We start from the raw sequence: 55837 nt of genomic DNA, 5'->3' as shown, positions 1-55837 counted from the left end.
CAGCAGCGTCGGCCGGCCGGCGGCGGGCCTGGCGACGTTCAGGTTGTTCGTGACGATCGGCTGCGTGCCGCGCAGGCGCGACTGCGCGACGATCGAGTTCATCCACGCGCCGCCGCGCTTGGTGTCGCGCGTGTACAGGTCGAGCGTGTACAGGCCGAGCGGGCCGCCGTCGGGCTCGAACACCTCGAACACCCGCACGTCGGGGTGGTAGCCGGCCAGGTCGCCCCGTTCGGCGAACGTGACGCCGTACAGCTCCGTCGCCGCGCGGAACACGCCGTGCTGCAGCACCCGCTCGGCCTCGAACCACGGCCGCAGCGCGGTGCGGTCGATCGCGTACCGCTCCTGTCGCACCTTCTCGGTGTGGAACGCCCAGTCGTGGGCCTCGAGCGCGAACGGCTCCGCCTCTGCGTCGACGAGCCGCTGCAGCGCCGCCTGCTCGCGACGGGCGTTCTCCGCCGCCGGCGCGGCGAGACGGCGCAGCATGGCGTGCACGGCCTCGGGCGAGCCCGCCGTCTCGTCGCTCGTCACGTAGCTCGCGTGGGTCGGATGGCCGAGCAGCGCGGCGCGCTCGGCCCGCAGCCGCACGATCCGCCGCAGCACGTCCCGGTTGTCGTGCGCGCCGCCGTGGGCGCCGCGGGCGCGCGACGCCTCCAGCAGCCGGCGACGGCTCTCGCGGTTCGTGAGCGAACCCAGATACGGATGCCCCGTGAACAGCGTGAGCGTGACGACGTGCTTCCCCGGCAGGCCGCGATCGGCGGCGTTCTGCGCCGTCGCCGACAGCTCGCCCTCCGTCAGCCCGTCGAGCTCGGCGGCGTCGTCGAAGACGACCGCCAGCTCGTTCGTGTCGGCGAGCAGGTTCTTCTCGAACGCCGTGGTCAGCTGCGACAGCTGCTGGTTGATCCCGGTGAGCCGCGTCTTCGCCTCCTCGTCGAGTCCCGCGCCCGCGTGTGTCAGCTCGTCGTGGCGACGCTGCAGCAGGTAGCGGCTCTCGGCGTCCAGGCCCAGCTCGTCGATGCGCTCGTACAGCTCGCGGATGCGCGCGTAGAGGCGGGCGTCGAACCGGATGGCGTCGTGGTGGGCCGACATGAGCGGGGCCAGGGTCTCGTCGATCGCCTGGATCTCGTCGGTCGCGTCGGCGGACGAGACGGTGTAGAAGGCCCCCGACACCCGTGCCAGCAGCTCGCCGGCGCGCTCGAGCGCCACGAGGGTGTTCTCGAAGGTCGGCGCGTCGGGGTTCGCGGCGACGGCCTCGACCTCGCGGAGATGCTCCGCGAAGGCGGCCTCGAACGCCGGCAGGTAGTGCTCGGGACGGATGGCCCGGTAGTCGGGCAGCCCGTAGGGGAGCGAGGGGGAGGCGAGGAGGGGGTTGGGCGCGGCATCCGTCACCCGTTCAGCCTAGGTCAGTCGTCGAAAGGGCGCGCGACGACGTCGCCCGCGGCGTCGACGAGCACCTCCCAGCCGGCGTCGAGCTCCGCGATCGGCCGGCCCTCCAGCCAGGTCAGCGTCCAGCGCGCTCCGGGGTCGGCCGCGCGGGCCTCGACCTCGGCGATCGCCGCGCGCAGCACCGCGGGAACCGAGGCGGGCGGCTCGGAGCCGGCCGCCCACCTCGTGCCCAGCTGCATGTCAGACCTCCTGCGGCGTGAGCACGACGTCGCTCACGGTGAGGGCGTCGGCGTCGGCATAGGCGATCTCGGCGATGCGGCCCACGGCCTTGAGGTCGCCCTCGGCGAGGCGCACGGCGTCGAGCGCCTCGGCGGGCCCCGCGATCGCGAGCGACGTCACGGGCGTCTTCTGCGAGGCCTTCGCCTCGGTCTTCGCCCGGCGGATGCCGATGAGCGCGGCGCTCACCTGCGTGAGCACGGCGGGGTCGCCCGCGGCGTCGGACCCGTCGCCGAGCGGCTCGGGCCACGGCGCCGTGTGGATCGAGCCCTCCTCGAACCACGACCACGCCTCCTCGGTCGCGAACGCGAGCACGGGAGCGAGCAGGCGCAGCAGCGTCGACAGCGCGAGACGCAGCGCGAGCGCCGCGGACGCCTGCCCCACGTCGGCCCGGTCGTAGGCGCGCTCCTTGACGAGCTCGAGGTAGTCGTCGCAGAACGTCCAGAAGAACGACTCCGTGATCTCCAGGGCCCGGGCGTGGTCGTACGCCTCGAACGCCCGTGTCGCATCGCGGACGACCTGGTCGAGGGTCGCGAGCATCGAGGCGTCGAGCGCGTGCGTGATCCGCGCCCCCTCGGGGACGGGGAACGAGAGCACGAACTTCGCGGCGTTCAGCACCTTGATCGCCAGGCGGCGGCCGATCTTCACCTGCGTGGGGTTCTGCGGGTCGAACGCGGCGTCGGCGCCCAGGCGGCTCGACGCGGCCCAGTAGCGCACCGCGTCGGTGCCGTGGCCGGCGAGGATGTCGGCCGGGGTGACGACGTTGCCCTTCGACTTCGACATCTTCTTGCGGTCGGGGTCGACGATGAAGCCGCTGATCGCGGCATCCGTCCACGGCGCCCGGTCGTCCTCGAGCGCGCTGCGCAGCATGGTGGAGAACAGCCAGGTGCGGATGATGTCCTGGCCCTGCGGGCGCACGTCGAACGGCGCGACGAGGCTCCACAGCTCGTCGTCGCGCTGCCAGCCGCCCGCGAGCTGCGGCGTGAGCGACGAGGTCGCCCACGTGTCGAGGATGTCGGCCTCGGCCTCGAAGCCGCCCGGCACGCCGCGCCGGTCCTCGCTGTAGCCGGCGGGCACGTCGACGGTCGGGTCGATCGGCAGCGCGGCGGCATCCGGCAGCAGCACGCGGTCGTAGTCGCGCTCGCCGTTCTCGTCGAGGGCGTACCACACGGGGATCGGCACGCCGAAGAAGCGCTGGCGCGACACGAGCCAGTCGCCGGTGAGGCCGCCGACCCAGTTCTCGTAGCGCACGCGCATGAAGTCGGGGTGCCAGCGCATCTGCTGCCCGAGCTCGATGAGCCGGTCGCGCAGCGCCTCGTCGCGGGCGCCGTTGCGGATGTACCACTGACGCGTCGAGACGATCTCCAGCGGGCGGTCGCCCTTCTCGTAGAACTTCACGGGGTGACTGAACGGCTTCGACACCTCGATCAGCTCACCCGAGGCCTCGAGCAGCTCGACGACGCGCTTCTTGGCGCTGAACACGGTCTTGCCCGCGAGCTCGGCGTACGCGGCCCGGCCGGCATCCGACACGATCGCCTCGGGCGCCTCCTCGATCACGCGGCCGTCGCGGCCGAGGATCGTGCGGTTGGGCAGGTCGAGCTCGCGCCACCAGATGATGTCGGTCACGTCGCCGAAGGTGCAGATCATCGCGATGCCCGAGCCCTTGTCCTGCTGCGCGAGGTGGTGCGCGAGCACCGGCACCTCGACGTCGAACAGCGGCGTGCGCACCGTCGAGCCGAAGTAGGGCTGGTAGCGCTCGTCGTCGGGGTTGGCCACGAGCGCGACGCACGCGGGCAGCAGCTCGGGTCGCGTCGTCTCGATCTGGATGTCGCCCGAGCCGTCGCTCTTGTGGAACGCGATGCGGTGGTATGAGGCGGGCTGCTCGCGGTCCTCGAGCTCGGCCTGCGCGATCGCGGAGCGGAAGTCGATGTCCCACAGCGTGGGCGCGAGGGCCTGGTAGGCCTCGCCGCGCTCCAGGCCGCGCAGGAACGCGAGCTGGCTCGTGCGGATCGTGTCGTCCGAGATCGTGCGGTACGTCTGGGTCCAGTCGACGGAGAGGCCGAGCTGGCGGAAGAGGTCCTCGAACTGCTTCTCGTCCTCGATCGTCAGCTTCTCGCACAGCTCGATGAAGTTGCGCCGGCTGATCGGCACCTGGTCGGCGGGCTTGAGGCTCTTCGCGTCGCCCTGGAACGGCGGGGTGAAGCCGGCCTCGTACGGCAGCGACGGGTCGCAGCGCACGCCGTAGTAGTTCTGCACGCGGCGCTCCGTGGGCAGGCCGTTGTCGTCCCATCCCATGGGGTAGAACACGGTCTTGCCGCGCATGCGCTCGTAGCGCACCTTGACGTCGGTGTGCGTGTAGCTGAACACGTGGCCGATGTGCAGCGAGCCCGACGCGGTCGGCGGGGGGGTGTCGACCGAGAACACGCCCGCGCGGCCCTTCGCACGCGCGGCGTCGCGGTCGAACAGGTACGTGCCCTGCTCCGACCAGGCGGCATCCCACTTGGGCTCGAGGCCTTCCAGAGCGGGCTTGTCGGGAATCTGCGCAGTCATAGAGGCTCTCCTCGAGCGATATATGCGGCACCGTGTGAGCGTGCCTGAGTGTGTGGGCTGCCCGCCATTCTACCGGCCCCGTCGTCGTTCGTTCCCGCGGGTCGGGTCGTTCCCGCGGGGCGAATCCGGGGATTCGCCCCTCGGGAACGCGAGATCTCCTCGGGAACGACGGATGCGCCGGCCGGTGGCACCCCGGCGTCCCTTCCCTGCACAACGTCTACACAATGCGCTCCACGGCGAATCTGTCCACAGATCGGGTCGTCCCGCTCCACGGGCGCAGCGCGGCGGCGCACACTCTCGTGCATGGAAGAGCTGGTTCGCTCAGGCGGCGGGGTCGTGAAGACGCGCCTGCTGAAGGATGCCGGGTTTCGCGGCAACGACGTCACGGATGCCGTTCGCGCGGGTCGGCTGCAGCGGCCGCGCCGCGGATGGGTCGCCGTGCCGGACGCCGATGTCCACCTGGTGGCCGCGGCCCGGGCGGGCGTCGTGCTGACGTGCGTCACGCAGGCGCGGCGGCTCGGGCTCTGGATGCTGGAGCGGGAGGAGCGACCGCACGTGGCGGCGCCGCCGCACTCGGGAGCGGTGCGGATCGAGCGGGAGGCGGGGGAGGATGACGCGGGCGAGCGTCGCGCCCTCGTGCACTGGGCCGAGCCGCTGGTCCCGCGCGCGCCAGGCGCGCTCGTCGACGAGATCGAGAACGTGCTCGCTCTGGTCGCCGGGTGCCTTCCGTTCGAGCAGGCGCTCGCGGTGTGGGAGTCGGCGCTCAACAAGCAGCTCGTCGACGCCCTCGTGCTCGAGCGGCTGCCGCTGTCCGCTCGTGCGCGGGAGGTGCTCGCGGCGGCGACGCCGTTCTCGGACTCCGGGCTCGAGACGTTCGTCGTTCTGCGCCTGCGATGGCTCGGCGTGCGCATCGTGCCACAGGCCTGGATCGCCGGCCATCGCGTGGACTTCCTCCTCGGCGATCGACTCGTGCTGCAGATCGACGGCGGCACGCACGTCGGGGCGCAGCGTACCGAGGACATCCGCCACGACGCGCAGCTCGCGCTGATGGGCTATCACGTCATCCGCGTGGGATACGAGCAGGTCGTGCACGACTGGCCCGGCGTGCAGCACGCCGTCATGCGCGCCGTCGCCCAGGGCCTGCACCGGATGCGGTGACGAGCGGGAGTGTGCTCTTCGGCTCCCTTCCCGAGGGCCACGTCGTTCCTGAGGGGCGAATCCGGGGATTCGCCCCTCAGGAACGCGAGATCTCCTCGGGAACGACGGATGCGCCGGCCGGCGGCGCAGGACGAGGGGCGTGGGATCAGAACGCGACCTCGATGGAGGGGTTGGCCTCGATGATGGCGCGCACCTCGTCGCTGCCGAACGCGGCGGCGAGGGCGGCGGTGGACGGGTCGTCGACACGGTCGCCGGGGACGACGAGCTGCAGCGCGAAGCGGTCGTCGAGCTCGGTGATGAGGCCGTCGTCGTACGGGTTCAGGCCGAGCGCGGCGATGTGCGACGGCCACTGGAACACCAGGTCGGCCTCGTCGTACGCCGTGTTGAGCTGCATGATCGACACCTGCTGGAACTGCAGCGACTTCGGGTTCTGCGCGATGTCGTCGACCGTCGCGGCATACGGGTCGACCGCGGGATCGAGCTCGATGAGACCCTCGGATGCCAGCAGCTTGAGCGCACGCCCCGTGTTCGACGCGTCGTCGGGGATCGCGACGCGCCCACCGTCGGGCAGGTCGGCGATGTCGTCGATGGTCTTCGAGTAGAAGGCGATGACGAAGTTGTAGACGGGCTGCACGGCGTGCAGGTCGGCGCCGTTCTTGGCGTTGAACTCCTCCATGAACGGCGTGTGCTGCGCGAAGTTCGCGTCGATGTCGCCGTCGGCGAGCATGCGGTTGACGGTCACGTAGTCGGACACCTCGACGAGCTCGATCTCGTAGGCGGGGTCGATCGCCTCGCCCGCGGCCTCGACGATGTCGGTCATGGGGGACGTGACCGCAGCGACGCGCAGGGTGACGGGCGCCGCCTCGGCGGCATCCGTCGCAGGCGTCTCCGCGGGCGTCGCCGACGCGCACGCGGTGAACAGCAGGGCGGCGGCGAGCACGGTGCCGGCGGCACGGAGACGACGCGAGGAAACGATACGACGTGAGGACACGGGGGACTCCTTGTGGGATGGGGGTGTGGACAGAAGGTCGTGGGGTCAGCGGTGGTCGAGCCGCTCCGAGACGCGATGCCCGATCGCCTGGATCAGCAGCACGCAGACCAGGATGATCGCGATCGTGAGGTACATGAGTGCGTCGTTGTACTCCTGGTAGCCGTAGCGCATCGCGAAGTCGCCGATGCCGCCGCCGCCCACGACGCCGAGCACCGTCGAGTACGACAGCAGGCTGATGCTCGCCGAGGTGAGCGCGTACACGAGCCCCGGGCGCGCCTCGGGCAGCAGGAAGCGGAACATGATCTGCGGCAGCGTCGCACCCATCGTGTCGGCGACGCGGGGGATGCCGGGGTCGATCTCGCGCAGGATCTGCTCGACCAGCCGTCCGTAGATCGCGACGGCCACGAAGCAGAGCGAGAAGGTCGCGGCGGGCGTGCCGAAGCTCGTGCCGTAGACGAGACGCGTCAGCGGGATGAGGAAGACGACGAGCAGCAGGAACGGGAACGAGCGCACCACGTTGATCGCGAGGTTGCCGATCGTCCAGACGACGCGCTGCGGCACGAGGCCGCCGGGCCTGGTGAGGTAGACGAGCGTGCCGAGCGGCAGGCCGAGCACGACGGCGGCGGTCAGCGACACCGCGAGCATGTACCCGGTCTCGCCGAGCGCCTCGACGAGGTCGTCGCCGTGCGCGGCCAGCACCTCCGCGAGCCAGCTCATGCGCCGAGCTCCCGGCGGGCGCGGTCGAGGTAGGTGCCGTGCCGGGGTGCGGGACGGTTCGTCACGGTGAGCACGTCGCGGAGCACGCCGCGCTCGAAGAGCGCGACGCGGTCGCACGCGGCGCGGACGACGTCGAGGTCGTGCGTCACGACCACGACCGTGGTGCCGAGCCGGTCGCGCGCGTCGCGCAGCAGCGCGAGCACCTCGCCGGTGGTGACGGCGTCGAGCGACGAGGTCGGCTCGTCGCACAGCAGGAGCGGGGGCCGCGTGACGAGCGCCCGGGCGATGCCGACGCGCTGACGCTGTCCGCCGCTGAGCTGTGCGGGGAAACGGTCGGCGTGGTCGCCGAGCCCCACGAACCGGAGCATCTCGGCCACCGCGGCGTCGTCCTCGGCCCGCGACCGGCGCCGTCGCAGCCGCAGGGGCGTCGCGACGTTCTCGCGCACGGTGCGGTTGCCGAGCAGGTGCACGCCCTGGAAGACGACGCCGATCTCGCGCCGCAGGGCGCGCAGCGCCCGGCGGTCGAGCGCGGGCACGGCGCGACCGAGCACGCTCACGGTGCCCTCGGCGGGGGCGATGGCGCCGATCAGCAGGTCCAGCAGCGTGCTCTTGCCCGCTCCGCTCTCGCCGATGACGCCGAAGACCTCGCCCCGCCGTATCCGCAGGCTGACCGCGTCGAGCGCGGGCGGATGCGCGGACGGTGCGGAGGGTCCATAACGGACGGTGACGTCGACGAGGTCGACGATCGCGTCGTGGCCGAGGGGCATGCGTATCGAGTTCTCCGCAGTTATTTGTACTAGGTACAAATATAGTGGCGGCATGGCAGTGAGGTACCGAACGAGCGCGGAGACCGTGAGCGACCGCGAGACCGCCGTGCCCGGCGGCCTCGCCGTGCGCGTCGCGAACCCTCTGAAGGACGCGGGCGACACGTCCGCGACGAACCCCGAGCAGCTGCTCGCGCTCGCGTGGGCGACATGCCTCAAGGCGACGGCGCAGGTGCTCACCGACGCCGCCGTGCGGGTGCGCGTCGAGGTCGAGCTGCGCGATGCCGAGGGGCGGGTCGGGTTCGAGTTCCACGTGACCGCCGTGCTCGCCGCCGACGGCCTCTCCCTCGACGAGGCCGAGGCGCTGGTCGCGGCCGCGCACGCCCGCTGCCCCGTCTCGCGCCTGCTGCACGGCGCCTCGACGGTCGCCGTGCGCGCGGAGGCCTACGGCTGAGGCCGCGCCAGGGTCCCGGACTCCTCCGATTCGGTGATGTCCGTGCCGGTTCCGGGGCCATCCGGTGCGACGCCCGCCTTTTTGGAGGAGTTCGGGAGGCCGTCGGCGCGGCGCTGACCCCGCGCGGCGCCGCGGAGCGGCAGCGACGCGAGCGAGACGGCCATGATCGACGCGAGCACGAGGGCGAAGGCGGGGGCGAGCACCGTCCACGGCGCGCGCTCGACGTAGCCCATGCCCTCCGCGAGCACGAGGCCCCACTCCGGCGTCGGCTGGTGCGGGCCGAGCCCGAGGAAGCCGAGCGCCGCGAGCGCGAGGGCGATGCCGGGCAGGCGCAGCACGGCGTGCCGAGACACCGGCCCGACCACCGCCGGCAGCACGTGCCGGAGCATGACGCGCGCCCGTCCCACGCCGAGCACCGGCAGCAGCACGATGTGCGGCTGCGCGCGCGCCTCGACGACGAGGGCCGCGGTGTGCGCCGCGAGCGGCGCCCAGCTCACGAGCGCGACGGCGACCGCGGCGCCGCCGATCGAGGGCCCGGCGATCGCGGCGACGATGAGGCCCGCGATGATGGGCGGCGCCGCGTTCGTGACCTCCAGCGGGCCCGTGACCGCGCGCGGGAAGCAGCCGAGCACGAGGCCGATCGCGAGGCACACGAGCACGACGAACACCGCGGTGCCGAGCGTCGTGACGGCGCCGTGGCCGACGCGCGCGAGCAGGTCGCGCCCGAGCGCGTCGGCGCCGAACGGCAGCTCCGGGCCCGGCGGCGCGAGGCGCCCGTGCACGGCGGCGAACGGATCGCGCAGCAGGCCCGCGGCGACGATGAGCACGAGCACGGCGCCGCTCGCGACCGGCACGACGACGTCGCGCCGGCGCCGTCTCACCTGCGGCGCGGGGACCGGCAGGCTCCCGAGTCGCAGCGCGGGACCCAGCAGCGCCCAGCGCAACGCGGCCACGACGACGCCCGTGACGACCGCGAGCAGCAGCAATAGCAGGATGCCGACCTGCAGCGCCGGGATGTCCTGCGAGGCCGCGGCGCCGAGCGTTGCGCGCCCGAGGCCGGGGATCGCGAAGACCTGCTCGACGGCGACGGCGCCGCCCGTGAGGCCGATGAGCGCGAGCCCGATCTGCCCGAGGATCGACGGCAGCGCCCGGCGGATCACCGCGAGCCCGATGCGGCGGTCGCCGAACCCGGCGAGGCGCCACGTCATGATCCATCTCTCCGAGAACGTCGCGGTCACGGCATCCACGGTCAGTCGCCCGATGAGGCCGCCGGCGGGCAGGCCCAGCGCGAGCGCGGGCAGCACCGCGTAGAGCGGCCCCTTCCAGCCGTACGGCGGGAACAGCCCGAGCCACACGGCGCCGACGACGAGCAGCACGGATGCCAGCAGGAACTCCGGCAGCGCCGTGAGCGCCACGGCGGCGGCGCCCGATCCGCGCGCCGGGGCGCCGCGCAGGCCGGCGCGCAGCGCGGGCGCGGCGACGAGGACGGCGACGACGAGCGCGACGGTGATCGCGAACGCCATCAGGGTCAGCGACACGCCCAGCGCGTCGACCATGCCCGGCAGCACGGGACGCCCGTTGATCCACGACCGTCCCGCGTCGCCCCGCAGGAGCAGCGCGCCGAGCCAGTCGAGGAACAGCGCCCACGCGCCGCGGTCGAGGCCGAGCTCCTCGCGCACCGCGGCGAGCGCCTCGGGAGTGACCTCGAGGTCGGCGTAGCGGGCGCGCAGCACCGTGTACTCCGCGCTGCGGCCCGAGAGCCACGGCATCATGCCGACGAGCACCACGACGCCCGCGACCGCCGCGACGCGGGAGGCGCCGACGATCGCGGGGCCGGAGAGCGCCCGCCATGGGCGTGCGCCGCTCATCGCTCGACGGCGGAGCGCGGCGTGATGAGGGTGCGCTCGCGCGGGTCGCGGTCGACGCCGGAGACGCCGGCGGCCTCGCCCTGGATGACGCGCTCGTGCAGCATGGGGATCGCGGCGTGCCGGGCGAGGATCGCGGCCTCGGCGCGCATGATCGCCGCGCGGCGCTCCTCGCCCGCGTCGGTCTGCGACGCCGCGGCGACGAGGGCGTCGACCTCCGGGTCGCAGAACTGCGAGATGTTGAACGTGCCCGCGCACGTGAAGTCGCTCGTGAGGTAGGCGACGGGGTCGCCCGAGTCGATCACGGTCGCGCGCGACAGGATGAACGCGTCGAAGGCGCCGTCGAGCGCGTCGGCCTCGATGTACTGGTACTCGCGCACGTCCTGCTCGACGACGAAGCCGGCCGCCTCCAGCTGCTGCTCGATCAGCACGGCGACCTCCGGCAGCTCGGCGCGGTCGGTGAAGGTGCCGAGCGTGATGCGCACGCCGTCGACCTGCGCCGGCGCGGTCTCGTGGTGCGTCAGCTCGTCGCGGTAGCCGGCGTCGTCGCGCAGGCCGGCGGCCCACGGCAGTGCGGGTCCGAGCAGGCCCTCCGCGACGTCGGCGCGACCCTCGTACACCGTGTCGACGATGGTCGCGCGCTCGATCGCGGCCGCGGCCGCGGCGCGCACGGCGGGGTCGGCGAAGGGGCCCTCGCTCGTGTTGAGGTAGAGCGTGTTGGTGCGGGGCATCGGCACCTCGTGGATGAGGCTCTCGTCGATCTGGGCGACCTGGCCGACCGGCACGGCCTCGACGACGTCGGCGGTGCCCGTGCGCAGGGCGGCGGCGCGCGCCGTGCCGTCGGGGACGAACGCCACGTCGATGCCGGCGGCGGTGGCCGGCTCGCCCCAGTAGCCGTCGTAGCGGTCGAGGGTCGCGCCGGCGGTGCCGTCGACGTCGACGAGGACGAACGGCCCCGTGCCGTGACCGACGGGGTCGACGACGCCGTCGGCGCCGTAGGCCGCCGCGGCGAGGATCGCCAGCTGGGGGCTGGACAGACGGTGGGGCACGAGGGGGTCCTTGTCCGCCGTCGTCACGATCACCGCGTCGCCGTCGGCGGTGGCCGTGAGGTCCACGCCGTTGAGGATCCGGGGCAGCGGCGAGGCCTGGGCCGCCGCGGTCAGCGATGCCGCGACCTGCTCCGCCGTCAGCGCGGTGCCGTCGTGGAAGGTCACGCCCGTGCGGATCGTGAACCGCCACGTCGTGTCGTCGACCTGCTCCCATGCGGTGGCGAGGCCGGGCTGCGCGTCGCCGACCTCGTCGAGCACGACGAGGGTCTCGGCGGTGCTCCAGCGCGACAGCTTGAAGGCGTCGTCGCTCAGCGGGGTCAGACCGCTGCGCGGCGGCTGGAGCATCGCGACGCTGATGCGCGCGTCGTCGCCGTCGGCGGTGGCGGGGGTGCCGCCGGAGAAGCAGGACGTCAGCGACAGCGCGACCGCGCTCGCCGCGAGGAGGGCGCCGGCGACGCGGAGGGTGGGGGAGAGGGCCATGGGTGTTCTTTCTTCTGGACGGGGTCGGGCTCTGGACGGAGGTCAGGGCTCGGCTACGGGGCTGGGTCCGCGCGGCGGGGAGGCGGGGACGAGGCGGGGCACGAGCCAGGCGGGCAGCAGCGGCAGCAGCGCGAGGACGATCCACGGCGCCGCGGCGGCGGGCGTCACGGCATCCGCCCCCGCGTAGAGCGCGCCGAGCACCGTGTTGCCGATGAGCACGCTCACGCCGCCGCACGTGGCGAGCAGGCCGAACGCCGAGCCCCAGCGGTGCTCGGGTCCGAACCGCGGCACGAGCGAGAGGACGAGCGGCGTGAGCACCAGGTGCCCGAGCGTCAGCAGGGTCGTCGAGACCGCGGCGGGGACGAGCCGGACGTCGTCGGCCGGCGCGAGGGGAGCGGCGGCGGCGAGCACGACGAAGGCGCTCGACAGCAGCAGGTATCCCGCGCGCAGCGCGCGCCGTTCCCCGACGCGGCGCATGAGGCGCGAGACCGGCAGCTGCAGCGCGATCGTGAGCAGCGACACCCACGCGAACAACAGCGCCAGGGCCTCGGGGCCTGCGCCGACCCGGTCGAGCTCGACGGGGAGGCCGAGGTAGAGCTGGTTGTAGGCGAGCAGATTGACGGATGCCAGTGCGGCCAGCGCGACGAACCTGCGATCGCGCAGCACGGCGAAGGCCCCGTCGCGCTCGCGGCGGGGACGGCGGGGACCGTCGTCGCGGGGGAGGAGCGCCGACAGCACGATCGCGACGAGGGCGAACAGCGCGGCGCCGCAGGTCGCGACGGCGGGGAAGCCCCAGCCGAGCAGGAGGGCGCCTGCGACGGGTCCGATGGCGGCGCCCGTCTCGCCGGCGACGGCGAGCAGGGCGAACAGCGTGGTCCGGCGGGAGCGCCGTGCGACGTCGGTGCGGGCGACGAGCGTCTCCAGGGCGGGCGAGAACAGCGCGCCGCCCATCCCGGTGAGCACGGTCCCCGCGACGAAGAGGGCGAGACGGGGACCCTCGGCGATCGCGGTCGACCAGGCCAGCAGCGCGAACCCGGCGACGCGCACGGCGCAGCCGAGCAGGATGAGGGAGCGGGCGCCGTAGCGGTCGGCGAGCGCGCCGCCGAACAGGAACAGCCCCTGCTGGGCCGCGGTGCGCAGGCCGAGCACGAGGCCGACGGCCGCGCCGGTGAGGGCGAAGTCGCCGCGCAGCACGCCCGCGAGGAACGGCACGACGGCGAAGAAGCCGAGGTTGAAGGCGAGCTGGCTGCCGAGGAGCACCCCGGCGCGCGTGGGGCGCCGCGGTCGCGGGGCGGATGGCGGGGCGTGCGGCGGTGCGGATTCCTTCGGCGGCGGCACGGCCGTCACGCGTCGCTCCCCGCGGGGGCGGTGCGCAGACGCGGTCGTGCGTCGACGATCGCCGCCGTCGCCTCGTGCCGGGGGTGCGCGAGCAGCTCGGCCGTGCGTCCCGTCTCGACGATGCGGCCGTCCGCGAGCACGCACGAGGTGCCGCACAGCAGCGACACGGCCTCGAGGTCGTGCGAGACGAAGCCCACGCCGACGCCCTGCTCGCGGACGATCTGGGCGAACAGCTGGAGCACCTCGTCGCGCAGCGGCCGGTCGAGGCCGCTCACGGGCTCGTCGGCGAGCAGGATGCGCGCGCCGGTCGCGAGGGCGCGCGCGATCGCGACGCGCTGCGCCTGCCCGCCCGACAGCTCCGCGGGCCGGCGGCGCAGCAGGGCCGACGGCAGGCGCACGCCGTTCAGGGCGTCCTGCACGATCGCGCGGTGATCGCCGGGGACGCCGAGCCGGCGCAGCGGATCGGTGACGAGCTGTTCGACCGTCATCCTGGGGTCGAGGCTCGTCGCAGGCTCCTGCGGGATGTACTGCACGTGCCGGCGGAAGGCGCGCAGCGCGCGCGCCGAGCGGACGTCGAGCGTCGCGTCGCCGACGCGCACCGTCCCGGCATCCGCGCGCTCGAGCCCGAGCAGGATGCGCAGCATCGTCGACTTGCCCGATCCCGACCGGCCGACGATGCCGATGGCCTCGCCCGTGCCGATCGTGATGTCGAGCCCGGTCAGCACGTGCACGTGCTCGGAACGGCGGAACGGAGACGCGCCGGCGCGCCGGTAGCGGTGATGGACGCCGACCGCCTCGAGGGCCGCGTCGGGCGCGTAGGCGAGGGTGCTCATCGCCCCGCCCCCGCGGGCCGGCCGGAAGCGCTCCCCGCGGGACGCACGGCGTCGACGAGCTCGCGCGTATACGGATGCCGGGGATCGCCGACGAGCTCCGCGAAGGTGCCCCGCTCGATGACGCGCCCGTCGTGCAGCACGATCGCGCGATCGCAGATCTGCGACGCGGCCGCGAGGTCGTGCGTGATGAACAGCAGTGCGAGGCCCGCGCGGGCGCGTGCCGCCGCCAGCGTCTCGAGCACCTGTGCCTGGCTCACGACGTCGAGGGCCGTGGTCGGCTCGTCGGCGACGAGCGCCTGCGTCTCGCACGCGAGCGCCAGGGCGATGCAGACCCGCTGGCGCTGGCCGCCGGAGAGCTCGGCGGGATACGAGCGGAGCACGCGCGGCGGGTCCTCGATGCCGCACGCGTCGAGCAGCTCGGCGGCCCGCGCGAGCGCCTGGGTGCGGGAGAGGGCGCGGCGGCGGAGCGGCACGGCGAGCTGGCTCCCGACGCGTGCCAGGGGGTTCAGTGCGCTGGAGCTGTCCTGCTGCACGGTCGCCACGCTGCCGAGCGGTCGGTGCGACGAGGCGACGTCGGCGTCGCGGCCGCAGAGCGTGAGACGTCCCGTCGCGTCGAGCATGCGCGACAGGCCGCCCGTGATCGCCGCGGCGGTGAGCGACTTGCCGGAGCCCGAGTGGCCCAGCAGCGCGACGCTCTCGCCGGCCTCGATCGTCACGGACACCCCGTGCACGAGGGGGACGCCGGCGGCGGACACGCGAAGGTCTTCGAGCAGGATGACGGAGGGCACGTTTCAAAATGATAATCGTTCTCATTACCCGAGCCAAACCGGCACTCGCACGGACCGATCGACGTCGACCGCCCGCAGCCGCAATCCGTCCGCAGCGGGGTAGGGGCGGCGAGCTCGTCGGGAGCTCGGCCACGCGTTCCCACGGGAACCGGAGCGTCGGATCGTCGAGCCGTGATCCGATGGCACTGGGAACTCAGCAAACGGTCAGGTACGATTCCCCGCAACCGGCGGAGCGTCGCCGGGAGACCTGGCGGAACAGACGAGGGAGTCTGGTGCAATGGCCGAACACGGCGTGATATCCGAGAAGCCTGCGGCGCCGGCACGGGAGCAGTGGTCGGGGCAGGTGGGATTCATCTTCGCGGCCATCGGATCGGCCGTGGGCCTGGGGAACATCTGGCGCTTTCCGGGCGTGGCCTATGAGAACGGCGGCGGCGCCTTCCTGATCCCGTATCTCGTGGCCCTGCTCTCGGCCGGCATCCCGATCCTGTTGCTCGACTACGCGATCGGGCATCGCTTCCGCGGGTCGGCGCCGCTGGCGTTCCGGCGCGCTGCGGGAAAGGCCGGCGAGCGCATCGGCTGGTTCCAGGTGATGATCTGCGTCTTCATCGCGATCTACTACACGGCCGTCATCGCCTGGGCGGCGAGCTTCTTCGTCTTCTCCTTCGATCTGCGCTGGGGCGAGGATCCGGCCGGGTTCTTCGTCGGCGACTACTTGCAGGTCGCCGAGGCGCCGATCACGTTCGACTTCGTGCCCGGCGTGCTCATACCGCTCGTGGTCTTCTGGGCCCTGGCCCTGGCGATCCTGGCCAGCGGTGTGGCGAAGGGGCTGGAGAAGTGCAACGTCGTCTTCATCCCGTTGCTGGTGCTGGCCTTTCTGGCCCTCGTGGTCGGCGCGCTGCTGCTGCCCGGATCGCTCGACGGGCTCAACGCCCTCTTCACCCCCGATCTCGCGGCGCTCGCGAACCCCTCGGTGTGGATCGCCGCCTACGGGCAGGTGTTCTTCTCGCTGTCGATCGCGTTCGGCATCATGGTCACCTACTCGTCGTATCGCCGGCGCCGCTCGAACCTCTCCGGCCCGGGCCTGGTCGTCGCCTTCGGCAACTCCTCGTTCGAGCTGCTCGCGGGCATCGGGGTGTTCGCGACGCTGGGGTACTTCGCGCACCAGCAGAACATCGCCATCGCCGACATCGAGGGGCTCACGGGCGTCGGACTCGCGTTCATGACGTTCCCCGCCGTCGTCTCGGCGATGCCGATGAGCCAGCTGTTCGGCATGCTGTTCTTCGGATGCCTCGTGCTCGCCGGCCTCACGTCGCTGCTCTCGATCCTCGAAGTGGTCGTGTCCGCCGTCATGGACAAGTTCGAGCTGAGCCGGGCCCAGGTCGTGTGGGGTCTCGGCGGCGCGCTCGCGATCGTGTCGATCCTGCTGTTCTCGACGACGTCGGGTCTCACCGCGCTCGACACCATCGACAACTGGGCGAACAACGTCGGCATCGTCGCGTCGGCCGTGCTCGTGTGTGTCGTCGTGCTGTGGGTGCGTCGCCGCGGGCGGGAGCTGTCCAGCCACATCTCCCTCATCTCGACGTTCCGGGTCGGCCCGGTCTGGCGCTTCCTCGTGACCGTCCTCAGCCCGATCGTCATCACGATCATGCTCGTGCAGGTGGTGATCGCGCTCGTCACCGACGGCTACGGGGGATACCCCGCCTGGTACCTCCTGGTGTTCGGCTGGGGATCCGTGGCTGTCATGGTCGTCGTCGCGTTCGTGCTCACGGGCGTGCCGTGGCGTCGCGATCCTGACGACTTCGGCGCCTGGCCCGACCATGCCGGCAACGTGCGCGAGACGACGAGGGGAGGCCGGCGATGACCGGGATCGCGGTGCTCTTCCTCGTCATCTCGGTCGGCGTCATCTGGGGCGGGCTCGTGGCCAGCACCGTCTTCCTCATGCGCGGGCCGGAGGTGGCCGAGTACCCCGCCGGCGCCGACGACGACTGAGCGCGGCGCGACGCTACAATAGACCCATCGGCATCGATCCGGCCATCACCGGGGAGCCCTCGGAAGAACGTCCGGTCACGGATCACTAGAACCGAGCGGGGCAGGCCCGTCACAGCCGTCGCAACGAGTGACCCGTGGTCTCGACACGCCGCCGCGCGGCGGCGTTCGACCAGCGAACCGCGGGTAAGCGGGGTGGTACCGCGATCCGCACGGGTCGTCCTCGCAGGAGAACCATCGGATCCTGCGAGAGAACGAGAATGACCTACCCCACATCAGCTCGGTCCCTGAGCGGCGGCGAAGCCGCGCATCGAAGGGTCGGCCCGGCGGCCGACGTCGTCGCGAACCCGCGCTTCCCCGACATCGAGCGGGAGATCCTCGAGTTCTGGAAGGACGACGACACCTTCCGTGCCTCGATCGCCCGGCGCGAGGGCGCCGAGGAGTGGGTCTTCTACGACGGACCCCCGTTCGCCAACGGCCTGCCGCACTACGGCCACCTGCTGACGGGATACGCGAAGGATCTCTTCCCGCGCTTCCAGACCATGCGCGGACACCGCGTCGACCGCGTGTTCGGCTGGGACACGCACGGCCTTCCCGCCGAGCTCGAGGCGATGAAGCAGCTCGGCATCACCGAGAAGAGCCAGATCGAGGACATGGGCATCGCCGCCTTCAACGCGAAGGCCCGCGAGTCGGTGCTCGAGTACACGCGCGAGTGGGAGGACTACGTCACCCGCCAGGCCCGCTGGGTCGACTTCGAACGCGGCTACAAGACCCTCGACATCGGCTACATGGAGTCGGTGCTGTGGGCCTTCAAGACGCTCTACGACAAGGGCCTCGCGTACGAGGGGTACCGCGTGCTGCCCTACTGCTGGCGCGACGAGACGCCGCTCTCGAACCACGAGCTGCGCATGGACGACGACGTCTACAAGATGCGGCAGGACCCGTCGGTGACCGTGACGTTCCCGTTCACGGGCGCGGAGGCGGAGGCGCTCGGCCTCGACGGCGTGCGCGCCCTCGCGTGGACGACGACGCCGTGGACGCTCCCGACCAACCTCGCGCTCGCCGTGGGACCCGACATCGCCTACGCCGTCGTGCCGGCCGGTCCGAACGGGGCCGCGGCGACGGGGGAGCGCTTCCTGCTGGCATCCGATCTCGTCGGGAACCACGCGAAGGAGCTCGGCTATGACACGCCCGACGACGCCCGCGCCGCCGTGGAGCGCACGCTCACGGGCGCCGAGCTCGGCGGGCTGCGCTACGCGCCGCTCTTCGACTATTACGCCGACGCCGAGACCTGGGGCACGCAGAACGCGTTCCAGGTGCTCGTCGACGACTACGTCACGACGAGCGACGGCACCGGCATCGTGCACCAGGCCCCCGCGTACGGCGAGGACGACCAGCGCGTGACCGAGGCCGCCGGCATCCCGCTCATCATGAGCCTCGACGACGGCGGACGCTTCCTCCCGCAGGTGCGCGACGTCGCGGGCGAGCTGTGGTCCGACGCCAACCGCTCGCTCATCCGGCTGATCAAGGGCGAGGGGCGCCTGCTGCGCGAGGCGAGCTACGAGCACTCGTACCCGCACTGCTGGCGCTGCCGCAACCCCCTCATCTACAAGGCCGTGTCGAGCTGGTTCGTGCGCGTAACGGCGATCAAGGACCGTCTCCTCGCGCACAACGAGCAGATCACGTGGGCGCCCGAGAACGTCAAGCACGGCCAGTTCGGCAAGTGGCTGGAGGGCGCGCGCGACTGGTCGATCAGCCGCAACCGGTTCTGGGGATCGCCGATCCCGGTGTGGCGCAGCGACGACCCCGAGCACCCGCGCGTCGACGTGTACGGCTCGCTCGAGGAGCTGGAGCGCGACTTCGGCCGGCTGCCCGTCAACGAGGCGGGCGAGGTCGACCTGCACCGCCCCTACATCGACGAGCTGACCCGGCCGAACCCCGACGACCCCACGGGCCAGAGCACGATGCGGCGCATCGAGGACGTCTTCGACGTGTGGTTCGACTCGGGCTCCATGCCCTACGCGCAGGTGCACTACCCGTTCGAGAACCGCGAGTGGTTCGACACGCACGCCCCCGCCGACTTCATCGTCGAGTACATCGGGCAGACCCGCGGCTGGTTCTACGTCATGCACGTGCTGTCGGGCGCCCTGTTCGACCGTCCGGCGTTCTCGGGCGTCGCGTGCCACGGCATCGTGCTCGGCAGCGACGGGCAGAAGATGTCGAAGTCGCTGCGCAACTACCCCGACGTCAGCGAGGTGTTCGACCGCGACGGCTCCGACGCGATGCGCTGGTTCCTCATGTCGAGCTCCGTGCTGCGCGGCGGCAACCTCGTCGTCACCGAGGAGGGCATCCGCGCCGGCGTGCGCGAGCTGCTGCTGCCGCTGTGGAACGCGTGGTACTTCTTCGCGACGTACGCCAACGCGGCCGGGTCGGGCGGCTACGAGGCCGAGTGGCGCACCGACTCGACCCACGTGCTCGACCGCTACATCCTCGCCCTCACGGGCGACCTCGTGCGCGACGTCGCGGCCGACCTGGAGGCGCTCGACTCGACGACCGCCGCCGCCAAGCTGCGCGACTTCGCCGAGGCGCTCACGAACTGGTACATCCGGCGCTCCCGCGACCGGTTCTGGGTGGGCGTGACCGACGACCCCGCGAGCCGCGAGGCGTTCGACACGCTCTACACCGTGCTCGAGACGCTGACGCGCGTCGCCGCGCCGCTCATCCCGCTGATCGCCGAACGCGTCTGGCAGGGACTCACGGGCGGCCGCAGTGTGCACCTGCAGGACTGGCCGGATGCCGACGCGTTCGCCCCCGCCGCCGACATCCGCTCCGCGATGGACGCCGTGCGCGAGGTCTCGTCGGTCGCGAACGCGCTGCGCAAGCGCGAGGGCAAGCGCGTGCGCCTGCCGCTCGCCTCGCTCACGGTCGCGGTGGCGGATGCCGCGGGACTCGCGCAGTTCGAGGAGATCCTGCGCGACGAGCTGAACGTCAAGCGCGTCGAGCTGGTCGAGCTGACCGAGGGCCTCGCCGAGCGGTACGGCATCAGCCGCCGTCTCGTCGTCAACGCGCGCGCCGCGGGCCCGCGGCTCGGCAAGCAGGTGCAGCACGTCATCAGGGGCGCCAAGGCGGGCCTGTGGAGCGAGGACGACGGCGTCGTCGTGGTCGACGGCGTCGCCCTCGAGCCGGGCGAGTACGACCTGACGCTCGAGGCCGGCGGCGTGGCCGAGGGCACCGCGATCACCCTGCTCGCGAGCGGCGGCTTCGTGCTGCTCGACACCGTCACGACGCCCGAGCTCGAGGCCGAGGGGCTCGCGCGCGACGTCATCCGTGCGGTGCAGGACACGCGCAAGGGCGCGGGCTTCGACGTGAGCGATCGCATCGCGCTGCGGCTGCGGTTCGCCGATGCGGCCGATGCGGCCGCCGTCGCCTCGGCGTTCGAGACCGCGGGCGTCGCGGGCGAGACGCTCGCGCGCGCCTACGCGCTCCAGGGCGCCGACGACGCCGTGCTGCTCGAAGCCGGCGAGCTGCCCGCCGAGGCGGAGCACACGGCCACCGTCGCGAAGGGCGTCTACGCCAACGCGGGCGACGTCGTCATCTCCGTGACGCGGATCGGGGAGGCGTCGTGAGCGGTCGGAAGCGGGCCGACGCCGTCTACGCGGCGCTGCTGACCCGGCAGGGCGAGCGGTGGGTGCAGCCGCGCGTCGAGCGCACGCGGCGCGTGCTGGAGCTGCTCGACGACCCGCAGCGCACGTATCGCGTCGTGCACGTCACGGGGACGAACGGCAAGACGTCGACGAGTCGCATCATCGAGTCGATCGTGCGTGCGCACGGGCTGCGCACGGGCCTGTTCACGAGCCCGCACCTGGAGCGGTTCACAGAGCGCATCATGGTCGACGGCGAGCCGATCGCCGACGACCTGGTCGCCGACGCGTGGGACGAGATCGCGCCGTTCGCCGAGCTCGTGGATGCCGAGCTCGAGGCGGCCGGAGATGCGCCGCTCACGTTCTTCGAGCTGCTCACGGTGCTCGCGTTCGTCGCGTTCGCCGATGCGCCCGTCGACGTCGCGGTGATCGAGGTCGGCATGGGCGGATCGTGGGACTCCACCAACACGGCCGACGGCGACGTCGCGGTCATCGCGCCGATCGACATCGATCATGCCGATCAGCTCGGCGACACGATCGCCGAGATCGCCGCCGTCAAGTCGGGCATCGTCAAGACCGGCGCCGCCGCCGTCTCGGCGGTGCAGAGCCCCGAGGCGCTGAGCGTGCTGCGGCAGGCGGCCGCCGACCGCGACGCGACGCTCGCCGTGGAGGGCGCCGACTTCGGCCTGACCGCGCAGACCCTCGCGGTCGGCGGGCAGCAGCTGAGCGTGCAGGGCCTCGCGGGCCGCTACGACGACCTCTACCTGCCGCTCTACGGCGCCCACCAGGGCCGCAACGCGGCGCTCGCGATCGCGGCCGTGGAATCGCTCATCGGCGGGGGAACGCAGCCGCTCACGGGCGACGTGCTCACCGAGGGCCTCGCACAGGTCACGTCGCCGGGTCGCCTGCAGCTCGTCGGCGTCGCGCCGACCGTGCTCGTCGACAGCGCCCACAACCCGCACGGCGCGCGCGCCCTCGTCGACGCGCTGCGCTCGTCGTTCGACTTCGACGAATGGGGCGTCGTGCTGGGCATGTTCGGCGACAAGGACGGCGCCGGCATCGTCGACGCGATCGCGCCGCTCGCGGCGCACGTGTTCGCGACGGCGTCCGAGTCGGACCGCGCGGCCGCCGCCGACGAGGTCGCCGACCTCGTCGAGGCGCACGGCGTCGCCGTCTCGGTGCACCCCGATCTCGCCGCCGCGGCCGAGGCCGCGCGGGAGTGGGCATCGGCCGCCGACCGGCGCGCCGTCGTCATCGCGGGCAGCGTCGTGCTCGCGGGCGAGGCGCTGCGCCTCGCCGCGGAAGAGGACTGGAAGGACGGACGATGAGCGACGCACAGCCGCCGCGGCCCGCACGGCCGCAGCGCCCGCGCCGCGCGCGCGGGCTGGTCGAGTCGCTGACGAGCATCGTGCTCGGCACCGAGGCGGTCGTCGTGTTCCTCGGCGGCCTCACGGTGCACGGGCTGCGCGCCCTGCCCGACCCGATCCCGTCGTGGTGGGGGATCGTCGGGGGGTTCGTGCTCGCGGTCGCGCTCGTGATCTCGGCCGGCCTCACCCGCTACCGCTGGGGCATCGTGCTCGGCTGGGCGTGGCAGGGCGTCGTGCTGCTGAGCGCGCTGCTGGTGCCGGCGATGGCGCTCGTCGCCCTGGTTTTCGGCGGCATGTACGCGTATGCGACGATCAAGGGGGCCGCGGTCGACCAGCGCCGCGCCGACCTGCATTCCGAGACCTCGTCCGCACCCCCGAACGGAGACTGACATGCCCACCGAAGAGACCCTCGTCCTCGTCAAGCCCGATGGCGTCGCGCGGGGCCTGACCGGCGCGATCCTCGCCCGCATCGAGGCGAAGGGGTATGCCCTCGTCGACATCCGGCTCGTCGAGCCCGACCGCGAGCTGCTGGAGAGGCACTACGCCGAGCACGAAGGCAAGCCGTTCTACGAGCCGCTCCTCGAGTTCATGCTCTCGGGCCCGTCGGTCGCCATCCGCCTCGCGGGCAACCGCGTGATCGAGGGCTTCCGCTCGCTCGCCGGCACGACCGACCCCACGACCGCCGCGCCCGGCACGATCCGCGGCGACCTCGGCCGCGACTGGGGCCTCGCCGTGCAGCAGAACCTCGTGCACGGCAGCGACAGCCCCGAGTCCGCCGCCCGCGAGCTCGCGATCTGGTTCTGACCAGAGCCACCGTCGTCCGTTCCCGAGGAGCACGTCGTTCCCGAGGGCCGACGTCCGCGGCATCCTCCTCGGGAACGACGAATCTCCTCGGGAACGAACGCGGGCGACCCGCGCGGGCTCAGAACAGGTCGCGGATGATGAGCGGGATCGCGTTCAGCTCCAGCTGCGCGAGCAGCAGCACGATCGCGTAGCTCACGATCGCCATCAGCGGCACCCACGGCATGAGGCGGCCGGCGACGGCGCGCGCCCCGTCGCCGAGCGGGACGACGCCCGAGCGCAGCAGGTGCACGGTCACGGCGTAGAAGCTCGGGATCGTCACCGACCAGGTCACCATGCACCACGGGCACAGCGTGCCGAGCGAGTAGATGCTCTGGCCGATGAGCCAGACGACGAAGCCGAACGCGAAGGCCATGCCGGCCCAGAACGCCAGCCAGAACCACCGGGAGAACCGGGCGCCCGCGAGCACCGCGGCCCCCACGACGATCGGCGCGATCCAGCCCGTGAGCCCGAGGATCGGGTTCGGGAAGCCGAAGACCGAGCCCTGCCAGGAGCTCAGGTTCGCCGAGCACTGCACGAGGATGCTGAAGTCGCACGCCGCGCCCTCGCCCGGGTTCTCGTAGGCGTGGAACTTCTCCACGGTGAGCTGGAAGGCCGCCCACCAGCCGATGACGCCGGCGACGATGAGCCAGACGGCGAGGCCGGTGGGACGGGTGTGGGTCGGCGCAGTCGGCATGCTCTCGATTATCCCCGCCGACGGGTGGGATCGCGTCGCCGACGCAATCCCGGGACGATAGTGCGATAATGGTCGTCGATGACCGCACGGCCGCGCCGTGCACGGCATCACGTACAGACTTCGGGCGATGAACGCCCGGCAGCGTGCAGCCCCTGGCGCCGCTGCAGACCGAGTGAGTTCGCGGCTCGTCCCCACGGAGCGGCGCCGCCAGATTTTCGCCGGAGGCGCGCGGAGCCGTCGGCAAGGAGTACGCCAGTGATGGCAGAAGAGAACAACGACACAGCAGCATCCGATCAGATCGACGCCGTGGACGCCGTCGTGGCGGACGCGACGCCGGCCGGCCCCGCGGAGGGCGACGCGCCCGTCGCGGACGGCGGGACGGAACAGCCGGCGACCGTCCCCGAGGAGGCGGCGGCGGAGTCCGCGCCGGAGGAGTCCGCGCAGGTCGAGGACGTCGTGCCGGCCGGGCCGTCGGAGGATGCCGCCGAGGCGGCGCCGTCGGAGGATGCCACCGCGCCCCAGCCGGCCGCCCCCGAGGCCGCCGAGCCCGAGGCCGTGGAGCCGGAGAGCGTGCAGCCCGAGCCCGTCCAGCCCGAGCCCGTCCAGCCCGAGCCCACCCAGCAGGGACCGGAGGCGGCGGCGGAGACTCCCGCCGAGCCCGAGCCCACGGAGCCGGAGCCCGCGACGGCCGTGAGTCTCGGCCTGCTGCCCGCCGAGTTCGTCTCGACGGTGTCGACGCGCCTGGTCTTCTACGCGCCCGAGATCGCCCCGTTGCCCGCGCGGCCCGGCGCCGACCGCGTCGATCGCGGGCCCGTGCGCGACCGCGACGACGAGGCGACGGAGGAGCAGGGCGGCGGATCGCGCCGCCGCAACCGGCGCCGCGGCGGCGGCCAGGGCGAGGAGGCGGCGCCAGCGCCGCAGCGCCGCCGGGCCGTCGAGGTCATCACCGAGCCGCAGCGGATCAAGGGCTCGACACGGCTGGAGGCGAAGAAGCAGCGCCGCCGCGACGGCCGCGAGGCCGGTCGCCGCCGCGCCGTGGTGACCGAGGCCGAGTTCCTGGCCCGCCGCGAGGCCGTCGACCGGGTCATGATCGTGCGCTCCAAGAACGGCCGCATCCAGATCGCGGTGCTCGAGGACAACGTGCTCGTCGAGCACTACGTCGCCCGCAGCCAGGACGCCTCGCTCATCGGCAACGTGTACCTCGGCCGCGTGCAGAACGTGCTGCCGAGCATGGAGGCCGCGTTCGTCGACATCGGCCGCGGCCGCAACGCCGTGCTCTACTCGGGCGAGGTCGACTGGGATGCCGTCGAGACCGGCAACCAGCCCCGTCGCATCGAGCTGGCGCTCAAGAGCGGCGACCGGGTGCTCGTGCAGGTCACGAAGGACCCCGTGGGGCACAAGGGCGCGCGCCTGACGAGCCAGATCTCGCTGCCCGGCCGCTACCTCGTCTACGTCCCCGGCGGCGCGATGAACGGCATCTCGCGCAAGCTGCCCGACACCGAGCGGGCACGCCTGAAGAAGATCCTCAAGGAGGTGCTGCCCGAGTCGTCGGGCGTCATCGTGCGCACCGCCGCCGAGGGGGCCACCGAGGAGCAGCTCACGCGCGACGTGCAGCGCCTGACGTCGCAGTGGAGCCACATCAGCACGGTGGCCGAGACCGGCCAGGCGCCCGCGCTGCTGCACTCCGAGCCCGACCTGCTCGTGAAGATCGTCCGCGACGTCTTCAACGAGGACTTCACGCGCATGCTCATCCAGGGTGACGACGCGCTGCAGACCATCACGGCCTACCTCACGGGCGTGGCCCCCGACCTGCTCGAGCGCGTCGAGCGCTATGACGGCCAGAACGACCCGTTCGACGAGTTCCGCGTCACGGAGCAGATCGAGAAGGCGCTCGACCGCAAGGTGTGGCTGCCCTCGGGCGGCTCGCTCGTCATCGACCGCACCGAGGCGATGACCGTCGTCGACGTCAACACGGGCAAGTTCGTCGGATCGGGCGGCAACCTCGAGGAGACCGTCACGAAGAACAACCTCGAGGCGGCCGAGGAGATCGTGCGCCAGCTGCGGCTGCGCGACATCGGCGGCATCATCGTCGTCGACTTCATCGACATGGTGCTCGAGTCGAACCGCGACCTCGTGCTGCGCCGCCTCGTCGAGTGCCTCAGCCGCGACCGCACGAAGCACCAGGTCGCGGAGGTCACCTCGCTCGGCCTCGTGCAGATGACCCGCAAGAAGCTCGGCCTGGGCCTGCTGGAGACCTTCAGCGAGCCGTGCGAGGTGTGCGCCGGCCGCGGGGTGATCGTGCACCACGACCCGGTCGTCAAGCACCGCCCGTCGAGCAACCAGCCCAGCCAGCGCCGTTCGCGCGGCGGCAACACGGGCGCCGGCTCGGGGACGCACGTCATCCCGGAGGGTGCGAAGAACGCGCTCGCGCAGATCGCCGCCTCCACGCTGCACGCGTCGGAGGAGGAGCCGGTCGCGGTCGAGGAGATCGTTCCGCCCGCGCCGGCCGAGCGGCCCAAGAAGCCCCGCAAGCGCCGGACCGAGCCCGCGGCCGCGCCGAAGACCGAGAAGGACCTTCTGCTCGACTCCGTGCTCAGCGCGCTGCCCGAGCCGAAGGCGCCCGGCCAGGGCCGCTCACGGCGTCGCGTCACCACGGCGGCGCTCGCCGGCACGCCGGTCGCGCACGTCGAGACGCCCGACCAGTCCTGACGCGGTCGTCCCCGGCGCCGACCCGCGCCGGGGACGACCGCGGGTCAGCGGCCTCGGCGCTCGCGCGCCGTGACCCGCAGACCCGAGGCGATCAGCCGGCGCACGAGCTCGTGGCCGGTCACGTGCACGGCGCCGCCGGCGACGAGCCGGTCGATGCTGTCGGCCGGCACGTCGTAGTGGTCGAGATCGAAGGCGCGCGGAGGGATGTCGTGGCTCCGCGCGAACGCGTGCAGCTCGTCGAGGCTCGCATCGCTGACCAGGTGCGCCCACAGCCGGCCGTGCGCGGGCCAGACGGCGTCGTCGATCAGAATGGTCACGGGCCGATCCTATGCGCGACGCGCGACACGGCACGCGCGCGCTTTTGCCCATCTTGACCGCATCCGGTAAAGTAGACCCTTGGTGCGTCACATGCCGCAGGCCCATGCGGGCGGTGACGGGTCCGACGGCACGTCCCGGGCCTCCGCATCAGGACTTTGGTCTCGAGGAGACACACGGAGCCGCGTGCTCCACAGAACAACGGAGCGGTTCGCTCCACAGAAGAAACAGGTGTGAAGTGGTTTACGCAGTTGTGCGCGCCGGCGGCCGGCAGGAGAAGGTCGAGGTCGGCACCATCGTCGTGCTCGACCGCCAGCAGGCCAAGGTCGGCGAGACGCTCGAGCTCCCCGCCGTGCTCCTCGTCGACGGCGACGCCGTGACGAGCGACGCCGAGAAGCTCGCGAAGGTCACCGTGACCGCCGAGGTCCTCGGCGAGGAGCGCGGTCCGAAGATCGTCATCCAGAAGTTCAAGAACAAGACCGGTTACAAGAAGCGCCAGGGCCACCGCCAGGACCTCACGCGCGTCAAGATCACCGGCATCAAGTAAGCCGGAGGGACCAGAGACATGGCACACAAAAAGGGCGCAAGCTCCACCCGCAACGGTCGTGACTCCAACGCACAGCGACTGGGCGTGAAGCGCTTCGGCGGCCAGACCGTCAACGCCGGCGAGATCCTCGTCCGCCAGCGCGGCACGCACTTCCACCCCGGCGCGAACGTCGGTCGCGGTGGCGACGACACGCTGTTCGCGCTCGCGGCCGGCGCCGTCGAGTTCGGCACGAAGGGCGGCCGCAAGGTCGTCAACATCGTGGCGGCAGCAGCGGAGTAATCGCGCACGATTCTCGGTGAGGGGCGGGCTTCGGCTCGCCCCTCACCTGTTCCCGGCATCCGCCGGCCCCTTTCCCGGCCCTATCTCAGGAGGCTCACATGGTCACCTTCGTCGATCGCGTGACGCTGCACCTGCGTGCCGGAAAGGGCGGCAACGGCTGCGTCTCGGTGCGACGCGAGAAGTTCAAGCCGCTCGCCGGCCCCGACGGCGGCAACGGCGGCAACGGCGGCGACGTCGTGCTCGTCGCCGACCCGCAGGTGACGACGCTGCTGTCCTACCATCACTCGCCGCACCGCGCGGCCGGCAACGGCGGCTTCGGCATGGGCGACAACCGGTCGGGCGCCGCGGGGGAGCATCTGGAGCTCCCGGTGCCGGTCGGCACGGTCGTGAAGGACGTCGACGGCGAGGTGCTCGTCGATCTCGTGACGCCGGGAACGCGCTTCGTCGTCGCCCCCGGCGGCCAGGGCGGTCTCGGCAACGCCGCGCTCGCCTCGCCCAAGCGCAAGGCGCCCGGGTTCGCGCTGCTCGGCACCCCCGGCTGGGAGGGCGACGTCGTCCTCGAGCTGAAGACCGTCGCCGACGTGGCGCTCGTCGGGTATCCGTCGGCCGGCAAGTCGAGCCTCATCGCCGCGGTCTCGGCCGCGCGACCCAAGATCGCCGACTACCCGTTCACCACGCTGCACCCGAACCTGGGCGTCGTGCAGGCGGGCGACGCGCGGTTCACGATCGCCGACGTCCCGGGCCTCATCGAGGGCGCGAGCGAGGGGCGCGGACTGGGCCTGGAGTTCCTGCGCCACGTCGAGCGGTGCACCGCGCTCGTGCACGTGCTCGACTGCGCGACGCTCGAGCCCGGGCGCGACCCGCTGAGCGACCTCGACGTCATCCTCGCCGAGCTCGCCGCCTATCCTGTTCCCGAGGGGCAGGCGCCCCTGCTGGAGCGCCCTCAGCTCGTCGTGCTCAACAAGGTCGACGTGCCCGAGGCGCGCGACCTCGCCGAGCTCGTGCGTCCCGACCTGGAGGCGCGTGGCTACCGCGTCTTCGAGATCTCCACGGTGAGCCACGAGGGGCTGCGGGAGCTGACCTTCGCGCTGGGCGACGTCATCGAGCGCCACCGCAAGGAGCTGGCCGCCGCTCCCGTGCCCGAGCGCATCGTCATCCGCCCCGCGGGATCGCAGCGCGACTTCGAGATCCGCGTCGAGGGGGGCACGTACGGTCCCGTCTACCGCATCCTGGGCGACAAGCCGGTGCGCTGGGTGCAGCAGACCGACTTCCAGAACGACGAGGCCGTCGGCTTCCTCGCCGACCGGCTGGAGAAGCTCGGCGTCGAGGACGAGCTGTACCGCGCGGGGGCGACGCCCGGCGCGACGGTCGTCATCGGCCCCGGCGACGGCGTCGTGTTCGACTGGCAGCCGTCGATGACCTCGGCGGCCGAGCTCATGACGGCGCCGCGCGGCACCGATCCCCGCCTCGACCCGAACTCGCGTCGCACCACCTCGGAGCGTCGCGAGCGCTATCACGAGCGGATGGATGCCAAGGCCGCTGCCCGCGCGGAGCTGGAGGCCGAGCGGCTCGCCGCCCGCGCCGACGACGGCGGGGACGGAGACGGCTCGTGAGCGTGCAGGACCGCTCGGGGATCGCCGCCGCCCGGCGCATCGTCGTGAAGGTCGGCTCCTCGTCGATCAGCGGCGACGGCGCGTGGCGCATCCAGGCGATCGTCGACGCCCTCGCCGCCGCCCACGCGCGCGGCGCCGAGGTCGTGCTCGTCTCGTCGGGGGCGATCGCCACCGGCATGCCCTACCTCGAGCTCGACGAGCGCCCCGACGACCTCGCGACGCAGCAGGCCGCCGCCGCGGTCGGTCAGAACGTGCTCATCTACCGGTATCAGGAGGCGCTGCGCGGCTACTCGATCGTCGCGGGGCAGGTGCTGCTCACGGCGGGCGACCTCGAGAACGCGACGCACCGCTCCAACGCGCGCCGCGCGATGGAGCGCCTGCTGGGGCTGCGCATCCTGCCCATCGTCAACGAGAACGACACCGTCGCGACGCACGAGATCCGCTTCGGCGACAACGACCGGCTCGCGGCGCTCGTCGCGCGCCTCATCGGCGCCGACGCGCTCGTGCTGCTCAGCGACATCGCCTGCCTGTACACGCGGCCGCCCGACCAGCCCGGCGCGACCCCGATCTCGACGGTCTCCTACGGCGACGACCTCGACGGCTTCGAGTTCGGCTCGGTCGTCGTCAACAGCGTCGGCACCGGGGGAGCGGCCACGAAGGTGTCGGCCGCGCGGCTCGCCGCCGCCGGCGGCATCGGCGTGCTCGTGACGAGCGCCGACCTCGTGGCCGAGGCGCTCGCGGGCGCCGACATCGGCACCTGGTTCGAGCCCGGCCCCGAGGCGATCGCCGTCACCGGGGCGATCACCGTCACGCCCCGGGCCTGATCTCCGCCGGCCGCTCGGCGGTAAACTGGACGGATGACGACGACCCGCACGACCGCCCGGGAGCGGATGCTGCTCGCGCGCGACGCCTCCCGGAGCATCGCGCTTCTCAGTGACGAGGCGAAGCGCGACCTGCTGCTCGCGATCGCCGACGCGATCGACGCGAGCGTCGACGAGGTGGTGACCGCCAACGCCGACGACCTGACGCGCGGACGCGAGTCGGGGATGAGCGAGGGACTGATCGACCGGCTGCGCCTCGACGAGGCGCGCGTGCGCGCCCTGGCCGCCGCCGTGCGCGACGTGGCGGCGCTGCCCGACCCGGTCGGCCGGGTGCTCGACGAGCGCACGATCGGCGGCGGCATCCGCCTCACGAAGGTCTCGGTGCCGTTCGGCGTCGTCGGCGCGATCTACGAGGCCCGTCCCAACGTGACGGTCGACATCGCGGCGCTCGCGCTGCGGTCGGGCAACGCCGTCGTGCTGCGCGGGGGCACCGCCGCGCAGTCGTCGAACGCCGCGCTGGTCGAGGTCATGCGCCGCGCGCTGAAGGGTCGCGGCGTCGACCCCGAGGCGATCCAGACGGTCGACGACTTCGGCCGCGACGGCGCCCGCGAGCTCATGCACGCCCGCGGCATCGTCGACGTGCTCATCCCCCGGGGCAGCGCCCAGCTGATCGAGACCGTCGTGACGGAGTCGAGCGTCCCGGTCATCGAGACCGGCGCGGGCGTCGTGCACCTCGTGCTCGACGCGAGCGCGCCGCTGGAATGGGCGCGCGAGATCGCCGTCAACGCCAAGGCGCAGCGCCCCAGCGTCTGCAACGCCGTCGAGACCGTCCTGGTCGTGCGCGACGCGGCCGAGCGTCTCGTCCCCGAGGTCGCCGCTGCGCTGGTCGACGCGGGGGTCACGATCCACGGCGACGAGGACGTGCGCGCCCTCGTGGCCGCCGCCGTGCCCGTGACCGATGAGGAGTGGGCGACCGAGCACATGAGCCTCGACCTGTCGATGCGCGTCGTCGACGACCTCGACGAGGCGCTGGAGCACATCCGCACCTACTCGACGCGGCACACCGAGGCGATCGTGACGGCCGACGAGGCGAACGCCGAGCGCTTCCTCGCCGAGGTGGATGCCGCGGTCGTCATGGTCAACGCGTCGACCCGCTTCACCGACGGCGGCGAGTTCGGCTTCGGCGCCGAGGTGGGCATCTCGACCCAGAAGCTGCACGCGCGCGGGCCGATGGGCTTGCCCGAGCTGACCAGCACCAAGTGGCTCGGCCGTGGCGCCGGGCAGATCCGGGCATGACCGCCTAGACTGAAGGCGCGTACTCGAAACCGAACGGAGCACGAATGACTGTCGCCACGATCGCCGCCGCCGCTGCGGAGGCTGCCGAACACCACGGCAATGTGCAGGCCGAGACCTTCATCTTCGGCGTCATCGCCATGGTCGCCTTCCTCGCCCTGGCACTGGTCACCGTGTCGTTCCGCAACGTGGCCAACCGTCACGCCCCCAAGGCCGAGGCCTACGCCAAGACGCACGCAGCGGAGCTCCAGCCTCCCCACGGTCACTGAGACCGGCCCGTATGACTGAGGTGCGCGCCCCGAGGATCGGGGTGATGGGCGGGACATTCGATCCGGTTCACCATGGTCACCTCGTCGCCGCGAGTGAGGTCGCGCAGTCGTTCGACCTCGATGAGGTCGTCTTCGTCCCTACGGGGCAGCCGTGGCAGAAGCAGCACGTCACGGCGAGCGAGCACCGCTATCTGATGACCGTGATCGCCACGGCATCCAACCCCCGGTTCACGGTGTCGCGCGTCGACATCGACCGGGAGGGCCCCACCTACACGATCGACACGCTGAGGGATCTGGCCGCCGAGCGGCCGGACGCGGAGCTGTTCTTCATCACGGGAGCCGACGCGATCGCGCAGATCCTCGGCTGGCGCAATCACGAGGAGCTGTGGCAGCTCGCGCACTTCGTCGCGGTGTCGCGTCCCGGGCACGTGCTCGACATCGCGGGGCTCCCGAGCGACGGGGTGAGCCAGCTGGAGATCCCGGCGCTCGCCATCTCGTCGACCGACTGCCGACAACGCGTGAGTCGCGGACACCCCGTGTGGTATCTCGTCCCCGACGGCGTCGTCCAATACATTGCGAAGCATCACCTCTACCGGAGCACGTCATGAGCACTGAAGAAAAGCCAGACACTCCGCCGCTGACCCGTCGCCAGCTGCGCGAGTTGCGCAACACCGGCGCGACCCCGATCATCGCCGAGGGCGCACCGGCGACCCCGCCCGTCGCACCGCCGCCGCGTGCCGCGGCCCCCGTCGAGCTCGCCCCGGCGTTCTCCGACGTCGACATCGACATCGACATCGACGGTCTTCCCCGGACGCGTCGGCAGGCGCGGCTGCTGGAGCGCGTGCGCACGGCGTCGATCCCCGTCATCATCGACGACATCGCCGCGAGCGAGCATCGCACGGTGGATGCCGTGGAACCCGATGTCGCGCACGACGAGACCGATGAGACGGTCGCGCACGCCGAGGCCGAGACCGAGGAGGTCGAGCACGACGTCGTCGGCACCGCTGACGCGGACGAGCAGGTCGCCGAGGCGGAGGTCGAGGAGTCGCCGACGCCCGAGGACGAGGCCGACGCTCCGGCGGAGGACGAGGAGCCCGCGGACGAGGAGCCCGCTGCGGCGTCCGGCGCCGCGGAGCACGAGCAGCCGGAGTCCGCCCCCGAGGACGAGCAGTCGATCGATGACGAGGCCGAGTCCGCACACGAAGACGAGGCACCGGCCGAGGCCGTGCCGCCCGCCGACGCCCCGCTCGAGCTCACCGATGCCGCTCGCGAGGCGGTCGAGCGCGAGGAGCAGGAGGACGGCGACCGCCGTCTGCTCTCGGCGAGCTTCGGTGCGGAGCTGCTGGCCGAGGACGACGGTCAGCCGCACCTGCGTCCGTCGTTCGACGAGTCGTTCACGCGCGACACCACGGCGACCGGGTCGGCGACGGCGCCGAGCGCCCTCATCCTCTCGAAGGTGCCCGACGTGACGGCGCTCAACGCGCCGATCGCCGCGACGGGGGAGGTGCTCGTGACGGGCACGCTCTCGTTCCCCGAGTCGTTCGGCGCCACGGGCGTCGTGCCCGGCGCGTCGGACGGGGAGGAGGTCGACGCGCTGCTCGTCGACCGGGAGATCCCCGCGGCGTCCTCGCCCACGCCCATCGCCGCGAGCGCCGCGGTGAGCACGGTCAAGAGCGCCGACGAGATCATCCAGCCGCCCGCGCCCGAGAAGGGCGGACGCCTCATGATGGTGCTCGCCATCACGGCCGGCGCCCTGGCCCTCGCGCTCGCGGGCGTGTTGATACTCGGGTTCGCGTCGGGGGTGTTCGGATGACGTCGCCGCAGACCATCGAGCTGGTGCAGCTCGCCGCCGCCGCCGCCGACAGCAAGTCGGGCGAGGACCTCGTCGCCTTCGACGTGTCGGAGCCGATGCCCCTCGTCGACGCGTTCCTGCTCGTCTCCGCACGCAGCGAGCGCAGCGTCGCCGCGATCGCCGACGAGATCGAGGACCGCCTGCTCGAGGCCGGCCACAAGCGGCTGCGCCGCGAGGGGCGTCAGGAGTCGCGCTGGGTGCTCATCGACTTCGGCGACCTCGTCGTGCACGTCTTCCACGAGCAGGAGCGCGCCTACTACGGCCTGGAACGCCTGTGGAACGACTGCCCGACGATCCCGATCGAGCTGCCGGCGCCCGTGTCGCTCGACGGGCAGACGGGCGGCGCATGACACGCCCGATCGTCGCCCTGGTTCGTGGCACTCCGCGGCGTGTAGTAAGCTAGGGGAGTTGCCGCGAGAGCGGCGGCCAAGGGCCTGTGGCGCAGCTGGTAGCGCACCTGCATGGCATGCAGGGGGTCAGGGGTTCGAGTCCCCTCAGGTCCACCGGAAGAAACACCTGATAGCAGGCGTTTTTCCCGCATACCGGATGAGTTTAGACCTCCGGCGGAAGCAACCGTGAGTCCCCTCGTGGGACTCCGGGTTTCTGCCAGGAGGTCTTTCTCATGTCGCACACCGCCGCCCCCGCCCCTGTTCGCCTCATCCCTGCGGACGCGGGTTCGCCGTTTGCCTCGGCGTTCGCCTGCCTCGCCCCGCCGCCGCTTGTCCGGGAGATGGCCGTCGACGGGGGCGAGATGTTCGCCCTCCACGTGGTTCGTCGCCTCGCCTTCGTTGACCTGTTGCGTCGCCGCCACCTCGTGCTCGATGCCGACACGCTGGCGCAGGCGCTCGCCGCGGTGCTCGGTGCCGCGTTCGCCGGCATCGACGGGTTCGAGGTGGCCGTGGCTGAGGACGTGCATCAGGACCGCGAGCTGCGCCTGATGTCCAGGTCAGGTTTCGTCTGGCTCGCCTCCGGCGACTTTGCAGTCGTGGTTGACGCGCGGCGTCTGCAAGACACGGCTGTGCGGGCGGGGCTGCGGGCATGACCGCCCGCAAGGCCGCCCGTGACCTCCGGCGCGATCGGCCGAGGGAGTTCGGCACCGTCGAGTTGCGGGCGAACGGCCGCTACAGGGCCTTCTTCCGCGTTGATGGCGAGACGATCCGGGCGCCCCGCACTTTCGATGACCGGGCGCAGGCTCGTGAATGGCTCGCGGCGCAGGAGCGGGCGCGGCGCACGGGTACCTGGATCGACCCGGCGAACGGCACGGCGACGCTTCGCGATTACTCCGGGGCATGGCTGGAAGGCCGCACCGACCTTGCACCGCGCACCGTCGAGTTCTACCGCGGGGCGCTCGACCGTTGGATTCTTCCGCGACTCGGCGACCTCACCCTCACGGCCATCACGCCCGCGAGGGTGACGGCCTGGCGGGCGGAATGCCTGAAGGCGGCGAGCGCCGCCGCGACGGTCGGCTCGCCTGTGAAAGGTCACCCGGTCCGACTGTGGGCGCAGGCGCAGGGCATCGATGTGCCCGCGACAGGGCGGCTCGCGCGCGCCGTCCTGGAGGCATACGCGGCTGCGGGCTCGCCTATGCCTGGCGTCACGCGGCGCAAGGGGCAGGACGGGCGCGCGGCGGTCGGTGCAGCTTACAGATGCCTTCGCACGATCTTGAACACAGCCGTACGTGACGACATCCTCCCGTCGAACCCGTGCCGCGAGTCGGGCGCAGGCCAGGTGCGCGCCACCGAGCGTGTGCCGGCCACGGCTGAGCAGATTGCCGCCATCGCCGCCGGGATGCCGCCGCAGTACCGTGCCGCGGTGCTGTTGGCGGGCTGGGGGTCGCTCCGCTCAGGGGAGGTGCGCGCGCTCGCGCGGCGGCATGTCGACATCGGGAACGGCCTTGTGCGCGTCGAGCGAGGCGTCATCGAAGTCGCAGGCCAGGCGCCCGTGGTCGGGCCGCTGAAGACCATATCCAGTCGTCGCGCGGTGGCCCTGCCGGGGTTTGTTGCAGAGGCGCTGCGTGAGCACCTGGCGCTGTACGTGGCCGACGATCCCGACGCCCTGCTGTTCATGACATCGAACGGCAGGATCCTCACGCGCACGTGGCTGTTGCAGACATTCAAGCGTGCCGCCGAGAAGGCGGGAATTGAGGGTCTGCGCTTTCACGACTTGCGGCATTCCGCGGCCTCGCTGGCTTATACGGCAGGCGCGTCGGTGCCCGATGTTCAGCGGCGGCTGGGGCACTCCACGATGCGGGCGGCGTCGATTTACGCGCACAGTTTCGCCGACGCCGATAAGGCGCTCGCCGCACGGCTGGATGCGGCCTTCGGTGCGGGTGCGGCGGCGTGAGTGTATTTCCTAGTACATGTAGCTAATACGGAATGTACAGGACGGTCGTACGCTAGGGCGGTCCGCGGAATTGCTGACTAATTCTTTTTCATAATGGACCGTATGAAAACTCACGACAACGCGGCGTATGCGCTGCTTACTGTCCCGCAAGCCGCCCAGCTGACGACCCTCTCAGAGCAAGCCGTCCGGCGTCTTGTCCGCTCGGGCGCGTTGCCTCATGTTCGCGTCGGCGAGCGCGGCGGCGCGATCCGCATTCGCCGAAGTGCGCTTCTTGCATGGCTCGACGGCGCATCGGCGGGCGATGCCGCATGAACCCGACCTCGCGCCACGCCAAGGCCGCGCTGGCCGCGATGGGCGTTCACCTGTCGCGCCGGCAGATCCGTGAGAATGCCGGCCTCGTGCGACGCATTCTCGAATCGAAAGGGATGACGACATGCTGAACATAGCCGAGGGCGTGACAACCGCAACGGTGGATGCCGCCGCGCTGGCGGCATTCTGGAGCGCACAGAGCGCTGAGACTTTGGCGGCTCGATACCAAGACGAGTGGGACTATGCCAGTCGCTTTGACCTGCCGTTTCTCGATCTCGAGGCTTGGATCTGCTGGCGGCAAGGGTGGGCCGAGGGCGTGGAACTTTCGGCAGGGCAGGCCGCCCACGTCGACGCCGTAAGTAACGCCTTGCTCGGTCTGCGGGAACAGCGGCGCACCGCCCAGCCCGCGAAGGCATTGCGCGTAGGCAGGTCGGAGTTTCAGCCGACCGAGAGCGAGCGGTGGGCGGCGTACTGCACTTTGTACGGCGACGAGGCACCGACCTGGGGCGACTGGCAGGCCGCTCGCGAGCGCGAAGCGCGGGAGACCAGGGAACGGGCCGCCGAGGGTCGTGCGGCGAGCGCTGCGGCGCTCGGGCTCGACCCGGCGCTGAACTGGTCCTCAGAGGCGCTGGCTGCCCTCTGGGGCGCCCGCGAAGCCGAGCTTAGGGCCACCATGCCTGAGCCCGAGTCGCACGTGCCGTTGTCGAGCCTGGAGGCCGGCACGCTGGCCGAGGGCGCGCGTGAGCGCATCCGGGAGATGCTGTCGTGACCCTGTCACAGGGTGAGCGCGTGACGTACGGCGGCACGCGCGGAGAGACGATCGCGTGGTGCTCCGCTTACAGCGAGAAGACCGGCGAAGACCTCCCCGAGGCGGTCGAGGCGCTGGAGGCGGCGCGGGAGGCCTGGCGCGACGCGGCTCGCGCCTACCGGGAGTCGACGTCTGCGGCGAACCCAGAGGGCGACCGAGAGGCCCACCTGGCACTGCGCCACGCGGTGGACGAGATGCGGTTCTGGGAGTACTGCGCGCCCGTTACCGTCGAACGCGAACAGCGTGCCGCCGTGGCCGAGCTGCTGGCCGAGGAGCGGGCCGAGGAGGCTGCGAGCGCCGAACGACACAGGGAAGCCGCCAAGCGCCGTCGAGCGGCTGAGCGTGAACTGGACAAGCTGCGCGCCCGTGAGGATGCGCACGAGCTGTTGCGCGCAGAACGACTAGCCGAGGTTGAGTTGCCTGAGCCTGTCGATCTGGGCGACCTGCTGGCCGAGCCGTCGAGTGCCGGGAAGTTCCTCATCGATGGACTGTGGCCGTCCGGCGGGAAGGTGCTGCTTGCGGCGCCGGCGAAGGGCGGCAAGTCGACCATCGTCGGCAACTTGCTGCGATCACTCGTAGACGGCGTGCCGCTGTTCGACGCCTTCGACGTCACCCGCCGCCGCCGCGTGGCGCTGCTCGACTTCGAATTGAGCCGTGACCTCATCAGGGAGTGGCTGTCCGATCAGGAGATCGAGAACACGGGCGACGTGACCGTAGTGCCCATGCTGGGCCGCGCGGGCTCGTTCGGCATCCTGGACGCGAGCACGCGCACCCGCTGGGCAGATCTGCTGCGGGGACATGACGTGCTCGTGCTCGACCCTTTGCGACCCGTTCTGCATGCGCTCGGTCTTAAGGAGGCGACCGAGGTCGGCCCGCTATTGCAGGCGTTCGACGCGCTGCGGGCCGAGGCCGAGATCCCCGAGGGTCTGGTCGTGCAACATATGGGCCACGGCGGCGAGCGCGCCGCGGGCGACTCGAACTTGATCGGCTGGCCAGACGCCGTGTGGAACGTCACCCGCGAGACCCCCACCGACCCGAGGTCGTTCCGTTTCTTCTCGGCCTACGGGCGGGACGTCGATGTCGACCGCGGCTTGCTGTCGATGTACGACGGTCGGCGGCTCGCGTACGCGCCCGAGGATGCCGAGGCGAAGGCCGACAGGCTCGCGGACCGGGTGCTCGCCTACCTGGCCGAGAAGCCGAGAAGCCGACGCGACGACATCATCGACGGCGTGCACGGGCTGTCGAAGAACGCTTTCAGCCGAACCGTCGACCCGCTTGTGGCCGACGGCCGGGTTGTAGTCGAACCCGGCGAGAAGGGCGCCAAGTTCTACTCCCTTCTTTAACTTTCCCAGGCTTGCCGCCAAGCCGTCATCCCTGCTGTCGTCCCCGTCGCCCCCCTAAAGGGAGGACGACGAGGACAGGACAAGACAGCCCCAAGACGACAGCACTTCGCCTGCTGTCGCGACAGCAGGCGACAGCAGGATTCCCCATTGCAAGGAGCTACACGCGATGACCGACTCGACTACTGAGGCCGATGACCTTCTCGACCGCCTGCTCGGGTTGCTCGGGTCGGGGACGCGGATCTTCGACACCCTGCCCTTCGACCCGTCGACCCCCTCGCTCATCGATCTCTCGAACATCGAGCGTGTCGACTGGCTCGCTGCCAACCTGTCGCGGGAGGCCGGCCGCTGGGGACTGACGATCACGCCCGAGAGCGCCGCGTCCATCTCGTCGGACGTCGGCACGTGGCTCGACCATCGCTTGCGCGACGGCTCGCCCTGCCTGCCTGCCGCCGTCGAGTTCCAGCGGCGAGCGCTCGCCGTCTGCATCGACGCGCAGGTCGAGCGCGAGCGGGCGGGGTTCCCCTCGGGCACGTGGCCGCCGACGACGGGCGTCGCCGACCGAGCGCACTGGCGGTTGCTGCGGGAGTGGCTGCCGCACTGGCGGGGCGAATCGACCGCCCTTGTCGATGAGCACCTGCGCCGTGCCGCTCAGGAGGCCGAGGAAGCTCGTGTGAGGGCCGAGGAGGCGAAGAGGGCGGCATGGCTCCGGCGCCCGCTCGATGATGCCGTAGCGGCGCTCGTGGCGACGCTGCGGGCCGAAGGGCCCCTCCAGCGCACGGCACTGATCGCTCGCCGCATTCCGGGCTGCTCGCACGATCACCTCGGCCCCGTACTACGCGAGGCGGAGGCGCGCGGGCTCATCGAGTGCGAAGAGCGCGGGAGGGCGAAGCTCTGGAGCGCAACGTCATCCGAGCGGCCTCATCCGTAAATCTTTAGCTATGCTAACTATCACCCAATTCAGGAGGAAACGCACTATGAGCGCCACAATCACCGAAGTCACAACCGGTTCAGCGCGCGCACTGACGGTTCACGGGAAGATGCCCGACGTTGCGCCCAACGTGCCTGTGTTCATCCAGTTGCCGTGCATGCACGCCGGCCACGAGGGGCACATGTTCGCGTTCGACCGTGCTGAGCTGATCGATCTACTCAAGCAGGAGCTGGACCTCGTTGAGGCCGTCGAACTGGAGGCGTCGCACTTCACCGACTTCGATCGCGCGCTTCTTGGCTGGACGGCGGCGAGCGCGTGAGCCGCGCGGTCGTCGAGCAGCTGTTCCGTCCTGGCGGCGCGGGTCCGATGGTCTACGGCATCCACGTCACCGACGGCGGCTTCGCGGTGGGCGACATCGTGCGCGGCCCTGACGGCGACATGGCCCAGATAACGAAGGTCGGTCCCGCGATGGGGAGCCGCTTTCCGGTCCACCTCTCGCCCGTCATCGCGCTGCGCGAGGGGGACGAGATCGAGCGCCTGAACCGGTGACTTGGCATAGTGCTCAACGCAGCACCAGCATAGGCCTCAGAGCGACAAGGCATGCGGCGATAGCGTTCGTAGACTGGGAGTAGCTACGCTCTCGGAAGGTTCGCCAGATGCCCCTTGAATCCCTCTCTCAGGAGGCAGAACTCCGCCTGCGGATCACGAGCGACGATCCCCGCCAGATCACGAAGGCGCTGGATGATCTCAACAAGAAGCTGCGCGATGCTGGCGAGTCCACAGAGACCGTCGAGAAACTTCAGAAAAACCTCCAGCGCTCGCTGAAGGGCACGGGCGACGCGGGGAGCGAAGAGCTTGGCAGGGTCGCGGCGGGCGTCGGCACGGCGCAGGCGGCGACGCGGGATCTGGCTGAGAACAACCTCCCTCGCCTGCGGTACGCGCTTCAGGACGTCGCCTTCGGCGCCAACGCGACCGCCGCCGCTCTCGTGGGCGTGGGCACAGTCGCGGCGCTGTCTTTCGCCAGGTATGAGTCGGCGTTCACGGCGGTCGAACGGACGCTGGAGCCGGGTTCGGTCGCGGTCGAGCGGCTGCGCGGCGAGCTTCTCCAGATGTCGCGCGAGATCCCGGTCGCGTTCGATGACCTCACCAAGATCGCTACCCTCGGCAACCAGCTGGGCATCGCGGGCGACGATATCGCGGAGTTCACGAAGATCGTCGCGCAGTTCTCCGCGATCACAGGTGTCAGCGTCGAGGAAGCCGGCAAAGCCTTCGGCGCGATGCAGTACAGCCTCGGCGTGCCAGCGTCTGAGTTCGAGAACCTCGCGTCGAGCATCGCCTACGTCGGCCGCATGTCGGTCGCAACCGAGCCCGAGATCCTGTCGCTCGTACGCGAGATCGGCACGCAGGCGCACCAGGCGGGCCTGAGTGCGGCTGAGGTCGTCGGACTGGCCGGCGCGCTGGGCCAGCTTCGCATACCGCCCGAGCGCGCCCGCGGCTCGCTGACGACTTATTTTCAGACCCTGTATGAAGCCGTCGCACAAGGTGGCGACAAGCTCGCCGCGTTCTCGCGGATCACCGGCATCGCCTCCGAGGATCTGGATCGCATGGTGCGCTCGGGTCGGGGACTTGAGGTCTTCCAGGCGTTCATCGGTGCACTCGGCGCGGGTGATGTCGTGCAGGTCACGCAGGCGCTCGATGAACTCGGACTCTCCCAACTGCGCGTCTCCGACGTCTTCCAGCGTCTCTCGCAGAACGCCGGCGTGGTGAACGATCAGATCGGGTACGGCGTCACGAGCTACGGCGAGGCGTCCGAGATGGCGCGCCAATACGCCTTGCTGATGGATGATCTCACGTCGAGTTGGCGGTTGTTCATCAACGAGTTGATGATCTTCGGCGCTGCGGTCGGCCGCGAGGTTGCCCCGGCATTCGCGGCCATGCTCCAGTCTGCGACGGCGCTACTGAAGGAGATCGGGGAGTTCGCCGATTCGCCTCTCGGCGGCTTCGTCATCCGCCTTGCCGGCTGGGTCGCGGGCGCCGTGGCGGCGTTCTCGGCGCTTGTCGGCGGGGCCGCCCTGGCCGGTGCGTCGCTGTTCGCGCTGCGCACGGCGATAGCCGAGCTGAGCAAGGGTGCAGTAGGCGCCCGCATCGTCGCACTCGCGACGAGCGTCGGCCTCATCAAGCCCGCCGCGGACGGTAGTCGCGTCGCCGTCGTGAGCCTCGCAGGCGCGTTCAAGCTCCTTATGAAGAGCACGTTCGTTATCGGCGTTCTCCAGCTCCTCTACGAGACCCTGATGGATGTCTACGGAGCGGGCAACTTCGTCATCGACGCACTCGAGGGCATCATCGGCGGCGTCATCGAGGCTAATCGATGGGTGACGAACCTCTTCAACCTCACCGAGGGCAAGAAGAACGTCGAGGAGTTCGCCGCCGGGTCCAAGAAGATGTTCCGTGATATGCGGGCAGGCTGGACCGGGTTCGCGAAGGATCAGAAGTGGCTGACCGAGGAGACTAAGGAAGGCTCGAACGCCGCCACCGACTTCGCTCGTGCCTGGGAAGAGGCGGCGCGCTCTCTCGACGACGGCAGTGGTTCGCTCGACCAACTCGGTGAGGACATCGACGAGACCACCGTCAAGCTCCGCACGCTCACCGACTACGCGAGCGACCTGTCCGGCGTGTGGGGCCGCGCCTTCGACATCCGCTTCTCCGGCCTCCAGGGGCTCGACGCCATCGCGGGCAGCTGGCAGAAGATCGCCGATGAGGCCGAGGCCGCCCGAGAGGCTGCGCTAGAGCATCAGCGCACGATCGCGGGACTCGGGACGGACAGGATGCTCAAGGAGCACTTCCTGGCGGTAGCGGAGGCCTACGGCGACGAGAAGCGTGCCGCGGTCCTGCGCCGGGATCTCGCGGACATCGACGCCAAGGTTGCCGCCGAACAGAAGAAGCTCACCAAGGCGCAGGACCAGGCCTCCATGTCGCTCGCCGGCAACAGCGACGCCGCGATCGAGAACCGCTCACAGATCCTCGGCATGGTCACCTCCTACCAGGACTACCTGGAGGCGCTGGCGCGCAGCGGCATGAGCCAGGAAGACCTGCTCCGCATGAGCCAGCAGCTCAAGCAGGAGTTCATCGAGCAGGCCACGCAGGCAGGCTTCAGTCGCGCCGAGGTCGACTTCTACGCCCAGGCGTTCAACGACCTGACCTTCGCGCTCCAGAACGTTCCCCGCCAGGTCGACATCGAGCTGGACGCCAATCCTGCGCTGACAGCGCTGCGTGAGTTCGAGGCGCGCCTCGCCGAGAGTGCTGCGCAGGCCGGCAAGAACTACGGCGACGCGTTCAGCAACGCTCTTCAAGACGGTATGAGCGCGGGCACCAGCCAGGCGCTCTCGGCAATGGAGATGGAAGTCGAGCAGCGTTTGCGTACGGCGGTCTTCGCGATCCAGAGTTCGCTGCGCAATGCCTTCGGCTGGAGCACGCCGCCATCGAAGGCGGGCTCCAGGGCGCGGGCCGGCGGCGGAACCTTCGCCTCCGGTGGCTACACGGGCGACGGCGCCAAGTACACCCCCGCGGGCATCGTCCACCGCGGCGAGTATGTGATGCCCAAGCGCGTCGTCCGCAACCTCGGCGTCGAGAACATGGCCTACATCCACAAGATGGGCATGCGCGGGCGTGGCTACGCGGGCGGCGGCGGTGTCGGCTTCACCGCCCGTGCGGCGACAGCGGGCGGCATGCCCGGTGTCGTAGAGCTTGGCCCCGCGTCGATCCATGCGATCACGCGTGCGCTCAACGTCCAGCTGGCGCTCGACGGCGCCGCGCTCGGTCGGGCAGTCGGGACGGCTTTCGCGAACAACACGGCATTGGGTGGAAGCTAGCTGAGGTGAAGTTCCGTCGCGCATAGCGCGACAACCTCGGCGAACTCCATGTGAGCAACGGGCGCATACTCCCCGACGCAAAGCATGATCTCCATCGGCGGAACGTCGAGATCCTTGGTGACAGCGAGAATCGCGCTCCATGCCCGCGATCTGCTGTCATCGTTCACGGGCAAGCCCGCCCCTGCGATGGCTGTGTCGGTCGCCTCCTTGATCTGCTGATAGGTGTACTCGCCGCGCAGGACGACGCGCGCCTGCTCAATCGGATCGTCTGAGTATCCCGTCTCGCCCGTTGTCTGGCCTCCGCTGAGCGCACTGAACGCAATCCCGATGCCGACCACGGCCACGACGAGCCCGAGGCATCCCCAACCTCCTCGCCTCTTCTTCTCCTTCGGGGGCAGAGGTGCCCCGCCGTAGTCGTACGGGATGCCCGTCATTGGTGGCAGGGGTTCCGCCCGCGGAGCGCTCGGGAGCGATACAGCCGCGGGCTCATCGCCCAGTCGGTCGAGGTGCGCGAACGGCCGGATGTCGGCGGGCGGCTTGCTCGGGCAGGTTGCCGCCGAAGCTCGCGCCGGGACTGCGCTGAGGGCTCCGACCGTTTCTCACCCGGGTGCTGCTGCGGGCCTTCGACCCACGCCGTACCGCTCCAGTAGCGGAACATCCCCGGCTCGACCTGGTCGGGATACCAACCAGGCGGGAGCGACGTCATGGCGGGAGCCTACCGGGGGAGATTGCCCACTGGATTTCGGGCGGGCTAGAAAAATGTGCGGGTGCACCCCGGCCGCATGCTCCCCGCCCCGGCCTCGCACAATCCGGCATGTCTGACCATTGATGCCCGCGAGCGCCGCTGTGCGCCTCGCTGCCGCGTGATCCGCGGTGCGTCGGGCTCGGTCGTCCGGCGCCGACGGCGAGCGCAAGGCCGTAGGGGAGAGGCGTGCCGAGGCGCTCGCGGGCATCGATGCGGAGCGCTGCGCGTTGCCCGCCGTCGTCGCCGTTGCTGCTACGTGTCGCCCGCGCTCGCCGTCGTGCGCCGCTGCCTGTTGCCGTCGCGCTGTCCGTCGCTGCCTCTCGTGGCTGTCATCCGCGCTCGCCGTCGTGCGCCGCTGCCTGTTGCCGTCGCGCTGTCCGTCGCTGCCTCTCGTGGCTGTCATCCGCGCTCGCTGCCCTGCCCTGCGTCGCGCGCACGCGAGGGGTGACGGTACGCACCTTCGATGCTCCGCCCGCCGGCTGCGAGCGCGGAAACACGTTCCTGTGGGACTCGTGTGGGACTCACGACGCGTCAAGGCGCGTAACTACGGGTCAAGCCCCGGGACGTGGTGTAGCGGACGGTGATCCTTCTGTTGTTGATTTCGGTTAGGCGCTGAGCTCGAGGACGGTGTCGGTGTTCACCTCCTCTCCGGTGTCGGCGACGAGGGTGAGGCGGGACTTGGCAAGGATCTCGAGGCCGAGGTAGCGGCGGCCCTCGACCCATTCGTCAGTCTGCTCGGCGAGGACCGCGCCGACGAGGCGGATGATCGCGTCGCGATTGGGGAAGATGCCCACGGAATCGGTGCGGCGGCGGATCTCCCGGTTGAGGCGCTCGTTCGGATTGTTCGACCAAATCTGCTGCCAGAGCCCGTCGGGGAACCCGGTGAACGCGAGGATGTCCGCCCTCGCGGCGTCGAGGTGCTCGAACGCGTCGGGGAGTTTCCCGTCGACGTAGTCCAGCAGCCGGTCGAACTGGGCGTGCACGGCGTCCTTGTCGGGCTGGTCGTAGACGGAGTGCAGCATCGCTTTCACCGCCGGCCACATGGCCTTCGGTGTCACGCTCATCAGGTTCGCCGCGTAGTGGGTTCTGCATCTCTGCCAGACAGCTCCGGGCAGGTTCGCCGAGATCGCTTCCACCAGCCCGGCGTGCGCGTCGGAGGTGACCAGGCGGACCCCGCCGAGGCCGCGGGCGACGAGGTCGGCGAAGAACGAGTTCCAGGCCGCCCCGGTCTCGCTGGTCGCCACGCGCAGGCCGAGGACTTCGCGATGCCCGTCCCCATTCACGCCGGTCGCGATGAGCACGACCGCGTTGATCACGCGGCCGCCTTCGCGGACCTTCATGGTGAGCGCGTCGGCGGCGACGAACGTGAACGGGCCTGCATCATCGAGCGGGCGGTGACGGAACTGGTCGACGTGCTCGTCGAGGTCCGCCGCCATCCGCGAGACCTGCGACTTCGACAGCGAGTGGATCCCGAGAGTCTTCACGAGCTTGTCCATCCGTCGGGTGGAGACGCCGGCGAGGTAGCAGTCCGCGACCACGGTGATCAGCGCCGTCTCGGCCCGCTTACGGCGCTCCAGCAACCACTCCGGGAAGTAGGTTCCGGTGCGCAGCTTCGGGATCTGAACGTCGATCGTGCCGACACGAGTGTCCAGGTCGCGGTGCCGGTAGCCGTTGCGTTGGGCGGTGCGGTCGGGGCTGGGCTTGCCCCATTCGGCGCCGACAACAGCGTCCGCGTCGGCGGACAGCAGCGCGTTGATCATCGTCTGCAGCAACTGCCGCATCAGATCGGGAGATCCGTCGGCAAGGGCTTCACCGAGCAGGCGGGCAGGGTCGACAATATGAGGTGCGGTCATCGTGATGATGCCTTTCGAGTGGGATGTGAGAGTTTCCTCGAAGGATCACACGGTGACCGCGCCCACGTCCAAGACAGGACCGGCAGCCACCGCGCGCTACACCACGTTAAGGGGCACTACTTAACTACGCGTCAATACGTGCTACCCTGTTTCTAGTCCCAACCGGGACTTTCCCCATATTTCCATAGCTTTCGTCGGTGATCGAAGCCTGCATGGCATGCAGGGGGTCAGGGGTTCGAGTCCCCTCAGGTCCACCCCACGCACAAGGCTCGAACCCTTGCCAACGGAAACGCTGGCCGAGGTTCGGGCCTTGTTGGCGTCTGCGGCCCAGGTCAGGGCATTCGCGTTGACTTGCGGATCAAGGAGCATCTCGAAGGGCCGGTTGTGCTCGACCCGCAGCTCGTTGTCCTCGTCGATGAAGACCTTCGTGAAGAACGCCTGGTTGCACAGCCGCCGGTTGGTGTCGTCGCAGCGGGTGTAGATGTCGGCGCAGTTGGCGAGCAGGCCGAGGGCGTCGTCGAGGTGGGCGCGGGCCTCGGCGTAGTCGCCGAAGTGGGCGTCGATGCGGCGGGTCACCTGGTCGAGTTCGGCGACGATGCGCTCTTGTTCGCGCTTGAGCACTGAGAGCGGGATCGCGTCGGCGTAGTGCGCCTGCATGAGCCGGTCCTGCTCGCTTTCGAGCCGGTCGCGGTTGGTGGTGAGGCGTTCCAGCTCCTCGGTCTCGGCAGCCATGAGCCGATCGAACTCGTGGTGGAGCATGCCCGCGAGCGCATCCTGCTGGGCGGTCGTGATCTGGACGCGGGTGTAGTAGTCCTCGACGAGCTTCTCGACGTCTTCGATGAGCATCGCCTGGCGTGTGCAGTCGGTGCGCTTGGAGTGCCGACCGGAGCATACGAAGTAGCAGTAGACGTTGCCGTGGCGGTTCTTCGCGTTGGAGACGATGAGTCGGGAGCCGCACTGACCGCAGTGGATGGTGCCTTTGAGGTAGTGGCCGTGGACTTGGGTTGCCTCGACGGCGCACTGGTGCGCGGTGAGCACGGACTGGACCTGGTACCAGACCTCGGCTGGCACGAGTGCCGGGTGGTTTCCCTTGTAGCGGGTACCCCTGTAGATGACATCGCCCTTGTAGTACGGGTTGGTCAGGAGCCGGTGGATGGTGGATACCGCCAGAGGCTTCGCCGGCCTCTTCGGCGTGGGCAGGCTGCGCAGCCCGCGCGAGGTGAGTTCGTCGTGGAGTTGGCTGACGCTCCAGTTGCCCGAGGCGTACGCCTTGAACGCCCACTCGATCATCGGTGCTCGCTCGGGATCGAGCTCGATGGTGCGGACTTCGCGCCCGAGTTCGTCGCGCTTGCGGACGTTCAAGTAGCCGATGGGCGCGCGCCCGTTCGTGCCGCCGCCGATGGCCTTTTGGTTCATGCCCTTGGCGACCTCGGTGGCGAGGTTGCGGGAGTAGAACTCGGCGATGGTGGACATGATGCCGTGCAGCAGCATCCCGGAGGGGGTCTCGTCGATGTTCTCGGACGCGGACACGAGCATGACCCCGCACTGTTGGAGTGCGAGGTGGATGCTCACGTCGTCGGCGCGGTTGCGGGCGAGCCGGTCGACCTTGTGAACGATGCAGTACGCGACCTTGTTGGCCTTGACGTACTGGATCATCCGCATCAGCTCGGGCCGGTCGGACGACTTGGCTGAGGCTCCCGCGTCGACGAACTCCTCGACGATGGCGGCGCCGAGCTGTTCGGCCTTACGCCGGGTCGCTTCGCGCTGGGCAGGGATCGAGAAGCCTTCGTCGGTCCCGCCCTTCTCGGCCTGCTCGCGGGTGGAGACCCGCAGGTACGACACGGCGGCAGCCGCAGTCTTGGGCGGGTCGATGAGGCTGGCTGCCGGATCGTCGGCAATGGTGGTCATCGGGGGCTCACTCTCACGCGGTTCGACCCTCGCGCTCCCACTGTTGGTGGGAGGGGTGTTGATCGTGAGAGCAGCCGTTGAAGGCTGTAGGGCGAGACCCGATGGTCTCGGTGCGTGTTGCCCGCCGAGCGGCGAGGTTTAGGCGACAACACCCCGCATCGCGAGGCTTGCACGGTCCATTCTACCGGGCGGCTTCAATGGCGGCCAGGGGCATCCGGTGCCGCCCGGTAGGTGTCGGGCACCCGCGCGGCCTCGCGGGCTGCGCGGCTCTCGCCGGTCTCCTGCAATGTCAGCCGGATGAGAACCTCGGCGAGTTTGTGCAGGTCGGCGCGTTCGCGGTGGACGGCCCGGACGGAGAACGACCGCTCCTCGTAGGGGCGACGGTCGGTCTTCTTGGCGTAGCGGCTCATCGGTCTACTGCGCTTCGTCGTCGTCCAGGCCGGCGTAGAACTCGTCTTCGGCCTCCTGGCGCTTGCGGACTTGGGCGATGACGAACTCGACGAACTCGGCGTCCCGGTCGGTGAAGGTGAAGTCCTGGATCGTGGATGCCGGGTCCTCACCGGGCCACGCAGCTTGCCGGGTCGGGCGGTCGCGGTCCCCACGAGTACCGCAGGCCGTGACCCAGTAGCGAAGCCGCTCTCGAGCGTCGGCGAAGTCGCGGTGCCAACCGAGCGGCGCGGATGCGTTCTGCTCGGGGTCGTAGGCCGCGAGCCAATGCAGGTGCAGCGCCGACAGCTCCCAGACCATCTCCGGGTGGTGGTGCCAGAACGGCGGCACCACCGCGACCGGGAGGCCATAGGTGCGCCGCAGCCAGTCAACCCACCGGTTCAGCGCGAGCCATTCCTGCTCCAGCTCGTGCGCCGTCAGCAGGTTCCAGTTCACGGGGTGCGGCGGTTCGGGCATGTCCGCGTTCGTGACGCGGGGCGGTCCGTCGAAGACGTCCGGCTCATCCATCTCATGCTGATCGTTCATGGTGCTTCGACTCCCGAACTCACATGCTGACCGGGGCGTGCGCCGCGGTCGCTGCTCGCTGCGTCGGCTCGTACGTTGCTGCGTCCCGGCCCACTCCATTGCGCGGCGTCCGGTCGACCTCGTAGCGGGTTCGCGCGGCGTCGTGGCCGATCTTCTTGGCGACGAACTCTTCGCCCTCGATTGCCTGACCGTTGCGCTCGTAGTTGACCGGCCGCGTGTAGCCCTCGGCGACGAAGTTGTCGCCCTGGGCGAAGCTCGCGTGCGCGTGCTCAGCGGAACGCCCGAACATCACCAAGTGGTGGTAGGTCGTCTCGGTCTGCGTGAACGAGCCGTCGTCCTCGCGGCGGAAGTGCTCCTTGCCGATACGGGCGAAGAACCTGGCGTCTCCCTTTGCCGTCTCGGTGAGCAACGGCTCCGAAGCGATGAAGCCTGACAGCGATTCCTGGGTGTGAATGGCCATGATGGCCTCCTCCTGACTCGGGCGACCAACTGCGTGTGGGTCGCTCTGTCAGGCAGGTGCACTGGAGCTTCCAAGCGTCGTCAGGAGGCGGGACGGTGGCGCAGAAGCGCTTCGAGTTCGTCGCGGTCAGTGCGGAGCTGTGCGGCTTCGGGCCGGGTCGGCCAGGCCCGGAGGTCGGTGACGATGGGCGGCGCTGAGCGCAGCATGGTGATGCCGGTGCCGAACGGCAGTGTTCGGATGCGGTCTGGCGGCAGGATCGGGACGCGGCGGATCGAGCGCTGGTTGGAGCGGGTGCCGTGGTCGCCGAGGGTCACGCTGTCGGTGTACTCGTCGCGCTCTCCGATGAGCGTGGAGAGGTCTTGGAGGTCGCGGCTGTTGGATGCGCCGCCGAGGATGATCTTGACGATGCTGGCGTCCCAGATCGCGCTGGCCTGGTGCTCGCTCCACCGGTCGCGGGCTTGGGCGAGGGACTGCAAGACCGGCATGGTCGTGATCCCGGTGCCGCCGCCTTCGGCCATGAGCGTCGGCAGGGACGGCAGTGGGGCGAGGTTGCCGATCTCGTCGAGTGCGAGCAGCAGTGGCGGGTCGAGCCGGGCTCCGGGTGAGCGGGCGGCGAGCCGTCGGGCGGTTTCGATGAGGTCTTCGACGAACGCTGCTACCAGCGATGCGGAGGCTCCTGCTCCGGCGCCGGTGGCGAGCAGGTAGAGGGTGCCTTGCTCGGTGAGGAAGGTTTCGGGGTCGAAGTGTTCGTGCGGGTCTGGCGTGACGGCATCGAGCACGCGCGGGTCGGCGAGGGCGGCGAGTGCGAGGGAGACGCCTTGCCAGATGCTGTCGCGGGTCTTGGGGTCGGCGTCGATCATCGCGGCCAGGGAGTCGTCCCAGCCCATCGCCGCGTTCGAGTGGGAGTTGAGGATGGCGACGGCCTCGGACGCGGCGCTGGGGTCGAGGGTCCACCTGAGCAGCTCGGCCGGCTGGCGGCCGTCGAGCGCGGCGGCGTGCAGCAGGCTCTGGAGCGTGGTGCGGGTCTTGCCCTCCCAGAACCCGCCGGACTCGACCCCGCCAGCGCTGAGGCCAGTGGCCGCGGCGAGTCCGTTGGCGCGGATCATCGCGGTCAGTGGATCGTCGCAACCGCGAATGGGTGACCAGCGCAGCCCTGCGGGGATGCCTTCGGCGAGGTGCTGGGGGTCGAACACCGCGACCGGCCCGCCCTTGCGGCGTCGGGCGCGGAGGGTCGCGGTGAGGTTGTCGGGCCTCGTGCTGGTCGTGACGACCGCGCCTGGGGCATCGAGGATCGCGTTGATGACGACGTGCAGGCCCTTGCCGGAGCGGGGTGGGCCGATCAGCAGGATCGAGTCCTCGACCGATGCCCAGACCTTCGTGCCACGACTGGCACCGAGCAGGTAGCCGACATCCTGTGGCGCTGGCGACTGCAAGGAGGGCCGCAGGGTCGCTGCGCGGTGAAGCAGTGCCTTCGCGGATGCTGCGGTCTTGACTTCATGGCTGGTCGCGATCCCGGCGAGTCGGTGCGGGTCGGTCTCTGTCTTCCGCGTGTGTCGGCGCAGCACGATCCAGACCCAGACGATCCCGGCGGCGAGTCCGCCGAGCAGTGCCGCGCTGACGAGCCAGTAGACGACCGGGTTGAGCCCGTCGGCACCGAGCGCGGTCGCAGGGTCGCCGGGGTTGAACAGCACGGCGAGCCCCGCCGCTGCGCCGGCGTCGGGCTGCGGTGCACCGGTGAGGAACGCGGTAACGCTGCCAGCGGCACGGAGGACGAGAGCGATCCCGAACATGCCGACCAGGCCAACGAGGGCGGCGTTGGTGAGTTCGTCGCCCATGCCCCCGGCCTGCCGCTGGTTCATATCAGCCGCCGCACCGCGAGCGTGCCCGAGATACGCCCGAACAGGATCACCTCGTGCGATGTTCCGGCGGGCAGGTCGTCGAGGTCGATGAGCGCACGTGCCTCCCCGGTTCCGGTGGCGTCGGTATGGGAGACGATCGTCGCGACGGCGACATCCTCACCAGGCACGAACCCGTGAGCCGTGACCTCAGACAAGCGCGGCACCCGTCGGGCGTGACGACTCCGACGAGTCTCCGGTACCGAGTTCTCGGACGGTGCCACTGCGCGTCGAGGCTTGCGGGTGCGGAGGATGTCGGTGAACACACTTCCGTCGCTCTCGCGAACTTCGACACGGACCGCGATCGTGCGGTCCTTGGTAATGGCATCCATGAGCGGCCCGAACGTCGCCCGCGTCCACGCGCTCGCACCCGACTTCTCGAAGTGGGTTCCATCCACCGTGGCGGCGAGGGTGCCGTCATCGGCAACGGTGACGAGGACGTGCGGCAGCTCGACGGGAGCCATGTTCTCGTCGTCGGTCGTGGTGGATCGGCGCGGGCCAGTGACGTTCATCGGTGACCTATCTCTACTGCTACGGGTTCGTTGTCGTGTCTCACGTCGGATAGGTGCGCTCCGCTGCCCCGTTGTTGGGTTCGTCGGATGCCGCATGTCGAGTGACGATGCTTCGGGATTCCTGAAGGAATCAGTGTAATCTCGAACCATGATCGGGATTTCCGAAGTGGCACGCTCATGGCGCTGACGCCGTTGCGGGCTGTGTCGGGAGCGCCGGGCGCAGCGTTGAGGTCTCCGCAGGCGTTGGAGGACTTCGAGCAGGAGTTGGTTGACCAGTACGCGTTGGCGATGGCTGCGGCGGGTATCTCGGATGGGTTCATCACGAGTTCGCGGGCGACGGTGTTCGAGTTCGCGCGCTCGTTGTCGGGGCCGATCTGGACGGCGGGGTACGCGGACGGAGACCGGTTCCTCGCGGAGCAGCGCCGTTTGGGCCGGGCGCAGACGACGAGGGCGGGTAAGGCGGGCGTGATTGCCCAGTTCTACGAGTTCCTCGTCACCCGCTACCTCGGCGACATTCGCACTGCGACGGGCGCGATCGTGGAGCAGCCGATCGATGAGTGGAACCGGCCCTCGGGGGTGTCGCTGGGCAAGGTGCGGGTGCCGCCGTCCGATGTTGAGGTGACCGGGTTCTTCGAGCGGTGGCGGGCATCGGTCGCGGACGCGCGGAAGTATTTGCCAGCGGCGCGGGACTACTTCGCCGCGTCGCTGTGGCGCAGGCTTGGGCTGCGTATCAGCGAGTCGGTCATGCTGGACATCCGTGATTGGCGGCCCGACCTCGGGCTGACCGGGAAGTTGCACGTTCGGTTCGGGAAGGGCTCACGCGGTCGCGGCTACAAGCCGCGTCTGATCCCGGCGATCAATGGCGCGGACGCGCTGATTGATTGGTGGCTGGCGGAGGTGCGTCCCCAGTTCGGCGAGGATTGGAAGGACCCGGATGCGCCGCTGCTGCCGAGCGAGCGGATCGATCGGGAGCGGGAGCGGCCACTGCGGGTCGGACCGAACGCGTTGCGTAGGGCGCTGGCCGAGCAGACGACCTTGTGGTTGCCGTCTTGGGAGGGGCGGATGACCCCGCACGTCCTGCGGCACTACTGCGCCTCGTCGCTCTATGGCGCGGGGATGGACTTGAAGGCGTTGCAGGAGCTTCTCGGTCACAACTGGCTCTCGACCACGAGCGGGTACATCCACGTCCGCAGCGAGCACATCGAGAACGCCTGGCAGCAGGCGAACGCCCGCACTGAACGACGTCTGGGAGGAGAGGGCTGAGATGCTCTGGAACCTGCGATTGAAGGCCGCCGAGCGCGGCATCTGGAAGTCCGCCGAACTGCGGCGGATGCTCGCCGACGCCGGGCTGGAGTTGAGCCTGGGCAAGATGTCGGCTCTGTGGACGGGCACACCGACCACGGTCCGGCTGGATGACCTCGACGTGATCTGCCATGTCCTGGCCTGCCAGCCCAGCGACCTGCTCGTTCCCGAGCCGGACAAGGTCGCCGCCCGCAAACCCGCGCGGGAGAAGATCGCCGGCGCGTCCGACGTGGCACCCATCGTGCGGCCAAGGCCCGGCAACCCACGTTCGATGCCGCCGCTGTGAGCACGACGCCGGGGGCGAACTCGCGGTTCCGGCCCCCGCGAACGTGTTTCTCGTGCGGGGTGAACAAGGCGGCGTGGACCTGGCCGCGCGTGGAGTACTGCTACGACTGCATGCCCGGCGGTCCGTTCCCTGCGCCGCCGTGCGAGAGGTGCGGCTCGAGCGCGTACTTCAGCCAGGGCCTTTGCGACCGCTGCCATCCCGGTGGCCCCGACCACCTCGGCGCTTGCCGGGGCTGTCTGGCCTGGGGCGTGTATCGGCAGCGGAGCTGGCTGTGCTCCTCGTGCATCTGGTGGCGGACCCACTACCCGCGGGGTGTCTGCGCCTACTGTCACCGCGAGAGCCGGATCGCCGACCAGGGCGCCTGCCGGCTCTGCGTCGAGCAGGCCCGGATGCTGCAAGAGCCTGGCCGAGCCCTCGACCTCGCCGGGGCGAACAAGCACGGCCAGCAACTGTTCTTCGCCAACATGGCCTTCCAACGCCGCCGCACACCGCGAGCCGCGCTCACCCCAGACGCACGCCCCAAGGGATGGAAGACACCCGGCGGCTGGAACAGGCCAGGCCCCGCCCCGACCACGCTGATCGTCTCCGAGTGGGTCCAGCCCACACTCATCGACGTCGACCCTGATCCGGAGCTGGTGCTCCAGCGGACACTGATCGAGAACAGCGAGCTGACCCGGTACTGCGCCGGCATCGTCCGAGAGCACGCCGAACGATTCGGCTGGTCCAAACGGCAACGCAACGACGTCGTCCGCTCCCTGCGACTGCTGCAGACCCTCCGTGACAGCCCAACCGCGAAGATCCGAGCCTCCGATGCCCTGCAACTCCCGCGATGGGGCGGCAGCATCGTCTCCACCATCGACGTGCTCGACGCCGCCGGCCTGCTCGTCGAGGACCGGCCCCGACCGATCGAGTCCTACTTCACCAGCAAGACCACCGGCCTACCGGCCGTGATGCGCGAGCAGCTCGACGTCTGGTTCCAGATCATGCGGCACGGCTCCACCACCCCGCCACGGCGCTATCCGCGCCACGATCAGACCATCCGCACCCAGCTCCTCGGGATCGCACCCATCCTGCACACCTGGGCCGGCGCCGGGATCACCTCCCTGGCACAGATCAACACGCGAATGGTCAACGACGCCCTACCCGACGACCTCACCCAGCGGCACTGGGCCGACCGCGGACTGCGCTCGGTCTTCCTCATCCTCAAGGCCCGCAAGCTCGTCTTCGCCGACCCGATGCGGCAACTGCCGATCGTGAACACCCGCGCCACGATCCCGCTCCCGCTGGACCCCGCCGCCGTCCGGACCGCGTTGAACCATCCCGACCCGGCCACCGCGCTCGGCATCGCCCTCGTCGCATTCCACGCGCTCACCAACGCGCAGACCCGCGCTATCCAGCTCACCGACATTATTGACGGGCGCCTCACGCTTCCCGACGGGCGCGTGATCCCGTTGGCTGGCCCCGTCCGAGTCCGCCTGAGTGCCTGGCTCGACCAGCGCACGGCCAGATGGCCGCGCACCATCAACCCGCACCTGTTCGTCACGCAGCACACCGCAGGTCGCATGAACGCGCCTGGCCACACCTTCCCATGGAAGAAGGCCGGCCTGAACCCGCAGTCGCTGCGCACCGACCGCATCCTCGCCGAGATCCACGCCACCGGCGGCGACGTCCGACGCCTCTGCGACCTGTTCGGCATCGGAATCGAGAGCGCGTCCCGCTACGCCGCGACCCTTGGCCACCCCACGTTCCGCGAGGAGTTACCCGACCCGCGTCCCCGCCTCGACTAGCGGTTCCGCTGTCGGCGCCCTATCTCGTGGCCGTCCTCGTGCGTGCGGCCCGGAGCCCGTTGAGGATGACGATGACCTCGGCGATCTCGTGCACGAGGACGACGGCGGCGAGCCCGAGAACGCCGACCAGGGCCAGCGGCAGCAGCACGATGATGATCAGCAGCGACAGGATGATGTTCTGGTTGATGATGCGTCGTCCCCGGCGGGCGTGGTCGAACGCGCGTGGGATGAGGCGCAGGTCGTGGCCGGTGAAGGCGATGTCGGCGGACTCGATCGCCGCGTCCGAGCCCGTCGCGCCCATCGCGATGCCGATGTCCGCCGCGGCGAGGGCCGGGGCGTCGTTGATGCCATCCCCGATCATCGCCGCGGGGGCCGTGCGGGACAGTTCGCCGATCGCGGCGGCCTTGTCCTCCGGCCGGAGCTCGGCGCGCACGTCGCTGATACCGGCTTGCAAGGCGAGGGCAGCGGCGGTGCGGGCGTTGTCGCCGGTGAGCATCGTCACTCCGATGCCCTCACCGGTCAGGGTGCGGATCACCTCGGGCACCTCGGGCCGCAGCTCGTCGCGCACCCCGATCGCGCCGACCGGCTGCTCGTGTCGATGCACGATCACCACGGTCATGCCCTGTTCCTCCAGCTCGGCGACCCGATCCGCGAGGACCCCGGCGGACAGCCATCGGGGACTACCCACGGTCACGCTCACGCCGTCGATGACACCGGCGATGCCGTGTCCGGCCTGCTCGCTCACCTCAGCCGCGGCAGGGGCCTCGGGCGCCTTCGCGGTGATCGCGGCGGCGAGCGGGTGACTGCTGTGCTGCTCCAATCCGGCGGCCCAGCCGAGCACTTCGCTCTCGGTGGCGTCCTCAGCGGTGAGGACGGCGGTGACAGTGGGCTGGTTGCGGGTGAGGGTGCCGGTCTTGTCGAGAGCGACGTGACGGATGCCGCCGAAGCGCTCGAAGATCGCGCCGGACTTGATGATCACCCCGAACTTGCTGGCCGAACCGATCGCCGCGACCACGGTGATCGGCACCGAGATCGCCAACGCGCACGGCGACGCGGCCACCAGCACCACCAGCGCGCGGGTGATCCACAGCTCCGGGTCGCCGAACAGCGACCCGATCAGCGCGACCAGGACGGCGAGGATCAGCACCCCGGGCACCAGCGGGCGGGCGATCCGGTCGGCCAGTCGGGCACGGTCGCCCTTCTCGGCCTGCGCCTGCTCGACCAGCTCCACGATCGTGGTCAGCGAGTTGTCCGTCCCGGCCGCAGTCGCCTCGACCTCCAGCGCCCCGGCGGTGTTGATCGCCCCGGCGGACACCGCATCTCCTGGGGCGACCTCGACTGGGATCGATTCGCCGGTGATCGCGGAGGTGTCCAGGCTGGAGCGCCCTGAGACCACGACCCCATCGGTCGCGATCCGCTCACCGGGACGGACCAGCAGCACCTGCCCGACCGTGAGGTCCTTCGCCGCGACCTCGACCGAGGCCCCATCGCGGCGAACAGTCGCCGTGTCGGGGACGAGCTTCAGCAGCGCCCGCAACCCACCGCGGGCGCGGTCCATCGCCTTGTCCTCCAACGCCTCGGCGATCGAGTAGAGGAACGCCAGCGCTGCGGCCTCCTCGACATAGCCGAGGATCACCGCCCC

At 70.7% G+C, this 55837-nt stretch carries 54 protein-coding genes, 2 tRNA genes and 1 pseudogene (2 of these 57 cut by a window edge); 34 read left to right on the top strand and 23 right to left on the bottom strand.

The features are described from left to right. The 3 genes in view from AOA12_RS12315 to valS are tightly spaced (at most 14 nt apart) and all read right to left on the bottom strand, a layout consistent with a single transcriptional unit that may run on beyond the window. Positions 1–1386 carry the 5' portion of a M3 family metallopeptidase gene (locus tag AOA12_RS12315; protein ID WP_054683135.1) on the bottom strand. 672 nt of this gene lie to the left of the window's left edge, so the window shows 1386 of its 2058 coding nt (coding positions 1–1386); it begins with the start codon at positions 1384–1386; its stop codon lies beyond the left edge, outside the window. A gap of 14 nt (positions 1387–1400) precedes the next feature. Then, the gene (locus tag AOA12_RS12310) at positions 1401–1622 is read right to left on the bottom strand and encodes a hypothetical protein (RefSeq protein WP_054683133.1); all 222 of its coding nucleotides are present in this window, start codon (positions 1620–1622) and stop codon (positions 1401–1403) included. Between the two features lies 1 nt (position 1623). Then, positions 1624–4209, bottom strand: a complete 2586-nt coding sequence (gene valS / locus AOA12_RS12305) for a valine--tRNA ligase (RefSeq protein ID WP_054683131.1) — start codon at positions 4207–4209, stop codon at positions 1624–1626. Between the two features lie 303 nt (positions 4210–4512). Here valS and AOA12_RS12300 point away from each other — a divergent pair, with 303 nt between their 5' ends. Then, positions 4513–5367, top strand: coding sequence for an endonuclease domain-containing protein (locus AOA12_RS12300; protein ID WP_054683128.1), 855 nt, complete (start codon positions 4513–4515; stop codon positions 5365–5367). A gap of 145 nt (positions 5368–5512) precedes the next feature. Here the strand turns inward: AOA12_RS12300 and AOA12_RS12295 are convergent, their stop codons facing one another. The 3 genes from AOA12_RS12295 to AOA12_RS12285 are packed head-to-tail and all read right to left on the bottom strand — an operon-like array spanning position 5513 to position 7842. Continuing rightward, entirely contained in the window at positions 5513–6358 is an 846-nt protein-coding gene (locus AOA12_RS12295) for a MetQ/NlpA family ABC transporter substrate-binding protein (RefSeq protein WP_231637075.1), read from the bottom strand. 45 nt (positions 6359–6403) lie between these two features. Next, on the bottom strand, positions 6404–7075 hold the full coding sequence (locus AOA12_RS12290; protein ID WP_054683126.1) for a methionine ABC transporter permease: 672 nt from the start codon (positions 7073–7075) through the stop codon (positions 6404–6406). Continuing rightward, entirely contained in the window at positions 7072–7842 is a 771-nt protein-coding gene (locus tag AOA12_RS12285; protein ID WP_054683124.1) for an ATP-binding cassette domain-containing protein, read from the bottom strand. The genes AOA12_RS12290 and AOA12_RS12285 overlap by 4 nt, the downstream gene beginning before the upstream one ends. Positions 7843–7894: 52 nt before the next feature. On the opposite strand from AOA12_RS12285, the gene AOA12_RS12280 reads away from it, so the two are divergent. Further along, positions 7895–8293 carry an OsmC family protein gene (locus AOA12_RS12280; RefSeq protein WP_054683122.1) on the top strand — a complete coding sequence of 133 codons (399 nt, stop codon included), beginning with the start codon at positions 7895–7897 and terminating at the stop codon, positions 8291–8293. On the opposite strand, the gene AOA12_RS12275 is transcribed toward AOA12_RS12280, so the two are convergent. From AOA12_RS12275 to AOA12_RS12255, 5 genes are read right to left on the bottom strand one after another with little or no spacing between them, the layout of a single operon-like run. After that, positions 8284–10161: an ABC transporter permease subunit gene (locus AOA12_RS12275; protein WP_082406218.1), complete on the bottom strand. Its 1878-nt coding sequence runs from the start codon at positions 10159–10161 to the stop codon at positions 8284–8286. The two genes, AOA12_RS12280 and AOA12_RS12275, sit on opposite strands and share 10 nt — an antisense overlap. Further along, the gene (locus AOA12_RS12270) at positions 10158–11687 is read right to left on the bottom strand and encodes an ABC transporter substrate-binding protein (RefSeq protein ID WP_054683119.1); all 1530 of its coding nucleotides are present in this window, start codon (positions 11685–11687) and stop codon (positions 10158–10160) included. Before AOA12_RS12270 ends, AOA12_RS12275 begins: the two co-directional genes overlap by 4 nt. A 42-nt stretch (positions 11688–11729) precedes the next feature. Then, a complete protein-coding gene (locus tag AOA12_RS12265; protein WP_197280916.1) occupies positions 11730–13034 on the bottom strand; it encodes an MFS transporter in 1305 nt (434 codons plus the stop codon). Beyond that, entirely contained in the window at positions 13031–13858 is an 828-nt protein-coding gene (locus tag AOA12_RS12260; protein ID WP_054683117.1) for an ABC transporter ATP-binding protein, read from the bottom strand. The genes AOA12_RS12265 and AOA12_RS12260 overlap by 4 nt, the downstream gene beginning before the upstream one ends. After that, positions 13855–14646, bottom strand: coding sequence for an ATP-binding cassette domain-containing protein (locus tag AOA12_RS12255; protein WP_054683115.1), 792 nt, complete (start codon positions 14644–14646; stop codon positions 13855–13857). Before AOA12_RS12255 ends, AOA12_RS12260 begins: the two co-directional genes overlap by 4 nt. Positions 14647–14923: 277 nt before the next feature. Here AOA12_RS12255 and AOA12_RS12250 point away from each other — a divergent pair, with 277 nt between their 5' ends. From AOA12_RS12250 to ndk, 6 genes are all read left to right on the top strand, one after another. After that, positions 14924–16507, top strand: a complete 1584-nt coding sequence (locus tag AOA12_RS12250; protein ID WP_054683113.1) for a sodium-dependent transporter — start codon at positions 14924–14926, stop codon at positions 16505–16507. Then, entirely contained in the window at positions 16504–16635 is a 132-nt protein-coding gene (locus AOA12_RS23175; protein ID WP_156366491.1) for a MetS family NSS transporter small subunit, read from the top strand. The genes AOA12_RS12250 and AOA12_RS23175 overlap by 4 nt, the downstream gene beginning before the upstream one ends. A 257-nt stretch (positions 16636–16892) precedes the next feature. Continuing rightward, positions 16893–20258 carry an isoleucine--tRNA ligase gene (gene ileS / locus AOA12_RS12245; protein ID WP_054683111.1) on the top strand — a complete coding sequence of 1122 codons (3366 nt, stop codon included), beginning with the start codon at positions 16893–16895 and terminating at the stop codon, positions 20256–20258. After that, the gene (locus AOA12_RS12240; RefSeq protein WP_054683109.1) at positions 20255–21601 is read left to right on the top strand and encodes a bifunctional folylpolyglutamate synthase/dihydrofolate synthase; all 1347 of its coding nucleotides are present in this window, start codon (positions 20255–20257) and stop codon (positions 21599–21601) included. Before ileS ends, AOA12_RS12240 begins: the two co-directional genes overlap by 4 nt. Next, complete coding sequence (locus tag AOA12_RS12235; RefSeq protein ID WP_054683107.1) at positions 21598–22029, top strand: DUF4233 domain-containing protein; 432 nt, start codon at positions 21598–21600, stop codon at positions 22027–22029. The genes AOA12_RS12240 and AOA12_RS12235 overlap by 4 nt, the downstream gene beginning before the upstream one ends. A gap of 1 nt (position 22030) precedes the next feature. Further along, positions 22031–22444: a nucleoside-diphosphate kinase gene (gene ndk / locus AOA12_RS12230; RefSeq protein ID WP_054683105.1), complete on the top strand. Its 414-nt coding sequence runs from the start codon at positions 22031–22033 to the stop codon at positions 22442–22444. Positions 22445–22562: 118 nt separating this feature from the next. Here ndk and AOA12_RS12225 read toward each other — a convergent pair whose 3' ends face one another. Continuing rightward, positions 22563–23177, bottom strand: coding sequence for a vitamin K epoxide reductase family protein (locus tag AOA12_RS12225; RefSeq protein ID WP_054683103.1), 615 nt, complete (start codon positions 23175–23177; stop codon positions 22563–22565). A 258-nt stretch (positions 23178–23435) separates the two neighbouring features. On the opposite strand from AOA12_RS12225, the gene AOA12_RS12220 reads away from it, so the two are divergent. Beyond that, positions 23436–25886 carry an Rne/Rng family ribonuclease gene (locus tag AOA12_RS12220; RefSeq protein ID WP_054683100.1) on the top strand — a complete coding sequence of 817 codons (2451 nt, stop codon included), beginning with the start codon at positions 23436–23438 and terminating at the stop codon, positions 25884–25886. A gap of 44 nt (positions 25887–25930) precedes the next feature. Here AOA12_RS12220 and AOA12_RS12215 read toward each other — a convergent pair whose 3' ends face one another. Continuing rightward, a complete protein-coding gene (locus AOA12_RS12215; RefSeq protein ID WP_054683098.1) occupies positions 25931–26203 on the bottom strand; it encodes a DUF4031 domain-containing protein in 273 nt (90 codons plus the stop codon). A 236-nt stretch (positions 26204–26439) separates the two neighbouring features. On the opposite strand from AOA12_RS12215, the gene rplU reads away from it, so the two are divergent. The 20 genes from rplU to AOA12_RS12125 all read left to right on the top strand — a co-directional run bounded on the left by rplU (position 26440) and on the right by AOA12_RS12125 (position 42475). After that, entirely contained in the window at positions 26440–26748 is a 309-nt protein-coding gene (rplU, locus tag AOA12_RS12210) for a 50S ribosomal protein L21 (RefSeq protein ID WP_054683096.1), read from the top strand. An 18-nt stretch (positions 26749–26766) separates the two neighbouring features. Beyond that, complete coding sequence (gene rpmA / locus AOA12_RS12205; RefSeq protein ID WP_054683094.1) at positions 26767–27027, top strand: 50S ribosomal protein L27; 261 nt, start codon at positions 26767–26769, stop codon at positions 27025–27027. A gap of 98 nt (positions 27028–27125) precedes the next feature. Next, positions 27126–28640, top strand: coding sequence for a GTPase ObgE (gene obgE, locus AOA12_RS12200; RefSeq protein WP_054683092.1), 1515 nt, complete (start codon positions 27126–27128; stop codon positions 28638–28640). Further along, positions 28637–29464 carry a glutamate 5-kinase gene (gene proB, locus AOA12_RS12195; protein ID WP_054683091.1) on the top strand — a complete coding sequence of 276 codons (828 nt, stop codon included), beginning with the start codon at positions 28637–28639 and terminating at the stop codon, positions 29462–29464. Before obgE ends, proB begins: the two co-directional genes overlap by 4 nt. A 33-nt stretch (positions 29465–29497) precedes the next feature. Beyond that, positions 29498–30757 carry a glutamate-5-semialdehyde dehydrogenase gene (locus tag AOA12_RS12190; RefSeq protein WP_054683089.1) on the top strand — a complete coding sequence of 420 codons (1260 nt, stop codon included), beginning with the start codon at positions 29498–29500 and terminating at the stop codon, positions 30755–30757. 44 nt (positions 30758–30801) lie between these two features. Further along, a complete protein-coding gene (locus AOA12_RS12185) occupies positions 30802–31023 on the top strand; it encodes a hypothetical protein (RefSeq protein ID WP_054683087.1) in 222 nt (73 codons plus the stop codon). Between the two features lie 11 nt (positions 31024–31034). Then, positions 31035–31631, top strand: a complete 597-nt coding sequence (gene nadD / locus AOA12_RS12180) for a nicotinate-nucleotide adenylyltransferase (RefSeq protein WP_054683085.1) — start codon at positions 31035–31037, stop codon at positions 31629–31631. Beyond that, positions 31628–32836, top strand: a complete 1209-nt coding sequence (locus AOA12_RS12175) for a hypothetical protein (protein ID WP_054683083.1) — start codon at positions 31628–31630, stop codon at positions 32834–32836. Before nadD ends, AOA12_RS12175 begins: the two co-directional genes overlap by 4 nt. Next, positions 32833–33225 carry a ribosome silencing factor gene (gene rsfS / locus AOA12_RS12170; RefSeq protein ID WP_054683081.1) on the top strand — a complete coding sequence of 131 codons (393 nt, stop codon included), beginning with the start codon at positions 32833–32835 and terminating at the stop codon, positions 33223–33225. The genes AOA12_RS12175 and rsfS overlap by 4 nt, the downstream gene beginning before the upstream one ends. An 80-nt stretch (positions 33226–33305) precedes the next feature. Next, positions 33306–33378: transfer RNA gene (locus tag AOA12_RS12165), tRNA-Ala, on the top strand. A 119-nt stretch (positions 33379–33497) separates the two neighbouring features. Next, positions 33498–33917 (top strand): hypothetical protein, encoded by a 420-nt coding sequence (locus tag AOA12_RS12160; RefSeq protein ID WP_054683078.1) that lies wholly within the window; start codon positions 33498–33500, stop codon positions 33915–33917. After that, on the top strand, positions 33914–35218 hold the full coding sequence (locus tag AOA12_RS12155) for a tyrosine-type recombinase/integrase (RefSeq protein WP_054683074.1): 1305 nt from the start codon (positions 33914–33916) through the stop codon (positions 35216–35218). The genes AOA12_RS12160 and AOA12_RS12155 overlap by 4 nt, the downstream gene beginning before the upstream one ends. 102 nt (positions 35219–35320) lie before the next feature. Continuing rightward, the gene (locus tag AOA12_RS22670; RefSeq protein ID WP_197280915.1) at positions 35321–35530 is read left to right on the top strand and encodes a helix-turn-helix domain-containing protein; all 210 of its coding nucleotides are present in this window, start codon (positions 35321–35323) and stop codon (positions 35528–35530) included. Then, positions 35527–35658, top strand: coding sequence for a hypothetical protein (locus AOA12_RS24035; protein WP_257720141.1), 132 nt, complete (start codon positions 35527–35529; stop codon positions 35656–35658). Before AOA12_RS22670 ends, AOA12_RS24035 begins: the two co-directional genes overlap by 4 nt. Then, on the top strand, positions 35652–36296 hold the full coding sequence (locus AOA12_RS12150; RefSeq protein WP_054683072.1) for a hypothetical protein: 645 nt from the start codon (positions 35652–35654) through the stop codon (positions 36294–36296). Before AOA12_RS24035 ends, AOA12_RS12150 begins: the two co-directional genes overlap by 7 nt. Next, positions 36293–37678, top strand: coding sequence for an AAA family ATPase (locus tag AOA12_RS12145; RefSeq protein ID WP_054683070.1), 1386 nt, complete (start codon positions 36293–36295; stop codon positions 37676–37678). The genes AOA12_RS12150 and AOA12_RS12145 overlap by 4 nt, the downstream gene beginning before the upstream one ends. A 166-nt stretch (positions 37679–37844) precedes the next feature. Continuing rightward, the gene (locus AOA12_RS12140) at positions 37845–38606 is read left to right on the top strand and encodes a hypothetical protein (RefSeq protein WP_054683068.1); all 762 of its coding nucleotides are present in this window, start codon (positions 37845–37847) and stop codon (positions 38604–38606) included. Between the two features lie 46 nt (positions 38607–38652). Next, on the top strand, positions 38653–38925 hold the full coding sequence (locus AOA12_RS12135) for a hypothetical protein (RefSeq protein WP_054683066.1): 273 nt from the start codon (positions 38653–38655) through the stop codon (positions 38923–38925). Continuing rightward, positions 38922–39155: a hypothetical protein gene (locus AOA12_RS12130; RefSeq protein ID WP_054683064.1), complete on the top strand. Its 234-nt coding sequence runs from the start codon at positions 38922–38924 to the stop codon at positions 39153–39155. Before AOA12_RS12135 ends, AOA12_RS12130 begins: the two co-directional genes overlap by 4 nt. A 107-nt stretch (positions 39156–39262) precedes the next feature. Further along, positions 39263–42475: a phage tail tape measure protein gene (locus AOA12_RS12125; protein WP_054683061.1), complete on the top strand. Its 3213-nt coding sequence runs from the start codon at positions 39263–39265 to the stop codon at positions 42473–42475. Here the strand turns inward: AOA12_RS12125 and AOA12_RS12120 are convergent. The 3 genes from AOA12_RS12120 to AOA12_RS12115 all read right to left on the bottom strand — a co-directional run bounded on the left by AOA12_RS12120 (position 42472) and on the right by AOA12_RS12115 (position 45073). Beyond that, entirely contained in the window at positions 42472–42909 is a 438-nt protein-coding gene (locus AOA12_RS12120; protein ID WP_156366490.1) for a hypothetical protein, read from the bottom strand. The genes AOA12_RS12125 and AOA12_RS12120 overlap by 4 nt on opposite strands. After that, on the bottom strand, positions 42906–43181 hold the full coding sequence (locus tag AOA12_RS24180) for a DUF2510 domain-containing protein (RefSeq protein WP_082406213.1): 276 nt from the start codon (positions 43179–43181) through the stop codon (positions 42906–42908). Before AOA12_RS24180 ends, AOA12_RS12120 begins: the two co-directional genes overlap by 4 nt. A 644-nt stretch (positions 43182–43825) precedes the next feature. Continuing rightward, complete coding sequence (locus tag AOA12_RS12115; RefSeq protein WP_054678492.1) at positions 43826–45073, bottom strand: IS256 family transposase; 1248 nt, start codon at positions 45071–45073, stop codon at positions 43826–43828. Positions 45074–45260: 187 nt separating this feature from the next. Here AOA12_RS12115 and AOA12_RS23170 point away from each other — a divergent pair. Both AOA12_RS23170 and AOA12_RS23865 read left to right on the top strand, forming a co-directional pair. Then, positions 45261–45327: transfer RNA gene (locus tag AOA12_RS23170), tRNA-Ala, on the top strand. 97 nt (positions 45328–45424) lie between these two features. Then, complete coding sequence (locus AOA12_RS23865) at positions 45425–45697, top strand: hypothetical protein (protein ID WP_231637074.1); 273 nt, start codon at positions 45425–45427, stop codon at positions 45695–45697. Positions 45698–45940: 243 nt separating this feature from the next. On the opposite strand, the pseudogene AOA12_RS12110 reads toward AOA12_RS23865, so the two are convergent. The 6 genes and pseudogenes from AOA12_RS12110 to AOA12_RS12085 all read right to left on the bottom strand — a co-directional run. Next, positions 45941–46981, bottom strand: a pseudogene (locus tag AOA12_RS12110) (recombinase family protein); the annotation flags it as partial. A gap of 194 nt (positions 46982–47175) precedes the next feature. Further along, positions 47176–47391 carry a hypothetical protein gene (locus AOA12_RS12105; protein WP_054683056.1) on the bottom strand — a complete coding sequence of 72 codons (216 nt, stop codon included), beginning with the start codon at positions 47389–47391 and terminating at the stop codon, positions 47176–47178. Positions 47392–47395: 4 nt separating this feature from the next. Next, positions 47396–47953: a hypothetical protein gene (locus AOA12_RS12100; RefSeq protein ID WP_054683054.1), complete on the bottom strand. Its 558-nt coding sequence runs from the start codon at positions 47951–47953 to the stop codon at positions 47396–47398. A gap of 19 nt (positions 47954–47972) precedes the next feature. Then, positions 47973–48413, bottom strand: coding sequence for a single-stranded DNA-binding protein (locus AOA12_RS12095; protein ID WP_034224863.1), 441 nt, complete (start codon positions 48411–48413; stop codon positions 47973–47975). Positions 48414–48493: 80 nt separating this feature from the next. Continuing rightward, positions 48494–50272, bottom strand: coding sequence for a type IV secretory system conjugative DNA transfer family protein (locus AOA12_RS12090; RefSeq protein WP_054683052.1), 1779 nt, complete (start codon positions 50270–50272; stop codon positions 48494–48496). Further along, positions 50269–50820, bottom strand: coding sequence for a hypothetical protein (locus tag AOA12_RS12085; protein WP_054683050.1), 552 nt, complete (start codon positions 50818–50820; stop codon positions 50269–50271). The genes AOA12_RS12090 and AOA12_RS12085 overlap by 4 nt, the downstream gene beginning before the upstream one ends. 177 nt (positions 50821–50997) lie before the next feature. Here AOA12_RS12085 and AOA12_RS12080 point away from each other — a divergent pair, with 177 nt between their 5' ends. The 3 genes from AOA12_RS12080 (at position 50998) to AOA12_RS12070 (ending at position 54195) form a co-directional block, all read left to right on the top strand. Beyond that, positions 50998–52083 carry a tyrosine-type recombinase/integrase gene (locus tag AOA12_RS12080; protein WP_054683048.1) on the top strand — a complete coding sequence of 362 codons (1086 nt, stop codon included), beginning with the start codon at positions 50998–51000 and terminating at the stop codon, positions 52081–52083. A gap of 1 nt (position 52084) precedes the next feature. After that, a complete protein-coding gene (locus AOA12_RS12075; protein WP_054683046.1) occupies positions 52085–52408 on the top strand; it encodes a helix-turn-helix domain-containing protein in 324 nt (107 codons plus the stop codon). Positions 52409–52797: 389 nt separating this feature from the next. Next, a complete protein-coding gene (locus AOA12_RS12070) occupies positions 52798–54195 on the top strand; it encodes a hypothetical protein (RefSeq protein ID WP_082406207.1) in 1398 nt (465 codons plus the stop codon). A 19-nt stretch (positions 54196–54214) separates the two neighbouring features. On the opposite strand, the gene AOA12_RS12065 is transcribed toward AOA12_RS12070, so the two are convergent. Further along, positions 54215–55837 carry the 3' portion of a heavy metal translocating P-type ATPase gene (locus AOA12_RS12065; protein ID WP_442922287.1) on the bottom strand. 273 nt of this gene lie beyond the right edge of the window, so the window shows 1623 of its 1896 coding nt (coding positions 274–1896); its start codon lies beyond the right edge, outside the window; the stop codon is at positions 54215–54217.

It is taken from the genome of Microbacterium sp. No. 7 (assembly GCF_001314225.1).
Taxonomy (GTDB): Bacteria; Actinomycetota; Actinomycetes; order Actinomycetales; family Microbacteriaceae; genus Microbacterium.
This window is presented reverse-complemented; position numbering and strand designations above follow the sequence as displayed.

Coding starts and splice junctions, on each gene's coding strand:
- AOA12_RS12310 (WP_054683133.1), bottom strand. CDS start 1,622: ATGCAGCTGGGCACGAGGTGGGCGGCCGGCTCCGAGCCGCCCGCCTCG.
- valS (WP_054683131.1), bottom strand. CDS start 4,209: ATGACTGCGCAGATTCCCGACAAGCCCGCTCTGGAAGGCCTCGAGCCC.
- AOA12_RS12300 (WP_054683128.1), top strand. CDS start 4,513: ATGGAAGAGCTGGTTCGCTCAGGCGGCGGGGTCGTGAAGACGCGCCTG.
- AOA12_RS12290 (WP_054683126.1), bottom strand. CDS start 7,075: ATGAGCTGGCTCGCGGAGGTGCTGGCCGCGCACGGCGACGACCTCGTC.
- AOA12_RS12285 (WP_054683124.1), bottom strand. CDS start 7,842: ATGCCCCTCGGCCACGACGCGATCGTCGACCTCGTCGACGTCACCGTC.
- AOA12_RS12280 (WP_054683122.1), top strand. CDS start 7,895: ATGGCAGTGAGGTACCGAACGAGCGCGGAGACCGTGAGCGACCGCGAG.
- AOA12_RS12275 (WP_082406218.1), bottom strand. CDS start 10,161: ATGAGCGGCGCACGCCCATGGCGGGCGCTCTCCGGCCCCGCGATCGTC.
- AOA12_RS12270 (WP_054683119.1), bottom strand. CDS start 11,687: ATGGCCCTCTCCCCCACCCTCCGCGTCGCCGGCGCCCTCCTCGCGGCG.
- AOA12_RS12260 (WP_054683117.1), bottom strand. CDS start 13,858: ATGAGCACCCTCGCCTACGCGCCCGACGCGGCCCTCGAGGCGGTCGGC.
- AOA12_RS12250 (WP_054683113.1), top strand. CDS start 14,924: ATGGCCGAACACGGCGTGATATCCGAGAAGCCTGCGGCGCCGGCACGG.
- AOA12_RS23175 (WP_156366491.1), top strand. CDS start 16,504: ATGACCGGGATCGCGGTGCTCTTCCTCGTCATCTCGGTCGGCGTCATC.
- ileS (WP_054683111.1), top strand. CDS start 16,893: ATGACCTACCCCACATCAGCTCGGTCCCTGAGCGGCGGCGAAGCCGCG.
- AOA12_RS12235 (WP_054683107.1), top strand. CDS start 21,598: ATGAGCGACGCACAGCCGCCGCGGCCCGCACGGCCGCAGCGCCCGCGC.
- ndk (WP_054683105.1), top strand. CDS start 22,031: ATGCCCACCGAAGAGACCCTCGTCCTCGTCAAGCCCGATGGCGTCGCG.
- AOA12_RS12225 (WP_054683103.1), bottom strand. CDS start 23,177: ATGCCGACTGCGCCGACCCACACCCGTCCCACCGGCCTCGCCGTCTGG.
- AOA12_RS12220 (WP_054683100.1), top strand. CDS start 23,436: ATGGCAGAAGAGAACAACGACACAGCAGCATCCGATCAGATCGACGCC.
- rpmA (WP_054683094.1), top strand. CDS start 26,767: ATGGCACACAAAAAGGGCGCAAGCTCCACCCGCAACGGTCGTGACTCC.
- obgE (WP_054683092.1), top strand. CDS start 27,126: ATGGTCACCTTCGTCGATCGCGTGACGCTGCACCTGCGTGCCGGAAAG.
- AOA12_RS12190 (WP_054683089.1), top strand. CDS start 29,498: ATGACGACGACCCGCACGACCGCCCGGGAGCGGATGCTGCTCGCGCGC.
- AOA12_RS12185 (WP_054683087.1), top strand. CDS start 30,802: ATGACTGTCGCCACGATCGCCGCCGCCGCTGCGGAGGCTGCCGAACAC.
- nadD (WP_054683085.1), top strand. CDS start 31,035: ATGACTGAGGTGCGCGCCCCGAGGATCGGGGTGATGGGCGGGACATTC.
- AOA12_RS12175 (WP_054683083.1), top strand. CDS start 31,628: ATGAGCACTGAAGAAAAGCCAGACACTCCGCCGCTGACCCGTCGCCAG.
- rsfS (WP_054683081.1), top strand. CDS start 32,833: ATGACGTCGCCGCAGACCATCGAGCTGGTGCAGCTCGCCGCCGCCGCC.
- AOA12_RS12160 (WP_054683078.1), top strand. CDS start 33,498: ATGTCGCACACCGCCGCCCCCGCCCCTGTTCGCCTCATCCCTGCGGAC.
- AOA12_RS12155 (WP_054683074.1), top strand. CDS start 33,914: ATGACCGCCCGCAAGGCCGCCCGTGACCTCCGGCGCGATCGGCCGAGG.
- AOA12_RS22670 (WP_197280915.1), top strand. CDS start 35,321: ATGAAAACTCACGACAACGCGGCGTATGCGCTGCTTACTGTCCCGCAA.
- AOA12_RS24035 (WP_257720141.1), top strand. CDS start 35,527: ATGAACCCGACCTCGCGCCACGCCAAGGCCGCGCTGGCCGCGATGGGC.
- AOA12_RS12150 (WP_054683072.1), top strand. CDS start 35,652: ATGCTGAACATAGCCGAGGGCGTGACAACCGCAACGGTGGATGCCGCC.
- AOA12_RS12140 (WP_054683068.1), top strand. CDS start 37,845: ATGACCGACTCGACTACTGAGGCCGATGACCTTCTCGACCGCCTGCTC.
- AOA12_RS12135 (WP_054683066.1), top strand. CDS start 38,653: ATGAGCGCCACAATCACCGAAGTCACAACCGGTTCAGCGCGCGCACTG.
- AOA12_RS12125 (WP_054683061.1), top strand. CDS start 39,263: ATGCCCCTTGAATCCCTCTCTCAGGAGGCAGAACTCCGCCTGCGGATC.
- AOA12_RS12120 (WP_156366490.1), bottom strand. CDS start 42,909: ATGACGGGCATCCCGTACGACTACGGCGGGGCACCTCTGCCCCCGAAG.
- AOA12_RS24180 (WP_082406213.1), bottom strand. CDS start 43,181: ATGACGTCGCTCCCGCCTGGTTGGTATCCCGACCAGGTCGAGCCGGGG.
- AOA12_RS12115 (WP_054678492.1), bottom strand. CDS start 45,073: ATGACCGCACCTCATATTGTCGACCCTGCCCGCCTGCTCGGTGAAGCC.
- AOA12_RS12105 (WP_054683056.1), bottom strand. CDS start 47,391: ATGAGCCGCTACGCCAAGAAGACCGACCGTCGCCCCTACGAGGAGCGG.
- AOA12_RS12100 (WP_054683054.1), bottom strand. CDS start 47,953: ATGAACGATCAGCATGAGATGGATGAGCCGGACGTCTTCGACGGACCG.
- AOA12_RS12095 (WP_034224863.1), bottom strand. CDS start 48,413: ATGGCCATTCACACCCAGGAATCGCTGTCAGGCTTCATCGCTTCGGAG.
- AOA12_RS12090 (WP_054683052.1), bottom strand. CDS start 50,272: ATGAACCAGCGGCAGGCCGGGGGCATGGGCGACGAACTCACCAACGCC.
- AOA12_RS12085 (WP_054683050.1), bottom strand. CDS start 50,820: ATGAACGTCACTGGCCCGCGCCGATCCACCACGACCGACGACGAGAAC.
- AOA12_RS12080 (WP_054683048.1), top strand. CDS start 50,998: ATGGCGCTGACGCCGTTGCGGGCTGTGTCGGGAGCGCCGGGCGCAGCG.
- AOA12_RS12075 (WP_054683046.1), top strand. CDS start 52,085: ATGCTCTGGAACCTGCGATTGAAGGCCGCCGAGCGCGGCATCTGGAAG.
- AOA12_RS12070 (WP_082406207.1), top strand. CDS start 52,798: ATGCTGCAAGAGCCTGGCCGAGCCCTCGACCTCGCCGGGGCGAACAAG.